Source organism: Cellulomonas humilata (assembly GCF_030814415.1).
Classification (GTDB): domain Bacteria; phylum Actinomycetota; class Actinomycetes; order Actinomycetales; family Cellulomonadaceae; genus Cellulomonas; species Cellulomonas humilata_A.
In genome coordinates, this window is record NZ_JAUSVB010000004.1 from 393869 (window position 1) to 448655 (window position 54787).

The 54787-nt window shown below is 72.8% G+C and carries 58 protein-coding genes and 1 tRNA gene (2 of these 59 cut by a window edge); 25 read left to right on the plus strand and 34 right to left on the minus strand.

Features of this window, described 5'->3' with window-relative positions; translation table 11 throughout:
- Positions 1-23: the 5' end (the start) of an aminoglycoside phosphotransferase family protein gene (locus J2X26_RS15910; protein ID WP_307493678.1), read on the minus strand. Its footprint begins 889 nt before the window's first position; 23 of the gene's 912 nt are visible here — the first part of the coding sequence; its start codon is at positions 21-23; the stop codon falls past the left edge of the window.
- Between the two features lie 66 nt (positions 24-89).
- Between J2X26_RS15910 and J2X26_RS15915 the strand changes: the two genes are divergently transcribed.
- The 3 genes from J2X26_RS15915 (at position 90) to J2X26_RS15925 (ending at position 3144) form a co-directional block, all read left to right on the plus strand.
- Complete coding sequence (locus tag J2X26_RS15915) at positions 90-995, plus strand: matrixin family metalloprotease (RefSeq protein WP_307493679.1); 906 nt, start codon at positions 90-92, stop codon at positions 993-995.
- Positions 996-1116: 121 nt separating this feature from the next.
- Positions 1117-1761 carry an alpha/beta fold hydrolase gene (locus tag J2X26_RS15920; RefSeq protein ID WP_307493680.1) on the plus strand — a complete coding sequence of 215 codons (645 nt, stop codon included), beginning with the start codon at positions 1117-1119 and terminating at the stop codon, positions 1759-1761.
- Between the two features lie 30 nt (positions 1762-1791).
- Positions 1792-3144 carry a DNA polymerase IV gene (locus tag J2X26_RS15925; RefSeq protein ID WP_307493681.1) on the plus strand — a complete coding sequence of 451 codons (1353 nt, stop codon included), beginning with the start codon at positions 1792-1794 and terminating at the stop codon, positions 3142-3144.
- Positions 3145-3149: 5 nt separating this feature from the next.
- On the opposite strand, the gene J2X26_RS15930 is transcribed toward J2X26_RS15925, so the two are convergent.
- Genes J2X26_RS15930 through J2X26_RS15945 form a run of 4 tightly spaced genes read right to left on the minus strand, consistent with a single transcriptional unit; the run spans position 3150 to position 5954 of the window.
- Entirely contained in the window at positions 3150-4394 is a 1245-nt protein-coding gene (locus tag J2X26_RS15930) for a type II toxin-antitoxin system HipA family toxin (RefSeq protein WP_307493682.1), read from the minus strand.
- On the minus strand, positions 4391-4624 hold the full coding sequence (locus J2X26_RS15935; protein WP_307493683.1) for a helix-turn-helix domain-containing protein: 234 nt from the start codon (positions 4622-4624) through the stop codon (positions 4391-4393). The genes J2X26_RS15930 and J2X26_RS15935 overlap by 4 nt, the downstream gene beginning before the upstream one ends.
- Before the next feature lie 50 nt (positions 4625-4674).
- Entirely contained in the window at positions 4675-5535 is an 861-nt protein-coding gene (locus tag J2X26_RS15940; RefSeq protein ID WP_307493684.1) for an alpha/beta fold hydrolase, read from the minus strand.
- A complete protein-coding gene (locus J2X26_RS15945) occupies positions 5532-5954 on the minus strand; it encodes a ChaB family protein (protein ID WP_307493685.1) in 423 nt (140 codons plus the stop codon). Before J2X26_RS15945 ends, J2X26_RS15940 begins: the two co-directional genes overlap by 4 nt.
- A gap of 114 nt (positions 5955-6068) precedes the next feature.
- On the opposite strand from J2X26_RS15945, the gene J2X26_RS15950 reads away from it, so the two are divergent.
- Positions 6069-6506, plus strand: a complete 438-nt coding sequence (locus J2X26_RS15950) for a DapH/DapD/GlmU-related protein (RefSeq protein ID WP_307493686.1) — start codon at positions 6069-6071, stop codon at positions 6504-6506.
- A gap of 2 nt (positions 6507-6508) precedes the next feature.
- Here the strand turns inward: J2X26_RS15950 and J2X26_RS15955 are convergent, their stop codons facing one another.
- Entirely contained in the window at positions 6509-7060 is a 552-nt protein-coding gene (locus J2X26_RS15955; protein WP_307493687.1) for a DUF1269 domain-containing protein, read from the minus strand.
- A 122-nt stretch (positions 7061-7182) separates the two neighbouring features.
- On the opposite strand from J2X26_RS15955, the gene J2X26_RS15960 reads away from it, so the two are divergent.
- The 3 genes from J2X26_RS15960 to J2X26_RS15970 all read left to right on the plus strand — a co-directional run bounded on the left by J2X26_RS15960 (position 7183) and on the right by J2X26_RS15970 (position 9802).
- Positions 7183-7866, plus strand: coding sequence for a helix-turn-helix transcriptional regulator (locus tag J2X26_RS15960; RefSeq protein ID WP_307493688.1), 684 nt, complete (start codon positions 7183-7185; stop codon positions 7864-7866).
- Positions 7867-7952: 86 nt separating this feature from the next.
- Entirely contained in the window at positions 7953-9083 is a 1131-nt protein-coding gene (locus tag J2X26_RS15965; protein ID WP_307493689.1) for an epoxide hydrolase family protein, read from the plus strand.
- 101 nt (positions 9084-9184) lie between these two features.
- On the plus strand, positions 9185-9802 hold the full coding sequence (locus J2X26_RS15970; protein WP_307493690.1) for a dihydrofolate reductase family protein: 618 nt from the start codon (positions 9185-9187) through the stop codon (positions 9800-9802).
- Here J2X26_RS15970 and J2X26_RS15975 read toward each other — a convergent pair.
- Both J2X26_RS15975 and J2X26_RS15980 read right to left on the minus strand, forming a co-directional pair.
- Complete coding sequence (locus J2X26_RS15975; RefSeq protein ID WP_307493691.1) at positions 9799-10539, minus strand: SDR family NAD(P)-dependent oxidoreductase; 741 nt, start codon at positions 10537-10539, stop codon at positions 9799-9801. The two genes, J2X26_RS15970 and J2X26_RS15975, sit on opposite strands and share 4 nt — an antisense overlap.
- Before the next feature lie 88 nt (positions 10540-10627).
- Entirely contained in the window at positions 10628-11500 is an 873-nt protein-coding gene (locus J2X26_RS15980; RefSeq protein WP_307493692.1) for an isocitrate lyase/PEP mutase family protein, read from the minus strand.
- 152 nt (positions 11501-11652) lie between these two features.
- Between J2X26_RS15980 and J2X26_RS15985 the strand changes: the two genes are divergently transcribed.
- On the plus strand, positions 11653-12633 hold the full coding sequence (locus tag J2X26_RS15985; RefSeq protein WP_307493693.1) for an ArsR/SmtB family transcription factor: 981 nt from the start codon (positions 11653-11655) through the stop codon (positions 12631-12633).
- A gap of 110 nt (positions 12634-12743) precedes the next feature.
- Here J2X26_RS15985 and J2X26_RS15990 read toward each other — a convergent pair.
- Positions 12744-12826, minus strand: a tRNA-Leu gene (locus J2X26_RS15990).
- A 146-nt stretch (positions 12827-12972) separates the two neighbouring features.
- Between J2X26_RS15990 and J2X26_RS15995 the strand changes: the two genes are divergently transcribed.
- Positions 12973-14199, plus strand: coding sequence for an AI-2E family transporter (locus tag J2X26_RS15995; protein WP_307493694.1), 1227 nt, complete (start codon positions 12973-12975; stop codon positions 14197-14199).
- Between the two features lie 3 nt (positions 14200-14202).
- On the opposite strand, the gene J2X26_RS16000 is transcribed toward J2X26_RS15995, so the two are convergent.
- The 3 genes from J2X26_RS16000 to J2X26_RS16010 are packed head-to-tail and all read right to left on the minus strand — an operon-like array spanning position 14203 to position 20442.
- Positions 14203-17793 (minus strand): error-prone DNA polymerase, encoded by a 3591-nt coding sequence (locus J2X26_RS16000; protein ID WP_307493695.1) that lies wholly within the window; start codon positions 17791-17793, stop codon positions 14203-14205.
- Positions 17786-19624, minus strand: coding sequence for a DNA polymerase Y family protein (locus J2X26_RS16005; protein ID WP_307493696.1), 1839 nt, complete (start codon positions 19622-19624; stop codon positions 17786-17788). Before J2X26_RS16005 ends, J2X26_RS16000 begins: the two co-directional genes overlap by 8 nt.
- Entirely contained in the window at positions 19621-20442 is an 822-nt protein-coding gene (locus J2X26_RS16010) for a hypothetical protein (protein WP_307493697.1), read from the minus strand. Before J2X26_RS16010 ends, J2X26_RS16005 begins: the two co-directional genes overlap by 4 nt.
- Before the next feature lie 234 nt (positions 20443-20676).
- Between J2X26_RS16010 and J2X26_RS16015 the strand changes: the two genes are divergently transcribed.
- The 5 genes from J2X26_RS16015 (at position 20677) to J2X26_RS16035 (ending at position 24804) form a co-directional block, all read left to right on the plus strand.
- Positions 20677-21345 (plus strand): Pr6Pr family membrane protein, encoded by a 669-nt coding sequence (locus J2X26_RS16015; protein ID WP_307493698.1) that lies wholly within the window; start codon positions 20677-20679, stop codon positions 21343-21345.
- 7 nt (positions 21346-21352) lie between these two features.
- Entirely contained in the window at positions 21353-21877 is a 525-nt protein-coding gene (locus tag J2X26_RS16020) for a YbhB/YbcL family Raf kinase inhibitor-like protein (protein ID WP_307493699.1), read from the plus strand.
- Complete coding sequence (locus J2X26_RS16025; RefSeq protein ID WP_307493700.1) at positions 21874-22440, plus strand: YbaK/EbsC family protein; 567 nt, start codon at positions 21874-21876, stop codon at positions 22438-22440. The genes J2X26_RS16020 and J2X26_RS16025 overlap by 4 nt, the downstream gene beginning before the upstream one ends.
- Positions 22441-22494: 54 nt before the next feature.
- Entirely contained in the window at positions 22495-23802 is a 1308-nt protein-coding gene (locus tag J2X26_RS16030) for a Fic family protein (RefSeq protein ID WP_307493701.1), read from the plus strand.
- Between the two features lie 63 nt (positions 23803-23865).
- Positions 23866-24804 carry an alpha/beta hydrolase gene (locus J2X26_RS16035; protein WP_307493702.1) on the plus strand — a complete coding sequence of 313 codons (939 nt, stop codon included), beginning with the start codon at positions 23866-23868 and terminating at the stop codon, positions 24802-24804.
- Here J2X26_RS16035 and J2X26_RS16040 read toward each other — a convergent pair.
- From J2X26_RS16040 to J2X26_RS16080, 9 genes are all read right to left on the minus strand, one after another.
- A complete protein-coding gene (locus J2X26_RS16040) occupies positions 24768-25631 on the minus strand; it encodes a TrmH family RNA methyltransferase (protein ID WP_307493703.1) in 864 nt (287 codons plus the stop codon). The two genes, J2X26_RS16035 and J2X26_RS16040, sit on opposite strands and share 37 nt — an antisense overlap.
- A gap of 4 nt (positions 25632-25635) precedes the next feature.
- The gene (locus tag J2X26_RS16045; RefSeq protein ID WP_307493704.1) at positions 25636-26877 is read right to left on the minus strand and encodes an endo-1,4-beta-xylanase; all 1242 of its coding nucleotides are present in this window, start codon (positions 26875-26877) and stop codon (positions 25636-25638) included.
- Between the two features lie 27 nt (positions 26878-26904).
- Positions 26905-28134, minus strand: a complete 1230-nt coding sequence (locus tag J2X26_RS16050; protein ID WP_307493705.1) for an MFS transporter — start codon at positions 28132-28134, stop codon at positions 26905-26907.
- Positions 28135-28165: 31 nt separating this feature from the next.
- Positions 28166-30142 (minus strand): ABC transporter ATP-binding protein, encoded by a 1977-nt coding sequence (locus tag J2X26_RS16055; RefSeq protein WP_307493706.1) that lies wholly within the window; start codon positions 30140-30142, stop codon positions 28166-28168.
- The gene (locus J2X26_RS16060) at positions 30139-31884 is read right to left on the minus strand and encodes an ABC transporter ATP-binding protein (RefSeq protein ID WP_307493707.1); all 1746 of its coding nucleotides are present in this window, start codon (positions 31882-31884) and stop codon (positions 30139-30141) included. Before J2X26_RS16060 ends, J2X26_RS16055 begins: the two co-directional genes overlap by 4 nt.
- The gene (locus J2X26_RS16065) at positions 31884-32558 is read right to left on the minus strand and encodes a TetR/AcrR family transcriptional regulator (RefSeq protein WP_307493708.1); all 675 of its coding nucleotides are present in this window, start codon (positions 32556-32558) and stop codon (positions 31884-31886) included. Before J2X26_RS16065 ends, J2X26_RS16060 begins: the two co-directional genes overlap by 1 nt.
- Positions 32559-32663: 105 nt before the next feature.
- The gene (locus tag J2X26_RS16070; RefSeq protein WP_307493709.1) at positions 32664-33824 is read right to left on the minus strand and encodes an SPFH domain-containing protein; all 1161 of its coding nucleotides are present in this window, start codon (positions 33822-33824) and stop codon (positions 32664-32666) included.
- 59 nt (positions 33825-33883) lie between these two features.
- On the minus strand, positions 33884-34318 hold the full coding sequence (locus J2X26_RS16075; RefSeq protein WP_307493710.1) for an NfeD family protein: 435 nt from the start codon (positions 34316-34318) through the stop codon (positions 33884-33886).
- 92 nt (positions 34319-34410) lie between these two features.
- The gene (locus J2X26_RS16080) at positions 34411-35205 is read right to left on the minus strand and encodes an ABC transporter ATP-binding protein (protein WP_307493711.1); all 795 of its coding nucleotides are present in this window, start codon (positions 35203-35205) and stop codon (positions 34411-34413) included.
- A gap of 77 nt (positions 35206-35282) precedes the next feature.
- On the opposite strand from J2X26_RS16080, the gene J2X26_RS16085 reads away from it, so the two are divergent.
- A complete protein-coding gene (locus J2X26_RS16085; RefSeq protein ID WP_307493712.1) occupies positions 35283-36071 on the plus strand; it encodes a hypothetical protein in 789 nt (262 codons plus the stop codon).
- A 2-nt stretch (positions 36072-36073) separates the two neighbouring features.
- On the opposite strand, the gene glgA is transcribed toward J2X26_RS16085, so the two are convergent.
- On the minus strand, positions 36074-37300 hold the full coding sequence (glgA, locus tag J2X26_RS16090; protein ID WP_307493763.1) for a glycogen synthase: 1227 nt from the start codon (positions 37298-37300) through the stop codon (positions 36074-36076).
- A 113-nt stretch (positions 37301-37413) separates the two neighbouring features.
- Between glgA and glgC the strand changes: the two genes are divergently transcribed.
- From glgC to J2X26_RS16105, 3 genes are read left to right on the plus strand one after another with little or no spacing between them, the layout of a single operon-like run.
- A complete protein-coding gene (gene glgC, locus J2X26_RS16095) occupies positions 37414-38655 on the plus strand; it encodes a glucose-1-phosphate adenylyltransferase (protein WP_307493713.1) in 1242 nt (413 codons plus the stop codon).
- Between the two features lie 45 nt (positions 38656-38700).
- Positions 38701-39345 (plus strand): phosphoserine phosphatase SerB, encoded by a 645-nt coding sequence (gene serB / locus J2X26_RS16100; RefSeq protein WP_307493714.1) that lies wholly within the window; start codon positions 38701-38703, stop codon positions 39343-39345.
- Entirely contained in the window at positions 39342-40427 is a 1086-nt protein-coding gene (locus J2X26_RS16105) for a DUF4037 domain-containing protein (RefSeq protein WP_307493715.1), read from the plus strand. The genes serB and J2X26_RS16105 overlap by 4 nt, the downstream gene beginning before the upstream one ends.
- Before the next feature lies 1 nt (position 40428).
- Here J2X26_RS16105 and J2X26_RS16110 read toward each other — a convergent pair whose 3' ends face one another.
- Genes J2X26_RS16110 through fabG form a run of 3 tightly spaced genes read right to left on the minus strand, consistent with a single transcriptional unit; the run spans position 40429 to position 42534 of the window.
- Positions 40429-40947 (minus strand): SixA phosphatase family protein, encoded by a 519-nt coding sequence (locus J2X26_RS16110; RefSeq protein ID WP_307493716.1) that lies wholly within the window; start codon positions 40945-40947, stop codon positions 40429-40431.
- Between the two features lie 46 nt (positions 40948-40993).
- The gene (fabI, locus tag J2X26_RS16115; protein WP_307493717.1) at positions 40994-41764 is read right to left on the minus strand and encodes an enoyl-ACP reductase FabI; all 771 of its coding nucleotides are present in this window, start codon (positions 41762-41764) and stop codon (positions 40994-40996) included.
- Positions 41765-41802: 38 nt separating this feature from the next.
- Positions 41803-42534 (minus strand): 3-oxoacyl-ACP reductase FabG, encoded by a 732-nt coding sequence (gene fabG, locus J2X26_RS16120; protein ID WP_307493718.1) that lies wholly within the window; start codon positions 42532-42534, stop codon positions 41803-41805.
- A gap of 133 nt (positions 42535-42667) precedes the next feature.
- Between fabG and J2X26_RS16125 the strand changes: the two genes are divergently transcribed.
- The 3 genes from J2X26_RS16125 to J2X26_RS16135 are packed head-to-tail and all read left to right on the plus strand — an operon-like array spanning position 42668 to position 44234.
- A complete protein-coding gene (locus tag J2X26_RS16125; protein WP_307493719.1) occupies positions 42668-43039 on the plus strand; it encodes a DUF3099 domain-containing protein in 372 nt (123 codons plus the stop codon).
- Positions 43036-43278, plus strand: coding sequence for a hypothetical protein (locus J2X26_RS16130; protein WP_307493720.1), 243 nt, complete (start codon positions 43036-43038; stop codon positions 43276-43278). Before J2X26_RS16125 ends, J2X26_RS16130 begins: the two co-directional genes overlap by 4 nt.
- A complete protein-coding gene (locus J2X26_RS16135) occupies positions 43275-44234 on the plus strand; it encodes an SURF1 family cytochrome oxidase biogenesis protein (protein ID WP_307493721.1) in 960 nt (319 codons plus the stop codon). Before J2X26_RS16130 ends, J2X26_RS16135 begins: the two co-directional genes overlap by 4 nt.
- Here the strand turns inward: J2X26_RS16135 and abc-f are convergent.
- Positions 44231-45829, minus strand: coding sequence for a ribosomal protection-like ABC-F family protein (gene abc-f / locus J2X26_RS16140; protein WP_307493722.1), 1599 nt, complete (start codon positions 45827-45829; stop codon positions 44231-44233). The two genes, J2X26_RS16135 and abc-f, sit on opposite strands and share 4 nt — an antisense overlap.
- A 159-nt stretch (positions 45830-45988) precedes the next feature.
- Between abc-f and J2X26_RS16145 the strand changes: the two genes are divergently transcribed.
- From J2X26_RS16145 to ypfJ, 4 genes are read left to right on the plus strand one after another with little or no spacing between them, the layout of a single operon-like run.
- A complete protein-coding gene (locus J2X26_RS16145; RefSeq protein WP_307493723.1) occupies positions 45989-46690 on the plus strand; it encodes a biotin transporter BioY in 702 nt (233 codons plus the stop codon).
- 5 nt (positions 46691-46695) lie between these two features.
- Positions 46696-47409 carry an energy-coupling factor ABC transporter ATP-binding protein gene (locus tag J2X26_RS16150; protein WP_307493724.1) on the plus strand — a complete coding sequence of 238 codons (714 nt, stop codon included), beginning with the start codon at positions 46696-46698 and terminating at the stop codon, positions 47407-47409.
- Positions 47406-48038, plus strand: a complete 633-nt coding sequence (locus J2X26_RS16155) for an energy-coupling factor transporter transmembrane component T family protein (protein WP_307493725.1) — start codon at positions 47406-47408, stop codon at positions 48036-48038. Before J2X26_RS16150 ends, J2X26_RS16155 begins: the two co-directional genes overlap by 4 nt.
- 43 nt (positions 48039-48081) lie before the next feature.
- Positions 48082-48948, plus strand: coding sequence for a KPN_02809 family neutral zinc metallopeptidase (gene ypfJ / locus J2X26_RS16160; protein ID WP_307493726.1), 867 nt, complete (start codon positions 48082-48084; stop codon positions 48946-48948).
- Between the two features lie 132 nt (positions 48949-49080).
- Here the strand turns inward: ypfJ and J2X26_RS16165 are convergent, their stop codons facing one another.
- The 8 genes from J2X26_RS16165 to sufB form a co-directional block, all read right to left on the minus strand.
- Positions 49081-49296, minus strand: coding sequence for a hypothetical protein (locus J2X26_RS16165; RefSeq protein WP_307493727.1), 216 nt, complete (start codon positions 49294-49296; stop codon positions 49081-49083).
- A 181-nt stretch (positions 49297-49477) separates the two neighbouring features.
- Complete coding sequence (locus J2X26_RS16170) at positions 49478-49807, minus strand: metal-sulfur cluster assembly factor (RefSeq protein WP_055915430.1); 330 nt, start codon at positions 49805-49807, stop codon at positions 49478-49480.
- Positions 49804-50295: a Fe-S cluster assembly sulfur transfer protein SufU gene (gene sufU, locus J2X26_RS16175; protein ID WP_056594469.1), complete on the minus strand. Its 492-nt coding sequence runs from the start codon at positions 50293-50295 to the stop codon at positions 49804-49806. Before sufU ends, J2X26_RS16170 begins: the two co-directional genes overlap by 4 nt.
- Positions 50292-51602 (minus strand): cysteine desulfurase, encoded by a 1311-nt coding sequence (locus J2X26_RS16180; protein WP_307493728.1) that lies wholly within the window; start codon positions 51600-51602, stop codon positions 50292-50294. The genes sufU and J2X26_RS16180 overlap by 4 nt, the downstream gene beginning before the upstream one ends.
- Positions 51603-51619: 17 nt before the next feature.
- Positions 51620-52384: a Fe-S cluster assembly ATPase SufC gene (gene sufC, locus J2X26_RS16185; RefSeq protein ID WP_307493729.1), complete on the minus strand. Its 765-nt coding sequence runs from the start codon at positions 52382-52384 to the stop codon at positions 51620-51622.
- A gap of 20 nt (positions 52385-52404) precedes the next feature.
- A complete protein-coding gene (locus tag J2X26_RS16190) occupies positions 52405-52737 on the minus strand; it encodes a non-heme iron oxygenase ferredoxin subunit (protein ID WP_055915438.1) in 333 nt (110 codons plus the stop codon).
- Complete coding sequence (gene sufD / locus J2X26_RS16195) at positions 52734-54032, minus strand: Fe-S cluster assembly protein SufD (protein ID WP_307493730.1); 1299 nt, start codon at positions 54030-54032, stop codon at positions 52734-52736. The genes J2X26_RS16190 and sufD overlap by 4 nt, the downstream gene beginning before the upstream one ends.
- Positions 54032-54787, minus strand: the 3' portion of a protein-coding gene (sufB, locus tag J2X26_RS16200) for a Fe-S cluster assembly protein SufB (protein ID WP_307493731.1). Its footprint extends 696 nt past the window's final position; 756 of the gene's 1452 nt are visible here — the last part of the coding sequence; its start codon lies off the right edge, out of view; it ends in the stop codon at positions 54032-54034. The genes sufD and sufB overlap by 1 nt, the downstream gene beginning before the upstream one ends.

Below are 54787 nucleotides of genomic sequence, written 5' to 3' on the forward strand. Positions count from 1 at the left end.
ATGCCGTGTCCTTGCTCGTTCATCCGTTCCAGTATCGCCGCCGCGTATGCGATCCTGCGGCGACCGACGTCGGACGAGGAGGTGACGGGGTGCACGCAGGAGACCCGCAGGGTCTGAACCCCTGGGTCGACGCGCGCGGTCACCACCCGCACCCCCTGCTGCTGCCGCACCCGCGCGCCACCCCCGTCGAAGAGGACGTGGTGTACTTCCACGGCCCGCCGGTGCGCGTCCGTCGTGGCCCCCGACCGGCCGTCCTCCTGGTCGCGGCCCTGCTGGTCGGGCTCGTGGCCGTCGGCGCTCGCTGGTGGACGTCGTCAGGGGTGTTCGGCCCGCCCGCCGGGCTGGAGGAGGCGGCGTTCCCGCTCGGGGCTCCGCCGATGAGCAGCGGCCTGACCGGCGGCTTCGCCTTCTCCGCCCTGCAGCCCGACGGCGACGGACCTGTGGCCTACAGCCCGTGCCGGCCCATCCACTACGTCGTCCGGCCGGACGGCGCGCCCCCCGGCGGTCCTGCGCTGATCCAGGCGGCGGTCACCCGGGTGTCCGTGGCGACCGGCCTCCAGTTCGTGGACGACGGCGCCACGCGCGAGGTGCCCAGCGCGGACCGCAAGGCCTACCAGCCGGACGTGTACGGGTCGCGCTGGGCCCCCGTGCTGATCGCCTGGTCCACAGCGGCGGAGTCCCCCGAGCTCGCGGGCGAGGTCGCCGGGATCGCCGGTTCCGCCTCCGTGACCCGGTCCGGCCGGTCGGTCTACGTCACCGGGTCCGTCACGCTCGACAGCGACGACATCGCCGTGCTCGACGCCCTGCCCGGCACCCGGGCGACCGCGCTCGGCGTCGTCACCCACGAGCTCGCCCACCTGGTCGGCCTCGACCACGTCGACGACCCGACGCAGCTCATGTACCCGAGCACGAGCGCGACGCGCTCCGGTCTGGGCGCCGGCGACCTCGCCGGGCTCGCGGCGCTCGGCTCGGGCGACTGCGCACCGGACGTCTGACCGAACCCTTCACACCCGGTCCGCACGACCTCACACGGAACTCCCAGGTGGGGTGCGTACCCTCGCCACGGACGCATCACCATCCGCCCGCTGAGGAGCCCTCATCCACCGTCGCCCGATCGTGCTCGTGCACGGCACCCGGACCTCGTCCGCGATCTGGCGTCGCCAGGTGGACGCGCTCGAGCGCTCGGGGCACCGCACGGTGGCCATCGACCTGCCCGGGCACGGGCGACGGTCGCACGAACGCTTCAGCCTCGACGGCGCCCTGGCGGCCATCGACGACGCCGTCGAGTCCTGCCCCGAGCCGCCGCTGCTGGTCGGGCTCTCCCTCGGCGGGTACACGAGCCTGGCGTATGCGCGACGCAACGAGCGCAAGATCGCGGGCGTGGTCCTGGCGGGCTGCTCGACGGAGATCAAGGGCAAGCCGCTCGCCGCCTACCGACGCGCCTCCGGGATGCTCGCGCGGGCGCTGCGCCTGGGCGGCCCGAACTGGCACGTGGTGACCGACATGCTCACGGCGCTCGCGGGCTACTCGCCGCTGGCGGACCTGCGTCGCACGGAGGTGCCGGTGTGGCTGGTGAACGGTCGCCGCGACCCGCTGCGGCTCGACGAGCGCCGGTATCTCGACGCCCGCCCGGGGACGCGACTGATGGTCGTCCCGAACGCCGGGCACGATGTGAACGCTCACGCGCCGGTCGCGTTCAACCGCATCCTGTTCGACGCCCTGCACGAGCTGCGCCACCGCGGCGGCCTCGCCCTGGCGTGAGACGCGCGCTCCGCGAGGCACAGTAGGGGCGTGGACCCCGCGCAGCTCGCCGACGCCTCCCGGCTGCGGACCCGCGCGACCGTGCTCCACGCCGACGCCGACTCCTTCTTCGCGGCCGTCGAACAACGGGACAAGCCGTCCCTGCGCGGCCGACCCGTGCTCGTCGGCGGGACCGGTCCGCGCGGTGTCGTCTCCACGGCGTCCTACGAGGCCCGCCGGGCCGGGGCACGCTCCGCGATGTCGATGAGCCGCGCACGCCGGCTCACTCCCGCGGCGGCCGTGCTCTTCCCCCGGTTCGAGGCGTACTCCGCGTACTCACGCCTCATCATGGCCACGCTCGGCACGCTGTCCGAGCTGGTCGAGCCGCTGAGCATCGACGAGGCGTTCGTCGACCTGGAGGCCGGCCCGTTCGCCGACGACCCCGCCGCCGCGGCCACCGACGTCCGTGCCCGGATCCGCGAGCTCACCGGGCTCGCCGTCTCCATCGGCGTCGGCCGGACCAAGCTCGTCGCCAAGCTGGCGTCCGACGCGGGCAAGCCGGACGGGCTGCTCGTGGTCGAGCCCGCCGACGAGGACGACTTCCTGCTGCCCCTGCCGGTCCGTGCGGTGCCCGGCATCGGTCCGGCGACGGCGGCGGCGCTGGAGCGGCTCGACGTCCGCACGGTCGCGGACCTGCGTCGCCAGCCGCTCGACATCCTGACGATGACCGTGGGCGAGTCGTCCGGCGTCAACCTGTTCCGGCTCGCCCGCGGGATCGACCCCCGGCCCGTGGCACCCAGCGGTGAGCGCAAGTCGGTGGGTGCGGAGCGCACGTTCGCCCAGGACATCTTCGGCACCGACCTGATCGCCGCCGCCGTCGACCGGGTCACCGACGAGGCGCTGCGCCGGCTGACCGCGCACGGGGGAGGCGCACGGACGGTCGTCGCCAAGGTGCGGTTCGCCGACTTCACCACGCTGACGCGGTCGGTGACCCTCCCGCAGCCGACCGCCGAGCCCGCCGAGCTGCGGGCCGCCGCGCACCAGGCCGCGCGGGCCGCGGGCATCAGCGACTCCGTCCGCCTGCTCGGCGTCTCGTTCCACAACCTGTCGGCGCACGCCCAGCTGACGCTGCCGTGGGGCACCGAGGAGTTCGACCCTGCGGTCGTCGACGAGCCGACGGACGGCCCGGTGGTGCTGGGGCTGCTGAGCGAGGAGAACGCGCGACCGGGCCTCGACATCGAGCACGACACCCTCGGCCGCGGCTGGGTGGTGCACGTCCGGGGCCGGCAGGCGACGGTCCGGTTCGAGGGCGTGGACACACCCCCGGCCCGCTCGCAGGTGCTCGACCTCGATGCCGACCCGCTCCGCCTCGTGCCGCCCCTTGCGCCCACCACGGACGCCTGACCGTCTCAAGGACCGAGCGCCCGGACGCGGCGTTCGACGGTCTCCCACGCCGCTGCCGACACACCGGGATGCCCGTCTCTGTCCACGACCGAGAGCGCGTCCGCGATCGCCTGCACGGTCTGCGCGACGACTCGCTGCGCACGACGCGGCGCCATGCCCCAGGACCGTCCCTCGTCCGCGAGGTCCTCGGCCGTGATCGACGCGATCGCGTCCTTGCCGGACACCTCCATTGCGAGCCGCCCGGAGGAGACGCTCGTGTGCTCGTGCATCGAGATGTCGTAGGCGGGCGCGAGGTTCAGGCGTGCGCCGTCGGGGTGGCGGACGAACGAGTGGTTCTTGGCGTGGGCGTCGGTGTTGCCGATGGCGACGGTGAAGGTCACCAGGCGCAGGAGCTCGTCCGTGCGCGCGCCGCCGTCGGTCAGGACGCGCGCGGCCGCGACGTACGACGGCAGGGAGCGCCCCCGCTGGAACTTGCGCTCGGGGTCGGACGTGTTGATTCCCAGCGCCTGGGCGAGGTCCTCCTGGTGGATGCGTTCGGTCGGCCCGTCGGACACGACGCGGTCGTACCGCGACACGACGATCGCGCGTACCTCGTCGAACTGCTCGATCCGGGCGTCGACGCTGGTCAGGCCGATGCGCCGGGCGAGGTCGAGGGACGCCGCCTCGGTGTCGATGAGGTCCCGCGTCGGGGACTGCGCCGACCGCGACAGCTTGATGATGTGCGTCGACGCGGCACCGGCGCGGACGCGTGCCCAGCCGCCGTCGTGCCAGGCGAGGGCAACCTTGGGTTCCATGCCCGCGAGCGAGGTCAGCGAGTCGAGGCGGGTGTCCGCCGTCCCGGACGACGCCGACTGGCGCAGCATCGCCGCGACCTGCGCCCGGTCGACCGGTTCGAGGTGGGCCGTGGTCGCGGGGTCGGGGGCTCCCTCGTCGACAAGGACCAGGGCGCCGGCGGTGTCCTTGCCGTAGACGCCGAGGATGCCGAGGGTGTCGTCCGGGTCGATCCCGTGGTCGACGGCCATCGCGGTGCGGGTGCGACCTTCGGGGAGCAGACCCTCGAGCCACGCCCCGACGCGTGCCGGGTGCGATCCTTCGGCGGTGGCGAGCGGGAGCAGGTGGGAGGCGACTCGTGACCCGGCACCCCAGCGTGCGACGGCGTCGTCGCTCCAGGCGAGGTCGAGCCGGCCGTCGCGGCTGGTGAGCGTGCCCGCCCGGGTGCCGTAGAGCCAGACGTCGAGCGCGGTGCTCATCGCTGCTCGGCCTTGAGCACGATGTCGAGCTCGCGCAGCACGGCGAAGAGCCGATCGGTGTACAGGCTCGGCTTGCCCTGCTCTATCTCGACGACGTAGCGGCGAGAGATGCCCAGCTCGTCGGCGAGCTCGGCCTGGGTGAGTCCGCGCTGGAGCCGTCGGTCGCGCAGGAAGGCGCCGAGATCGGCGGGTCGGGTGACCCAGGCCCAGGCGTGAGGAGTGGTCTCCATCGGTCCTCCATGTGCGGATATCGTGTCATCTGCTCGGTGACACACTATCGTTACATCGAGCCAATGTCACCATATCGTGACGCCGAGATCAGCGACTCCACGCGGTCCGCCAGCACGGGCCAGGCGCGCTGCGGCGGCACCCCGTGGCCGGTACCGAGGATGACGAGAAGCTCCGCTCCGGGAATCTCCCGCGCGAGCGCCTCGCCGTGCGCCAGCGGAAACAGCGGGTCGTCATCGCCGTGCACCACGAGCGTGGGTACCGCGATCTCCCCGAGCCGCCCCCGGACCGACGGGCCGGGGTCGACGAGGAACGGGTTGGTCGTGGCGGCCCGCAGGTCGTTCGACCGGTCCGCGGTGCGCTGCGCGATCACCCGTTGGAGCGCCTCGTCATAGCCCCCGCGCTGGAACGGTCGCTCGAGCTCGGTCAGGTAGGCGACGACGGCGTCGCGGTCGTCCCAGTCGGGCTCGTCCGTGCCGCCGTCGAAGAACGCGCGTAGCTCGTCGGCCATCCCCGGCAGCCCTGCGGAACCCGGCGTGCTGCTCACCAGCGTCAGGGTGGCCACCCGGGCCGGGTGGTCGAGCGCGAGCAGCTGCCCGACCAGTCCACCGCCCGACAGCCCCAGCACGTGCGCGCGGTCGACACCCTCGTCGTCCAGGAGCGCGAGCACGTCGCCCACCACGTCGCTCATCCCATAGCCCGGCTGCCCCACCGGCCACGTCGTCGAGCGGCCCTGGTCGCGCGCGTCGTACCGCAGCACCCGGTGGTGCTGCGCCAGCAGGTCGACCAGACCGTCCGGCCACGCGACCAACGAGCAGCCCGCGCCGTGCACGAGCACGAGCATCTCGCCGGCACCGGAGACGTCGACGCACAGCCGCACGCCGTCGGCCACGTCCACCATCCGCTCCGTCATCGGAGCGCCTCCCGGCTGCGGCGGTCGTTCTCCTTCTCGATCGCCTCGACCAGCTCGTCCTTGCGCATCCGCGAGCGCCCGGCGATGCCGAGCTCCGTCGCGACGTCGTAGAGGTGCGCCTTGCTCGCGTTGGCGTCGACGCCGCCGGCCGTCGGCGCGTCCGAGCCGTACCCCTCCTCCGCGTGCTGGTCCGACGGCCCGTACTCCGCCTTCGGGCGCCAGCTGTCGCCGACCTTCTCGTGGCTGTGCTTGAGGGCGGCGAAGGCGACGCGGTGCGCGCGCTCCTCGTCGCCGTCGTACTGCTCGATCGCCGCGTCGTAGGCGTGCGCGAACGTCCGCTGCGCCAGTTCGTCGGACCGCTGCAACGTGCTGGGCAGCTCGCTCTGCTTCGCGGCTCCGGATCGTGTGGTCTTGGGCACGACTCGATCGTCACCCGCGGCGCGCACCGTCGCCAGTGGGCCTTAGGTCACTGGTTGGGGGCCCGACCGCCTCAGATGATGGCAGGACCGAGAAGAGCAGATCAGGAGCGTGACGTGACAGACAACGACGTGCGAGGCCGCGCCGTCCCCATCGAGGGCGTCGACGGTGAGGTCCGCGTGTACCGCCGCCACCCGAACGGCGGCGGGCTGGTCGAGGTCACCGCGACGGTGGCCGACGGCGCAGCGGTGCACGAGTCCGCGTACGTCGAGTCCGGGTCGGTGCTCGGCGACGGCACCCACGTCGGCCCCGGCTGCTGGATCGAGTCCGGCGTGACGGTCGGCGCCGACGTCAGGTTCGGGCAGAACGTGCACCTCGGCTCCGGCTCACGGGTCGGCGACGGTGCCCGGATCGGCGCCAACGCCCGCCTCGGTGCTGGCGTGGTCGTCGCCGCCGGCGCCCGGGTCGCTCTCGACGCCCGGGTCGCCGACCGCCACGTCGTGCTCGGCGACCGGCGCCGGGCGCCGAGGTCGGACTTCGGGACTGCGGCCTAGGCTCAGCCTGCCTCGGCCTTGGCGGCCTCCGCGGCGGCCTTGATCTCGTCGGCCTCGACCTTGTCGATCGCCTTCTCGACGATCGCGTCCGCCTTCTCCAGCGCCTTGCGGATCTCGACCGCACCCGGGTCGGAGACCAGCGCCAGGAGCCCGGAGTGCCCGGGGACGATCGCGTTCGCCAGCTCCTCGGCGAGGTCCTTGCGGTGCTTCAGCTCACGCGCCTTGCCCGTTGCGGCACCTACGGCACCCAGGACCGCGGCGCTGCCGATGATCGACGGCGGGAAGATCAGGCCCAGCGCGACGCCGCCGACCACACCCCACTTCAGACCGTGCCGGGTGCTGTGGTCGGTCGCCTTCTGGATCTCGAGCGTGCCGTCCTCGGCACGCGCGACGACGATGACGCCGTCGATCTCGAGCGTCCTGCCGTCCTCGATCGACTTGAGCGCCTCGTACGCGGCCAAGGCCGTGTCCGTGTCCGCGAAGTCGGCCACGAAGAGGGTGTAGGCGCCGTCCGAGAGGGCGGCGACGACGTCGGTGGGCTGGTCGTCCGACATAGAGAGCTCCTTCGTCTGCAGAGACTTGTCCGATCTGGTGCGATACCGACCGTAGACCCGTCGGAGACCTGAGCGCAGGTGCACGGGTCCCGCGTCGGGAACCCGGTCTACGCTCGTCGGGCATGAGCTTCCTCTACGAGGAGCGAGCCTCATCGTCGGTGTTCGTCGACGTCGTCTGGCACACCCACGACACCAGCGACGGGACCTACCTCGCGTCGGCCGACGCGCGCTGGGACATGATCTTCACGATCGCCGGTGACGGTCACCGCGTGCTGCTCAGCGGCCCGTCGACGCTGCCCACGCCGGTGCCGTACACCGCCGGCAACCGGAACGTGGGCATCCGCTTCGCGCCGGGCGCCTACTTCACGCACGTCCCCGTCGGCGCGATGCGGGACCACACCGAGAGGCTCGCGATGCCCTCCCCCGGACTGTTCCTGCTGGGTGGGTCGGCGTGGCCGTTCCCCGGGACGGACGACGAGCTGGTCGACGCCCTCGTCGAGTCCTTCGCCCACGACGGCCTGCTCGCGCACGACGACGTCGTGGAGGCAGCGCTCGACGGCGACCCGGTCCCGCTGTCGCCCCGCTCGGTCGAGCGGCACTTCACGCACGCCACCGGGATGAGCCCGCGCGAGGTCCGTCGGATCGCGCGGGCACGTGAGGCCGTGGCACGCCTGCAGAGCGGCGAGGCCATCGCCGACGTCGCCCACCACCTCGGCTACGCGGACCAGTCCCACCTGACACGTGAGCTCAAGCGGCTCACCGGGTACACGCCTGGTCAGTCGCAGGGTCGCGGCGAACCCGTCTGAGTGTCGCCAGGGTTCAAGACACCTCGCCGGGCGCTCCGGTTGGCTCGGACGGCACGCACCACGCCGACGGAGAGGACCGAGCTGCCATGGACATCCGACCGTACGAGATCGCGATCCCGACCGAGGAGCTCGACGACCTGACCGACCGGCTCGCCCGCACCCGCTGGCCGGCCGACCTCACGCCCGGCTGGGAGCGCGGCACCCCCGTGTCCTACGCACGACGACTCGCGGAGCACTGGCGCACGGGCTTCGACTGGCGCGCCCAGGAGCAGCGGCTCAACCGCCTGCCGCAGTTCCTCGCCGACGTCGACGGCCAGCCGGTCCACGGGCTGCACGTGCGCTCCGCCCACGAGCACGCGACGCCGCTGCTGCTGTGCCACGGGTACCCCGCGTCGTTCGTCGAGTTCGCCGAGCTCGCGCCCGCCCTGGCCGACCCGGTGGACGGTCCGGCGTTCCACGTCGTCGTGCCGTCGATCCCCGGCTTCGGCTTCTCGACCCCGCTGACGGGCCACGGCTGGGACCTCGTCCGGACCGCCGACGCGTTCGACCGGATCATGCGCGCCCTCGGCTACGAGCGGTACGCGGTGGTGGGTGGCGACGTCGGTGCCGGCATCAGCGAGCAGCTGTGCCTCGATGCCGGCGACCGGGTGATCGCCTCGCTGGTCACCACCGACCCGGGCGCCATCGCGACCGCGTACACCCCGCCCACCGACCACCTGACCGAGGAGGAGAAGGCACGGCACGAGAGCCTCAAGGCAGCCCGCGCGGAGGACTTCGGGTACCTGCAGGTGCAGACCACCCGGCCCCTGAGCGTCGCGTACGGGCTGACCGACTCCCCCGTCATGCAGCTGACGTGGATCGTCGAGAAGCTCCGCGAGTGGACCGACCCCGAGCGCGAGCTGCCCGAGGACGCGGTCGACCTCGACCACCTCCTCACGCTGGTGAGCGTCGCGTGGTTCGGGCGGGGCGGCGACGGCGGCGCGAACCTGCTGTACGAGGCCGCGCACGCGTCGATGGCGTGGGGGCGCACCCACGACAGACCGCAGGGCATGGTCGCGTTCGGCGAGGAGCCGCTGATGCGACGCATCCTCGACCGCGACGGGCACCTGGCGTTCTGGGCCGAGCACCCCCGCGGTGGGCACTTCCCGGCGATGGAGCGTCCCGACGAGCTCGCCGGGGACATCCGCAGGTTCCTCGCGGCGGTGCCCGTCGGCTGAGCCGAGGTGAGGTGAGGATGGCCGGATGTGGGTGGTATGAGGTCTGATCGTGTCGTGCGGCCGCGCAGCACCGTGCGCGGCCACGACCCTGGAGGACCCCGATGGCGACGATCGTCTCCACCCTGTTCATCTCGCTCGACGGCGTGGCCGAGATCGACCCGGCGTGGCACTTCCCGTACTTCGACGCGAACATGGGCGCCGCGGTCGGCGCGGACTACGAGGACGTCGACGTCCTCCTGCTCGGGCGCGTGACCTACGACAGCTTCGCCGGCGCGTGGCCCGACCGCGAGACCGCCGGCGGGGAGGACGCCACGTTCGCGGCGCAGCTCGGTGACATGCGCAAGGTCGTCGCCACGCGCGGCAGCCAGGACCTCGGCTGGCGGAACGCCGAGGCCGTCCAGGGCGACCTCGTCGAGGCCGTCACGGCGCTCAAGGCCGACCCGACGATCGGCAAGATCCTCATCGCGGGGTCCCTCTCGGTCGTCCGGGAGCTGCTCGCCGCCCAGCTGGTCGACCAGCTGAGCCTGCTCGTCCACCCCGTGGCAGCACGCCACGGCGAGCGGCTGTTCGACGACGGTGAGCCCATCTACCCCCTGCGGCTGCTGCGCTCCGAGGTCTTCCCGACCGGCGTCGTGCACCTCGTCTACGCGCCCAGCGAGCTGCCCGGCAGCCAGACCTACGAGGACGTCACCGACAAGGTGCCGGGCGCCGACGGCTAGACCGCTTCGGGGTCGGATCCCTGCGCTGCCCGTCCGCCGTCGACCGGGAGGACCACGCCGTTCACGAAGCTCGCGTCGTCGGACAACAGGTAGGCGACCGCGGCCGCGACCTCCTGCGCCGTGCCGACCCGGCCGAGCGGGTGCAAAGCCGCCATCTGCGCGTCGACCTGCGGGTGCTGCTCGCGATAGGCCTCGTACCGCGGCGTGCTGATCGACCCGAGGGCCACGGCGTTGGTGCGGATCCGGGCCGGGCCGTGGTCGACGGCGACGGCTCGGGTCAGGCCCTCGATGGCCGCCTTCGCCGTCGCGTAGGGCAGTGCGCCGCGGACCGGCCGTCGCGCCTGGTGGGAGGACACGTTCACGATCGCACCCGCACGGGAACGAGCCAGGAAGTGGTTCACGGCCGTGTGGCAGCCCGTGACCGCGAGCGCGACGTTGGCCGTGATCATCGCGAGGATGTCGTCGCTCGTCGCGGCATCGAGCGCGGCGTCCTGGAAGATCGCCGCGTTGTTGACCCACCCCACCAGCGGGCCCGCGGACTCCGCGCGAGCGGCGGCTCGTCGGGCCGTCTGCGCATCGCGCGCGTCTCCGGAGACCAGGGAGATCTGCGGGTCGTGCCAGTCGAGCGCGTCGACGACGTCCAGGACGACGACATGCCCGCGCTGCGCCAGCCGGGTCGCGATCTCCCGGCCGACGCCACGGCTGCCGCCGGTCACCACGTAGGAGCGTTCGGTCACTGTGCGGTCATCCTCGGTCGTCGCACGCGGACAGGACGACTCATGCTCTCGCGCTGCGCGCTCGCCGGCACACCCGGACGCCGTCCCGTCAGCGCCGCAGCGGCTCGGCGAACATGCCGTTCACGGTGCCGACGTCGAGAGCGCCCTCCAACGCGCCGAGCGTTCCGTCGCGGAGGAGCTCGGCGGTCGCACGGAAGGCGACCGAGTACGCCGCCTGCGCGATCGAGGTGCCCACCGTGACGCGACGGACGCCGACCGCTGCGAGGTCCGCGACCGACGGCGCCCCCGGGCCGGCCATGACGTTGATGGGCAGAGGCGACGCCGTGCAGAGCTCGGCCAGGACGTCGAGGTCCAGGAGGCCCGGGACGAACAGGCCGTCGGCGCCCGCCGCCGCGTACGCCGTCGCACGCGTGAGCACGTCGGTGAGCCGTCCGTCCGGCGCCCCGATGCCGAAGAGGTAGACGTCGGTGCGGGCGTTGAGGACCAGCTCCGACAGTCCCGCCGTGCGCGCGGCGTCCCGGGCGGAGCGCAGCCGCGCCGCCTGCTCGTCGGCGGTGTACAACGTGCCGTCGGTCGAGCGCGAGTCCTCGAGGTTCACGCCGGCGGCACCCGCGCGGACGGCCTCGAGCACGGCGCCCGCCACCTCGTCGGGCGACGAGCCGTAGCCGCCCTCGAGGTCGACCGTCACCGGCACCGGCACCGCTGCGGTGATCCGGGCCGCGGCCGCCAGCATCTCGTCCCGACCTGCGCGCTCGCCGTCGGCACGGCCGAGCGACCACGCGACACCGCCGCTGGTCGTGGCCAGCGCTGCCGCTCCCGCGGCGACGGCGAGCGTCGCGCTCGCGGCGTCCCACACGTTCGGCAGGACGAGGATCGGCGCACCCGACAGCTCGCGCAGCCGGCGGGCCGCCTGTCGGGTCTGCTCCGACGCGGTGACGGTGGTGTGGTCGGTGACGCTCATGGGTGGTGTGTCCTTCGGCTCGAGGGTGGCGACGACTCTGCCCGCCCGTGCGACGGCACTCCACGGATTCGGCGGAGACCGAATGTCGGACGTGCCGCCTAGGCTCGCGGCGGACCGTGCCGGCCGGCTCGGTCGCCGACGGAGGGACGGTCATGCGCGCTGAGGTCGCCTTCGCCGCAGACGACCTGGCACGGGCGCGCTTCGCCGTCTCGCCCCTGTGGCAGACGGTCTGTGCCTTCCGGCTGCTCGCCCGCGCGGGCGGCCCGGCTCCGTACCGTCGGTGGCTCGACGACGTGCGCCCCGCCGTCCGGAGCGCCGGTCTCGACCGCGGCTGGCTCGCCGAGCTCGTCCCTGCGCACGGCTACCTCGCCGACCTGCTCACGCCCTACCCCTGTGGTGACCTCGACGACGAGCTCGCGGCGATCCGCGCGACCGATCCCGCGCGCGTCCGGCTCGAGGTGGACATGCTGGCGGCCGAGCGCGCACCCCTGGACCCCGCCCGGATCGCTGCCCTACGACGCGATCCCGTCGCGACGCTGCCTCTCGTCACCGCCGAGATCGCCGCGTTCTGGGACCTGGCCATCGCCCCGCACTGGCCGAGGATCCGCGTCGTCCTCGACGCCGACGTGCTGCACCGCGCCCGCCAGGTCGCCGAGCACGGGACCGGGCACGTGCTGGGCGACCTGCACCAGACCGTGACCTGGGACGACGGCGCGCTGCACCTCGTGGAACGGCACTGCGAGATCACCCGCGACGGCACCGGCGAGGGCCTCCTGCTCCTTCCCAACGCGTTCGCCTGGGACGCGGTCCTGACCCGCGCGGTTCCGCCCGAGCCGCCGCAGCTGTCCTACCCGGCGCGCGGCACGGGCACGATCTTCGACGTCGCGGACGTGGCGAGGACCGACGCGCTGGCTGGGGTGCTCGGGCGCACGCGCGCCCAGGTCCTGCTGTCGCTGGACGTCCCGGCATCGACCACCGGCCTTGCCGACCGGCTCGGCCTGTCCCGTGCGGGGATCTCCGAGCACCTCACCGCGATGCGTGACGCGGGTCTCGTCCGCCCGCACCGGGCGGGGCGCCAGGTGCTGTACGTCCGGACCCCTGCGGCCGACGCGCTCGTGGGAGCCCCGGTCTGACGTCCCCCGCCTCGGGAGGTGCTGCGGGTGGCCGCCGGCGGCAGGGGACGAAGAAGGCCCCGACCGGCGTTTCCGCTGGCCAGGGCCTTGTTCGTCGCTGTCTCAACGAGTGTCCGGAGGGGGACTTGAACCCCCACGCCCTTTCGGGCACTAGCACCTCAAGCTAGCGCGTCTGCCATTCCGCCACCCGGACAGGTGGACCGCAGGGCACCCGGAGGCGCCCTCAGGTGCGGCAGAAAAGATAGCACGGCGCGGCGGGCGGGCACGCATCGGCCGCCGGGGGCAGACTGGCCGCAGGCGCCGGGACCAGGTCGCCTCCGTCATGATGCAGGGAGCCCGATGACCGACGCGAGCAGCTCGACGGGCCGGTCTCCAGCCAGCCAGACGGCCCGCAGGGTCGCGGGCGGGCGGCGCAACCCGAGCGTCTACGGCAACGAGCACACCGCACCCCGCTGGTTGCGCGGTGCGGCGGGAGTGTCGTGGCGGCTGCTTGTCGTCATCGCGATGGTGGGCCTGATCTTCTACGCCACGTCGCGCGTGCAGCTGCTGTTCGTGGCGGTGTTCCTCGCGTTCGTGTTCACCGCGGTCCTGCGACCCGCCGTCGAGTACCTGGCGCGCTGGGTGCCACGAGGGCTGGCCACCGCGTTCGCCCTCCTCGGGGGCATCGTCTTCTTCCTCGGCCTGCTGACGTACGTCGGCTACTCGATCGCCAACCAGTGGGCGGACCTCACCGAGCAGTTCAGCGACGGCATCGGCCAGATCACCGACTTCCTGACGGACGGGTCGCTGCCGTTCAGCATCACCAACGAGCAGATCGCCGAGTGGATCAGCAACGGTCAGAAGTGGGTGCAGGAGCACGCCGGTGACCTGGCCGGTCAGGCCGCCGCGGGTGCGGGCTCCGTGGTCGAGGTGTTCACGGCGCTGGCCCTCGCCATCTTCTGCACGGTGTTCTTCCTGGCTCGCGGGCGCGAGATGTGGACCTGGTTCCTCAACCAGCTGCCGTCCCGCGTGCGCGAGAGCTGGAAGGTCGCCGGCGGGGCCGGGTGGTACACGTTCTCCGGGTACACGCGCGGCACGGTGATCATCGCGGTCACCGACGGCATCCTGGCCTTCATCCTGCTGAGCGTCCTGCGGGTGCCGCTGTCCGCCCCGCTCGCGGTGCTGGTGTTCATCGGTGCGTTCATCCCGCTGATCGGTGCTCCGCTGGCGATGGTGATCGCGATGATCGTGGCGCTCGCCGCGAACGGCCTGCTGTCCGCGGCGATCGTGGGTATCGGCATCGCGCTGATCGGTCAGTTCGAGGGGCACATCCTGCAGCCGATCGTGATGGGCAAGCAGGTGTCCATCCATCCGGTCGTCATCGCGTTGGCCGTCACAGCCGGAACGCTGACGGCGGGCATCCTCGGCGCCGTGATCTCCGTGCCGCTGGTGGCGGTGTGCTGGGCGGTCTTCTCCCGGCTGCGCACGATGGACCCGCCGATGGAGGAAGAGGAGTCGGACGACGACGTCGAACCGATCGAGAACGTCCAGGAGATCGACGACGACGAGGTCGTCAAGCAGCCCTGAGCCTCACCGGAAGTCCCGCGACGCCGACCTGACCTTCAGCGACATGGGCGTCAGGTGCTCCGCGACCAGGTTGGTCGCGCCGTCGGAGCGTTCCAGCCGGCCGCGCACGACGAGCGCGCGGGACGTGCGGGCCACCTTGCGGAACTTCTGCCACAGCCCTGCCGAGCAGATGACGTTGAGCAGGCCGGTCTCGTCCTCCAGGGACAGGAACGTGATCCCGCCTGCGGTGCCGGGTCGCTGCCGGTGCGTGACCACACCGGCGACAGCCACCCGTCGACCGATCTCGTGCGTGTACGCCTGCTCGACGCGCAGGACCCCGGCGGCGTCGAGCCCGTCGCGGACGAACTGCGTGGGGTAGGAGTCCACCGAGACACCGGTCGCCCACACGTCCGCGGTCGCGATCTCGACGTCGCTCAGGCCAGGCAGCGTGGGCGCGCTGACCCCGACGGAGACACCGGGCAGCGTGTCCGGTCCTTCCTGCGCGAGCGCACCGGCCGCCCACAGCGCCTCACGACGGGTGACGCCCAGGCTGTCGAGCGCTCCCGCGGTGGCGAGGGCCTCGAGCTGGGCGGTGGACAGCTGCACCCGCCGCACCAGCTGCCGCAGGTCCGCGAACGGGCCGTGCGCGCGACGCTCGTCGACCACCCGCTGCGCGACGTCCTCCCCCACCGACCGCACCGACGCCAGGCCCAGCCGGACCGCGAGCGACCGTGCGCCGTCGCCCGTCCGCACCCCCGGGGCGGTGACCGGACCGGTGCCGCTCGGCGTCGGCACCAGCTGCGGCTCCCCGCCCGCCGGCGTCGGACCCAGCCGCTCCACGACCGCCTGCACGTCGGACGCCTGCACGTCCGGGCGCAGCACCTCCAGGCCGTGCCGGCGGGCGTCCGCGGCCAGGCTCTGCGGCGAGTAGAAGCCCATCGGCTGCGCCGCGAGCAGCCCCGCGTAGAACGCCGCCGGGTGGTACACCTTCAGCCACGCGCTGGCGTAGACCAGGAACGCGAACGAGTACGCGTGCGACTCGGGGAACCCGAAGTCGGCGAACGCCTTGAGCTTGTCGAAGATCTCCTGCCCGGTCTTCTCGTCGATCCCGTGCCCGGCCATGCCGGACATCAGCCGCCCCCGCATCGCCTCCATCCGCTCGGTCGACCGCTTCGAGCCCATCGCCCGGCGCAGCTGGTCGGCCTCGGCGGGCGTGAAGTCGGCGACGTCGATGGCCATCTGCATGAGCTGCTCCTGGAACAGCGGCACGCCCTTGGTCTTGGCCAGCGACTTCTCCAGCAGCGGGTGCAGGTACGTGACGGGCTGGCGGCCGTGCGCGCGCTCGATGTACGGGTGGACCGAGCCGCCCTGGATGGGACCGGGACGGATGAGCGCGACCTCGATGACGATGTCGTAGAACGTCCGCGGCTGCAGGCGCGGCAGGGTTCCCATCTGCGCGCGGGACTCCACCTGGAACACCCCGACGGTGTCGGCGGCGCTGAGCAGGTCGTAGACCCGCACGTCCTCCGCGGGCAGCCCGTGCAGGTCGAGCTTCTCGCCCTCGTGCTCCTCCACGAACCCGAACCCGATGCGCAGCGCCGTCAGCATGCCGAGGCCCAGCAGGTCGAACTTGACCAGCCCAGCGTCCGCGCAGTCCTCCTTGTCCCACTGCAGCACCGTGCGACCCGGCATCCGCGCCCACTCCACCGGGCACACCTCGATGACCGGCCGGTCGCACATGACCATCCCGCCCGAGTGGATGCCGAGGTGCCGCGGCAGGCGCAGGAACCGGTCCGCCAGGTCGATGACGTGCTCGGGGATCTCGTCGAGGTCGCTGGCCGACGGCGGCAGGACGGTCGGGACGACGTCGTGGCCGTCGGCGGTCACCAGGCCCGGGGTGTCGACGCCCTTCGGGGCACGCAGCACCGACGGCGGCTCCCACGTGTTGCCCCACATCGACGCCTGCGTGCGCCGGCGCTCGTCCCGCGCGGTGGTCACAGCGGCGTCGGGTACCGGTCCGGTGTGGCCGACGTGCGGACGGGGCTGCCGGCGGCTGGAGGACGGCTTCTCGGGCGGCGGTGGCGGCGCAGCCGGTCGCAGGCTCCCCCACCGCTCGATCGACTGCGCCCACGCGTCCTGCTGGCCCGCGTCGTACCCGAGCGCTCGGGCGGCGTCCCGGACCGCCGACCGCGGCCGGTAGGAGATGACGTTGGCCACCTGCGCGGCGTGCGTCCGGCCGTGCTTCTCGTAGACGTACTGGATGACCTCCTCGCGGCGCGCGGACTCGATGTCGACGTCGATGTCCGGCGGCCCGTCGCGCTCGGGCGCCAGGAACCGCTCGAACAGCAGACCGTGCCGCACCGCGTCCACGGCGGTGACCCGCAGCGCGTAGCAGACCGCGGAGTTGGCGGCCGAGCCACGACCCTGCGCCATGATCCCGTTGCGCCGGCAGAAGTCGACCAGGTCGTAGACCACCAGGAAGTACCCCGGGAACCCGAGGTCCTCGATGACCGTGAGCTCGTGCGCCAGCTGCGCGTACGCGCCGGGCACCTTCTCCGACTCCGGCGGCCCGTACAGCTCGAGCGCGCCCAGCCGGACCAGCTCCCGCAGCCACGTGGCCTCCGTGTGGCCGGGCGGCACCGGGTAGGGCGGGAGCTGCGGCGCGACGAGGGACAGGTCGAACGCGCACTCGTCGGCCAGGTCCGCCGCGGTCACCACGGCCGAAGGATGCCGGCGGTGCAGCGCGAGCATCTCGGTGGCCGACCGCAGGTGCGCCATCGGGCCGCCCGACAGCCAGCCGTCCAGGTCCTCCAGCGACGACCGGGCACGGACCGCCGCGAGCGCGGCGGCCAGGTCGGCGTCGCGCGGGGTGGCGTAGTGCACGTTCCCGGTGGCGACGAGCGGGAGCCCGGCGTCGGCCGCGAGGTGGGCGAGGGCGTCGGCGCGGTCGGTGTCGTAGGGGTCGCCCGCCGCGGTGACCTCGACGGCCACGTTGTCGCGGCCGAACAGTGCGACGAGCCGGTCGAGCTCGGTCCGGGCGGCCTCCATCCCGGTGGGGCTCACGCCGGCGACGCCCGACGGGTCCCCGCCCGCGAGCGCCCGCCGCACGGATCCCTTGCGGCAGCCGGTGAGCACCAGCCACTGCCCGGCCGCGGTCGCCGCCAGCTCCTCCAGCCGGTAGTCCGCGGCCCCCTTCTGGCCCGTGCGCAGGTGCGCCTCCGCGATCGCGCGGGACAGCGCCCGGTAGCCGTCGGGTCCGCGGGCGAGCACGAGCAGGTGCGACGCCCGCGGGTCCGGGACGCCGGTCGGCAGGTCCAGCACGGGCGGCCCCGGGGTGGCCCTGGCCTTCTCCCGGGGGTGCCGACGCCCGTCGGGGGCGGGCAGGTGCAGCTCTGCCCCGAACACGGTCGGCAGCCCGACCGCCTTGGCCGCCTGCGCGAACCGGACCACGCCGTAGAGCCCGTCGTGGTCGGTGAGCCCGAGCGCGCCCAGCCCCAGCCGGGACGCCTCCGCAGCGAGCTCCTCGGGCTGGCTGGCGCCGTCGAGGAAGCTGAAGGCGGAGTGCGCGTGCAGCTCGGCGTACCGCGGGGGGAAGTGTGCAGACCGCTCAGTCATACGTCGCCTCGCACGTCCACCCGTCCGCGGTGCACGCCAGGAGCACCGCGCGGCCGTCGTCGAACGTCACCTGCAGGTGCGCCCGCAGGCGGGGGCGGTCGTCGGCGGCCACCCACCACCGCTCGCTCAGCAGCCACGGCCCGGCCCACCCGGCGACGGCGCGTGGTTCGTCTCCGGCCGACCGCAACCGCGCGACGGCGACGTCCCACGCATCAGCCCGACGTCGCCCCCGCGCCGCATGACCGGGCGTCTCGCGCCTCCGCCGTACGTCGTGCTCCTCGTCCGACCCTCGCGGCAGCCACCGCACCCAGGCCGGCTCGCCGCGCATCCCGCTGCGCACGTCGAGGACCACGGGCGTCCCCGACGCGTCCCGCACGTCGACCCGCTCGGGCGGGTCCAGCACCGTCGCCGGCGCGGGGTCGGGCAACCGACCCGGCCAGGGCCGGTCCACGGGCCGTGCGGGCTCGGTCTGCTCACCCCACGGCTGCAGGTGCACCTGGTCGCGCACGTCGCGCCCGCCCTGCAGGGTGGCGACGAGGATCCCCGCACCGCCGACGATCCCCTGCACCCGGTCCAGCGCCCGGTGCGCCCGCAGGTCGCCGCCCGACGGCCCGCCCCACAGGCGCCCCTGCTCGGCACCGGCCGAGGCGACGTCGAGGGCGGTGACCGCGAGGTGGACCAGGGAGACCGCCCGAGAGTCCTCGTCGGGCCAGGGGTCGGTCGGCAGGTCGTCGTGCGCCCAGGGGTCCCGGCCCGACGCCACGGCGTCCCGGGCGGTCCGTGCGCGGGCGCGGGCGGCGGGGTCGTCGGCCACGCGGGCCCGGGCGGTCTCGACCGCACCGGCGGCCAGCCACCCCTCCAGCTGCCAGCGGATCCGGTCGGTGATCCGCGCCGGGGTCAGCCCGCCCCAGCCGCCGAGGTCGGTGCGCCAGGTCCGCACCAGGTCGGTGCCCTCGTCGGTGCGTGCGGAGATCTGCAGACGGCCGCAGGTCACCGAGTGCTGCACGAGCAGCGCGTGCAGCTCCTCGGCCAGCCGGCGGCCGGCGAACGTCGCCGAGTCGACCCGGTCGAGCGGCGGGTCGAGGTCGGCGGCCACCTCGAGGTCGGCCTCCGGCCGACGGCGGGCGGGCGGGCGCTCGTCGTCCCCGCGTGCGAGCAGCTGCGCCCACGCACCGAGCCGCCCGAAGCGGGCGTGCACGTCCGTGGGGGGAAGTGCGGCGAGGTGGCCGAGCTGCCGCAGGCCCAGACGGTGCAGCAGGTCCACCAGCTCGGCCACCGCGGACGCGGCCTCGTCGGTGACCGCTGCGTGCACCAGCTCGCCCATCGCGCGCGTCGCCAGGTACGCGGCCGACGCCCCCGGGGGTACCACCGCGCCGGTCCGGGTGGCCAGCACCGCGGCCAGCAGCCCGTCCGCGGTGCCGACCGCGCACTCGTGGCCCGAGCCTGCGGCGACGGCGTCGATGAGTTTCTCCGCCAGGGCGTCCTCGGAGCCGTGGTACCGGCTGGCGCCGCCCGCGGGCAGCAGCAGCATCCCGGCGCGGACCACCTCGATGCCCGCCACCACGGTCTCGGCGGCCGCCGCGACCGGCTCGAACAGCCGCACGTCGCGGGCGTCGTCGGCGGGCAGCAGCACCAGCTCCGGGCAGACCCCCTGCGCCTGGCGACGTCGCATCCCCCGGCGCACACCCTCCGCCCGCGCGAGGGCGGACACCGCGGTGAGCTGCCGACCGTCGTGCACCGCGGTGGGCACGTGCGGGGGCACCTCCTCGGAGGTCGCGGCGGCCACCACCGGCCAGTCCGGGACCCACAGGACGGTCGTGCGGGTACTCATCCGACGAGCCTCAGACCCGGTGCGGGAGCCTCGGCGGGCGGCGCAGGCACGGGCACGGAGCCGATGGGCAGGGTCAGGTCGAGCGACCGCGGCACCGCGGCGCTGCCCCGGCCGGTGCGGAGCAGCCGGATCTCGTGGGTGCGCAGGCGCCCTTCGCCCGCGTCGATCCCCGTCCACCGACCCGACTCGACCGTGAGCACCACCCCGGCGCCCGGCCAGTCGACCGTCGACAGGAGCACCGAGCCACGGTCCCGGGCGCGCGCGGACAGCTTGCGGCGGTCGGTGTCCGTCAGCGCGGCCTCCGGTCCGACGACCACCACGTCGACGCCGTCGAGCAGCGCCGACACCACGCTCGGCGCCTCGAGGCCGGGGCGCGGCACCACGGCCAGCCTGTCGAGGGAGACGCCCGCCTGGGCCGCCGCGAGCAGGCCGATGGTGGGCTGGCCGACCACGGCCCCCCACGCCCCGCCGGCGCACGCGTGCGCGAGCACGGCCAGCACCAGCGACGTCGATCCGGTGACCACCGTGGTGCCACCGCGGCGCAGCCCCTCGGGCAGGATCGGGGCCAGCGGCGGCGGGACCGCCATCGGCGGGCGCTCGCTGGTGATGATCCCGGTGGTCGGCTGCTCGGCGGGGACCTCGGGCGCGTGCGGCAGCACCATCAGCGCGGGAGCGGGAGCCTCCGGGCCGGGTCCCGACGGTGCCCCGAGGCCGCCCAGCGGCAGCACGCTGCGCGCCCCCGTGCGCTGCTCCGCGCGCGCGAGAGCGGCCCGTGCGAGCACGGCTCGGTCCTCGCGCGACATGGTGCCGACGGCCATGCGACCCTCCTCCCGATCAGCCGATGAGAGGGTGCTCCCGGAGACCTCATCGAACATCTGTTCGAAGTATCTCAGTACACGCTGACACTCCGGGACTGTCAATCCGGCGTCGCCCGGTCGGGGGAAGCAGGGAGACAGCGGGTGGAGTCGGCGTGCCAGCGACCACGACGTCGCAGGTCTCGGCTATGTTCTCGTCGCCCGGCAGCGTGGCCGGCGTCAGCAGAGAGGCACGCCATGGGAGTCGTCGTCGGGATCTACCGCCTCGCGCTTGCCGGGATCGGCCTGCTCGCGCTGTTCTGGGCGCCGAGCACCGGTCTGGCGTTCGACCTCGAGGACTACGTCTACTTCACCAACCAGTCGAACCTGCTGCTCGCGGTCGTGATGCTCTGGGGCGGCGTCGCCGTGCTCGCCCGTCGCAAGGAACCGGCACCCTGGCTGTTCGGCGCGGTGACGCTCTTCATCCTCATCACCGGGCTGGTCTCGTACCTCATCCTCGACCCGGCACCTCCCGGCGAGGAGATCGTCGCGCTCGGCCTGACCCGGGACCAGATCGTGCACCGGCTGACGCCGATCGCGGCGTTCGTGCACTTCGTGCTCATGGTCCCGCACCGCCGCCTGCGCATCCGCAACGCCGCGTACTGGCTGCTCTACCCCGTGGCGTACTGCGCGTTCACGACGGTCCGCGGCGTGCTGAGCCCCGGCAGCGACTACCCGTACGGCTTCATCGACGTCTCCGAGCTGGGCTACGGCGGCCTCCTGCTGAACGTGCTGATCTACGGCGTCGGCTTCTTCGTCCTGGGTCTCGCGCTCGTCGGCCTCGACCGGCTCCTGCCCTCCCGGGCGCTCGTCGGACGCCCGGAACCCGAGACGACCACGAGCGAGCCGCTGGTCACCGCGCCATGATGTCGGCATGGCTGTGAACCTCACCCGTCCCGTCGCCCCCGACCCGTACTCGCTGCTCCCGTCGGTCCCCGACTTCACGCTGACCAGCGAGGACCTCCGGCCCGGCGAGCGCCTCCCCGACGTCCACACCAACACCGACGCGGGCAGCAACGTCTCACCGCAGCTGTCGTGGGAAAGCTTCCCCGCCGCCACGCAGTCGTTCCTGGTGAGCTGCTTCGACCCGGACGCCCCCGGTCCCGCCGGCTGGTGGCACTGGACCGTGGTCGACGTCCCGGTGACCACCACGTCGCTGGCCCGGGGTGCAGACCTGCCCGCCGGGGCGTTCGCGCTGCGTGGGGACGACGGCGAGGCCCGGTACGTGGGCGCCGCTCCCCCGCCCGGCGACCAGGTGCACCGGTACTTCTTCGTCGTGCACGCCCTCGACGTGCCGTCGCTCGGGCTCGGGCCGGACACGATGCCGGGCGCCGCGAACACGGCCGTGCTCTTCCACACGCTCGCCCGGGCGATCCTCGTCGGGACCTACCAGCGGTGACGCTCGGAACACTGCCCTGGGTGCGCGCGCTCGACCGCCCCGACCTGCTCGCCGTCTCCACGCTCGCCGCGATCGAGGCCTGGGCGGCGCAGGACCCGACCGTGGCCGACGCCGTCCTGGTGACGGAGATCGACCCCGCCCTGGCGGACACCGCCGCGCTCACCGAGGCCTACCGGCTGCCGCCGGCGGCGTCCGCCAACTGCGTGCTGGTCGCGGGACGCCGCGAGGGTGAGGAGCGGGTGGCTGCGGCCGTCGTCCGGGCCACGACGCGCGCCGACGTGAACGCCACCGTCAAGCGGCTGCTCGACGTCCGCAAGGCGTCGTTCCTGCCCACGGACCGCGCCGTCGAGGAGTCGGGCATGGAGTACGGCGGCATCACCCCGCTCGGCCTGCCTGCCCGCTACCGCGTGCTGGTGGACGGCCGGATCGCGGTGGACGACCCCGACGCCGGGCCGACCGTCATCATCGGCAGCGGGATCCGCCGCTCGAAGATCGCGCTGCCCGGAGCACTGCTGGCCCGGGCACCCGGCGTCGACCTGATCGAGGGGCTCGCCCTCACTTAAACTTTCCTCGAGTAGCATCGGAGTCAACTTTACGACGCTACCGGGGAGGTGGGCATGGGCAGCTACGTCACGCAGCAGTGGACGCCGCGCGTGACCGACGGCGTCCCCCGGCGGTTCACGCGCGCCGGTAGCTACCGGGCGTTCGTCCCCGACTCGCTGCTCGATCTCGACGTCCCCCTCGACGCGCACCTCGACGCGCTGCTGGAGGAGGCGGAGAGTCGCGCGCGCGAAGCGGCCGACCTCGCGGCGCACACGGGTCTCGGGCAGATCGGCGACCTGCTCGTGCGCTCGGAGGCGGCGGCGTCGTCCCTCATCGAGGGCTACGAGCCGACGCCGAGGGCGGTCGCCGTCGCGGACTTCGTCGCGCGCGGCCGGGAGTCCGCCGTCACCGTCGCCCGCACCCTGCAGGCGGTGCGGTCGTCCGTGGAACGCGCCCAGGACCCCGAGGTGTCCCTCGTGTGGGACGTCGTCGAGCTCCAGCGCCTGATCGCACCGCGTCACGCGGGTGTCCGCACCGAACCGGTCTGGATCGGCGGGCGGACCCCTCTGGAGGCGCACTACAACGCCCCGCCGCACGACCAGGTGCCCAGGCTCCTCGACGACGTCGACGCGTACCTGTCCTCGCGCCGGCACCGGCCCGTGCTCGCCGCAGCCCTCGCGCACGCCCAGCTGGAGACCATCCACCCGTTCGCCGACGGCAACGGCCGCGCGGGCCGCGTGCTCATCGGGACCGTCCTGGCCCGCTACGGCGTCGCCCCGCAGATCACGCTGCCCGTCAGCACGGCGCTGTTCCGCGACCGCGAGCGCTACTACACCGCCCTCGACACCTACCGCCAGGGCGACCAGGGCCTCGCCATCGTGCGCGTGATCGCCGAGGCCGTCACCGCGGCGGCCGCGGACGCACTCCGCCTGTCGGGCCGGGTGACGCAGTGGCAGCAACGGCAGACCGAGGCCCTCGACGCCTACCTGCGGGACAGGTCGTCGACCGGCCGCGTCCGGCGCGGGGTCGCGCACCGGGTGGTCACCGACCTGCCGACGCACCCGGTGCTGGATGCCGCGACGACCGCCGGCAGGTACGAGGTCACCGCCGTCGCCGCCCGCAACGCCCTGGACGCGCTGGCTGCCGCGGGCGTGCTGCGACCGGACAGGAAGGCCGACCGCACCCGCACCGTCTACGTCGCCACCGAGCTGCTGGACCTGGTCGCGGAACCGGGCACCGCCACCGATCCCGACCCGGCCTCGGCCGTCGACGTCCCCGTGACCGTCGTCGACCCGACGGCTGAGACGTCGTGCGGCGCGTGGCTCCCCCGCGCGGGACGCGCGTGCCGGCTGCCCCGGGGTCATCGCGGCCAGCACCGCTGAGCACCCAGGACACCGCCCACGACGGCAGCGACGTGTGGGCGCCCGTCGCTAGGGTGGCGCGGCATGAGCCGGACCACCCACCGCGTCACCAGGGACCGCGCGGTGTGCCGGGCGCACGGGATCGCGGGCGTGCTCTTGCGGCCCGTCTCCGGCGCCGAGCGCGCGGTCGTCGTGATCGGCGGGTCCGAGGGCGGGATGCACGAGCGGGACGCCGTCGCGCTCGCCGAGGCCGGGTTCGCCGCGCTCGCTCTCGCCTACTTCGGCGCCCCGGGGGTGCCGTCCGACCTCGTCGACGTGCCGCTGGAGTACTTCACGCGGGCCCTCGACCTGCTGGAGGCACAGGGGTTCGCGCCAGGATCGATCGGGCTGCTCGGCGGGTCCCGCGGCGGTGAGGCGGCGCTGCTGGCGGGCAGCCGCGACGAGCGCGTCGGGTCCGTGGTCAGCATCGTCGGCAGCGGGGTGGTGACGCAGGGCATCGACTACGGGGCGGGCCCGCTGGACGCGATCCTCCGGTCGTCCGGACCGGCCTGGACCGTCGGCGGCGAGCCGCTGCCGTTCCTGCCCTACGAGGTCACCCCCGAGCTCGCCCGGACCATCGAGAACCACGAACCGGTGGCGCTGCGCGACGCCTTCGCGGCGTTGCCGGCGGATCCCGTCGCGCTGGACCTGGTGAGCATCCCGGTCGAGCGCATCCGCGGCGGGGTCCTGCTCGTCGCGGGGAGCCACGACCAGATGTGGGACTCCCCCGCGTATCACCAGGTCGCCGCCGACCGGCTCGCCGGTCACCCGTACCCGTGGGCGAACGTGGTCCTCGACTCCGTCGGGCACCTGATTGCCGGACCGCCCGGCGGCCTGACCGCCAGCGAGGGTCCTGGTCCGGGGGTGACGTTCCGGTTCGGCGGGGATCCGGTGCTCACCCAGCACGCCCGCGCGGAGACGTGGTCGCGGACCCTCGGCTTCCTGCGCTACACGCTGCCGCGCGAAGACTCGCCCGGAACCTGAGCCGCGAGCCGCGTGGCCCAGAACGCGACCGCCGCGGCCGCCGCGACGTTGAGCGAGTCCACCCCGCCGGCCATCGGGATGCGCACCACCAGGTCGGACTCAGCCACGGTCACCGGCTTGAGCCCGTGCCCCTCGGCCCCGAGCACCAGCGCCAGCCGTTCGGGAGGGTCCGCGACCAGCTCGTCGAGCGTGATCGAGTCGTCGGACAGGGCCAGCGCCGCGGTGACGAACCCCGCCTCGCGCAGCACGGAGATGCCGTCGGGCCACGGGTCGATGCGCGTCCACGGCACCTGGAAGACGGTCCCCATCGAGACGCGGACGGACCGCCGGTACAGCGGGTCGGCACACCGCGGGGTCACGAGCACGGCGTCCACCCCGAGCGCGGCGGCGGACCGGAAGGCGGCCCCGACGTTGGTGTGGTCGACGATGTCCTCCAGCACCGCGACGCGGCGGGCGCCGGCGAGCAGGGAGGCCACCGGCTCGAGGACCGGACGGTGCATCGCGGCGAGCGCCCCCCGGTGCACGTGGAACCCGGTGATCGCCTCGAGCACGGGTTCCTCGGCGACGTACACCGGGACCACGGTGTCGTCGGCGGGCAGCCCGGCGAGCAGCCGCTCCAGGTCGGGCAGCCAGCGCGGCGACAGCAGCACGGACCGCGGGCGGTGGCCGGCCGCGAGCGCGCGGCCCAGGACCGTCGAGCTCTCGGCGATGTAGAGGCCCTTGGCGGGCTCTTGCCGGGAGCGGAGCGCGACGTCGGTCAGCGAGACGTAGTCGGCGAGCCGCTCGTCGGCGGGGTCGGTGACGGGCTGGACGGAGGCGACGGGCACCGGGTCATCCTTCCAGCCGGACGACGACCTCCGAGTCGTGCGTGAGCTCGAACAGCGTCCCGTCGACGGTGTAGGTCCCGAGGAAACCGCTCACGGGCACGCGGCCCGTCGAGGAGGTGCGCAGGGTCGTCGGCGCCAGCCACCACTCGTCCTTGACCAGCCGGCGCAGCGCGTCGTACGCGGGCTTGGGGGTGCCGTCGGCGCGGACGAGCCCGGCGGGTGCGCCGAGCCACGCGCCGTCGTCGGTGATCCCCCAGTACGTCGCCGCCTGCACGGCCGGGTGCCCGACGAGGGTCCGGTAGTGCCGCTCGAGCTCGTCGGCCTGCCGCACCTCCCCCTCGGGGGTCGACGGCCACGAGGCGACCTGGTGGTCGTTGAGGTCCTTGATGTGCGCGGGCATGAGGTCGCCGGAGACCAGCGTCGTCTCGGTCAGGTGCAGCGGCAGCCCGAAGCGCGCGAACCGGTCGAGGATGGCCAGCGTCTTCTCCTCACCCCAGTAGCCCTGGTGCATGTGGCTCTGCAGGCCGATCGCATCGATCCGGATCCCCGCCTCGAGGACCCCCTCGATGAGGCACTCGTACGCGGTCGACATGTCGAAGTCGTTGAGCAGCAGGGTGGCCGACGGGTTGGTCTGGCGGGCGGCGTCGAACGCGAGCCGGACGGTCGGGATGCGTCCGCGGTCCCACGCCAGCCGGGTCAGGCCGTTGGGCTCCTTGTCGAACACCGGCATGATCACGACCTCGTTGATCACGTCCCAGGTGTCGATGACCCCGGCGAAGTCGGCCACGTCGCGTCGGATCCGGGCGTCCTGCGCGTCCGCGATCTCGTCGGTGCTCAGGTCGAGCAGCCACGGCGCGCAGACGGTGTGCCAGGCGAGCGGGTGCCCCTTGACGACGACGCCCCGCTCCGCGAACCAGCGCGCCGCCGTGAGCATCCGTGTCGTGTCCGGGCGGCCACGCACGCGCTCGAAGTTGCCCCAGTAGAACGGGAGCGTCGCGGAGTTGAACACGTCGAGCCAGAGGTCGGCCAGCGCCGTCGCGGTCTGGACGGACGCCCCGCCGAACGCCGGGGGCTCGGCCGCGTCGCCCTCCTGGTTGGCGAGCGCGATGAAGTCGAAGCCGATGTTGCCGAACAGGAACGCGTGCCGCCGCTGCTCGACGACGACGTCGGTGTCGGCGAGGGGACGTCCGTGGGCGTCGAGGATCGTGACGACGGCGTCGGCGCGCCGGTGCTGCGGGAGGGGCATCGGACCAGCCTGCCACGCTCGAAATCGTTATCGGTCCGCCGCCACGCCGGTCGCCAGGTCGACGACCGGGACCGCCTCTCGTCGCGCCGCCCGCCCGCCGAGCACCGCCATCAGCGCGCCGACCAGGGCGACGACGGGGACGACGAGGAACGCCCGGTGGGTCCCGACGGCGTCGGACAGCGCGCCGAGCGCGAACGGTGCGACGCCGATGGCCAGCCCGCCCGCGAGCGTCGCACGGGCCTGCGTCGCGTCCGTGCGGCCCGGTGCGGTGGCCAGCAGCAGGGCGACCGACAGCGGGTACTGCGCGCCGTAGCCGAGCCCGGCGACGAACAGGCCGACGATGGCGACGGTCGGCGTGGTCGCGGTCCACAGGATCGCCCAGCCGCCGATGGCGACGACGAACGCGACGGCCAGCAGCCAGACCGGCGCGACCCGCAGCGACAGCGGTCCGACGACGAACCGGATCACCGACATCCCGGCCACCAGGCCGGCGGTGGTCGCCGCGGCGATCCCGGGACCCGCACCGGTCTGCTCCAGGACCAGCCCGGTCGCCCAGTACGTGGTGGCGAACTCCATCGCGATGGCGGCGACCATCGTCACGAGGAAGCACCAGCCCGGCACCGTGGTGCGGGCGCGGACCACATGGGCGGAGGTCGCACCGGGGACGTGCGGAGGCGTCATCGCACCCCCGACCGGGATGCGGGACACGACGAGCGCCGCCACGAGGGCGAGCACGACCGTCACGGCGACCGCGGGCCGCCAGCCCCAGCCGACCGCCACGCAGACGCCGACGGCCAGCGGTCCGACGAGCCCGATCGACGAGCCGATCCCGTTGCCCTCGGTCAGCGCCGCCGACGCCTTGCTCCCGTGCCGCAGCGCGACCCCGGCCTGCGCGGCGCTGATCGCGATGTTGCCCCCGAGCGCCAGGACCACCATCGCGGGCAGGCTCCAGGCCAGCGACGGGGCCGCGACCAGGCCGGACGCCCCGACGGCGATGAGCCCGCAGGCGACCAGGATCGCGGTACGCCGCCCGTGACTGCGCACGAAGCGCGGCGTGGCGAACGCCGCGAGGATGCCGCCGGCGGCCATCGCGGTCCCGTGCAGCCCGGCCTGCGCGTCGCTGATCCCGAGCTCGTCGGCGAGCAGCGGCACGCTCGGGTTGAAGCTGTACAGCAGCCAGCCCCACACGACGAAGGACCCGTAGAACGCGATCGTCATCCGGTCGCGGGGGAACCCGGTGGTCGTGGGGCTGGGCATGGGCCCGAGGGTACGTCGCCGATCCCCGCGCTCAATCCACCGGCGCCACCGCCGCGGCGAACTGGCTCGCGTACAGCCGCGCGTAGGCGCCGCCCGCCGCGAGCAGCTCGTCGTGCGACCCCTGCTCGACGATCGCGCCGTCCTCCATGACGAGGATCGTGTCGGCGTCACGGATGGTGGACAGGCGGTGGGCGATGACGAACGACGTCCGGCCGTGGCGCAACGCGTTCATGGCCTGCTGGACCAGCACCTCGGTGCGGGTGTCCACCGAGGACGTCGCCTCGTCGAGGATGAGGATCGGCGGGTCCGCCAGGAAGGCACGCGCGATCGTGAGCAGCTGCTTCTCCCCCGCCGAGACGTTGGCCCCCTCGTCGTCGACCACGGTGTCGTACCCGTCGGGCAGCGTCCGCACGAACCGGTCGACGTGCGTGGCCTCCGCCGCGGCGACGATCTCGTCCTGCGTCGCCCCGGTCGCGCCGTAGGCGATGTTCTCCGCCAGGGTGCCGCCGAACAGCCACGTGTCCTGGAGCACCATGCCCATCTGCGAGCGCAGCGCGTCCCGGGTGAGGTCCCGGGTGTCGACGCCGTCGAGGGTGATCCGTCCGCCGTCGACCTCGTAGAACCGCATGAGCAGGTTCACGAGCGTCGTCTTGCCGGCACCGGTGGGCCCGACGATCGCGATCGTCTCCCCCGGCTCGGCCACGAGCGACAGGTCCTGGATGAGCGGCTTGTCGGGCGAGTAGCTGAAGGCCACGTGCTCGAACGCCACGCGCCCCTGGGTGGGCTGCACCGGCGGGGTCGCGTCCTGCGGGTCGGGCGACTGCTCGTCGGCGTCCAGGAGCTCGAACACCCGCTCCACGGACGCCACCCCGGACTGCAGCAGGTTCGCCATCGACGCGATCTGCGTGATCGGCTGCGTGAACTGCCGGCTGTACTGGATGAACGCCTGCACGTCGCCGAGGGTCATGGTCCCCGACGCCACGCGCAGACCACCGACGACGGCGACGATCACGTAGTTGAGGTTGGCCACGAAGCCCAGCGCGGGCTGGATGATCCCGGAGATGAACTGCGCCCGGAAGCTGGAGTCGTAGAGCTTCTCGTTGCGCTCCGCGAACACCTCCGCCGCCTCGGCCTGGCGCCCGAACACGGTCACCAGCGAGTGCCCCGTGTACATCTCCTCGATGTGGGCGTTGAGCTTGCCCGTCCACGCCCACTGCTCCATGAACTGCGGCCGGGAGCGCTTGGCGATGGCTCCCGCGATGGCGATGGACAGCGGCACGGTGACCAGCGCGATCACGGCGAGCAGCGGCGAGATGACGAACATCATCACGAGCACGCCGACCACCGTGAGCACCGAGGTGATGAGCTGCGAGAGCGTCTGCTGGAGGGTCTGCGCGACGTTGTCGATGTCGTTGGTCACGCGGCTGAGCAGCTCGCCGCGCGGCTGGGAGTCGATGTACTTCAGCGGCAGCCGCGACAGCTTCGCCTCGACGTCCTGGCGCATCGTGTAGACGGTCCGCTGCACGACGACCGCGGTGAGCCGCCCCTGCAGCCAGCCGAACAGGAACGACCCCACGTAGATCGCCAGCACGATCATGAGCAGCTGCCACAGCTGGTCGAAGTCGATCCCCACGCCGGGCACCGCGCCGCTGCCGGCGACGACGTCCGCGAGCGTGCCCTGACCGCTGGCCCGCAACGCCGTGACAGCCTCGTCGGTCGTGGTCCCCGCCGGGAAGGCGGAGCCCAGCTGGGTGCCGATGACGCCGTCGAAGATGATGTTCGTCGCGTCGCCCAGGAGCTTCGGCCCGATGACGGCGAGCACGACGGACGCGATCGCGAGCACGACGATGACCGCCATCGGCGCCCGCTCCGAGCGCATCTCGCGCAGGAACCGCTGGGCGGACCCACGGAAGTTCATCGACTTCTCGCCGGGCATGCCCATGTTCATCATCGGGCCGGGGCCGCGACGTGCAGCTGCCGGAGGGAGCCGCCGGGTCTCGGTGCTCATGCCGCCTCCTCTACGCTGACCTGCGAGTACACGATCTCCTGGTACGTCTCCGACGACCCCAGCAGCTCGGCGTGCGTCCCGACGCCGACCACCAGTCCGTCCTCCATCACGACGATGCTGTCGGCGTGCCGGATGGTGGCCACGCGCTGCGCGATCACCAGCACGGTCGCCTCGCGCGTCTCCGGGGCCAGAGCCGCACGCAGCCGCGAGTCGGTCGCGTAGTCGAGCGCCGAGAACGAGTCGTCGAACAGGTAGATGTTCGGCCGTCTGACCAGGGCTCTCGCGATGGCCAGCCGTTGGCGCTGCCCGCCGGACACGTTGGTCCCGCCCTGCGCGATCGGCGCGTCCAGACCCTCGTCGAGCGCCTCGACGAAGTTCCGGGCCTGGGCGACCTCGAGCGCGTGCCAGAGCTCCTCGTCGGTCGCGCCCGTCCGCCCGTACTCGAGGTTGGACCGCACGGTGCCGGCGAAGAGGTACGGCTTCTGCGGGACGAGGCCGATCTGGCCCCACAGCTGGTCCGGGCTGAGCGCTCGGACGTCGACGCCGTCGATGAGGACCTCGCCGCCGGTCACGTCGAACAGGCGCGGGATGAGGTTGAGCAAGGTCGTCTTGCCCGCACCCGTCGAGCCGATGATGGCGGTCGTCTTCCCCGGCTCGGCCACCAGGTCGACGCCGTGCAGCACCGCCCGCTCCGCCCCCGGGTAGCGGAACTCCACCCCACGCAGCTCGAGCAGCCCCGGCCGCGAGTCCGACCCGGTCCGCAGCTGTGCGGGCTGGGCGGGCGGGACGACGGAGGTGCTGGTGTCCAGCACCTCGCCGATGCGCTCGGAGGACACGACGGCCCGCGGGACCATCACGAACATCATCGTCGACATCATGACCGCCATGAGGATGTAGGCGATGTATGACAGGAACGCCGTGAGCTGCCCGATCATCAGGGCGCCCGCGTCGATGCGCTGGGCACCGAACCACAGGACGGCGACCGTCGTCGCGTTGAGCACGAGCATGACCATCGGGAACATCAGCGCCATGAGCTTGCCCACGCGCAGCGACGTGTCGTACAGGTCGGTGTTGGTGGCGGCGAACCGCTCGGACTCGCGGCGCTCGCGCACGAACGCGCGGACCACGCGGACGCCGGCGATCTGCTCGCGCAGCACCCGGTTGATGGCGTCGATCCGCTTCTGCATGGACCGGAAGTACGGGATCATCCGCGTCACGATCAGGCCGACGACGATCGCGAGCACGGGCACCGAGACCAGCAGGACCGCGGACAGCCCGACGTCCTCGCGCATGGCCATGATGACACCGCCGACCAGCAGGATCGGCGCCATGATCATCATGGTGAACGTCAGCAGGACCACCATCTGCACCTGCTGGACGTCGTTGGTCGTGCGCGTGATCAGCGTCGGTGCACCGAACGTGGCGACCTCCTGCGCGGAGAACGTCTGCACGTGCCCGAACAGCCGCTTGCGCACGTCGCGCCCGAACGCCATGGCCGTCCTCGCGCCGAAGTAGACCGCGACCACCGCGGCGATCACCTGCACGAGGCTGACGCCGAGCATGATGCCGCCCAGCCGCAGGATCTCCGCCGTGTCGCCCTTCGCCACGCCGTCGTCGATGATGCGCGCGTTGAGGCTGGGCAGGAACAGCGTCGCGATCGTCTGCACCAGCTGCAGCACGATCACCGCGACGACGGCCGCCTGGTACGGCCTGAGGTGCTCCTTGAGCAGCTTGACCAGCATCACGAGCTCCTGTCGGACGAGATGGGGGTGAGGACGCCATGGAGGATCAGGTCGACCAGCTGCTCGGGGGCCGGGGGGCCCGTGTCGAGCCCGCGGCGGGACGCGTCGACGGTCCGGATGGTGGCGCCCAGGAGCACGGTGTTGAACAGCTCGATGACGTCGGCGAGGGGCAGCCGCAGCTGGTGCGCGTCGAGGTCCAACAGCTCCGACACGGCGACGGTCACCGCGGCGGTCCCGGCCTGCTGTCGGCGGCCCCACTGGCGCATCGCGGCCTCGCGCTGCTCCCCGGTCGGCCCCGCCGGCTCGAGGCGACCGACCTCGTGCAGCAAGCTCATCCACCGCATCGACTCGCTCACGTGCGCCTGGGCCTGCGTCATGAGGAGCAGCAGCTTGTCCCGCAGCGGCAGGGTCCGGTCGATCGCCGCGATCTCCGGGATCGCGTCGGCCGGGTCGACCGCGGCCAGCACGGCCTCGCGGACGAGCGTGACCTTGTCGGTGAACACCCGGAAGAGAGTGCCTTCCGCCACCCCGGCGGCCTCGGCCAGCTCGCGGGACGTGACGGCGGCCCCGCGCGCCAGGATCACCGGTCGCACGGCCAGCAGGATCGCGGCGCGGCGCTCGTCGGGCGGCAGGGGTGTGGCCCGACCGCGCCCGGGACCGATGGTTGTCTCCACGCCGCGATGTTAACTGAGTGAGCGCTCACTCCGACAAGCGCATTCGGTTCGCTGTGAGCGAACATGGTGAAGGGCCGGACCCCTGTCGGGGATCCGGCCCTTCGGTCAGGCGGGCGGTGCGTCCTCGGGCGGCGGCTCGGGTGACCGCGGCGGCACCGCTCCCCCGCCGGGTCGCTGGCCCAGCTCCACGGACGGGTCGAACGGGAGCCCGCTGAGCGTGCCGGAGCTCGTCGCGTCCGCGGTCGCCGCCGCCGACTCACGACGCGCCTCGGCCAACGCCTCGGCCGGGTCCGTCAGCGTGGTGGGCGGCAGGTCGTCACCGAGCGGCGACGTCCCCGCGGCGCGGCCCGAGTCCGGCAGGCTGCCGTCGTCGGTGACCGGCCCGCCGAACCCCTTGGCGAACACGCCCAGCGCGCTGGTCAGCTCGGACGGCAGGAACCACATCTTGCTCGACGGGCTCGCGGCGATCTTCGGCAGCGTCTGCAGGTACTGGTACGCCAGCAGCTTCGGGTCGGCGTCGCCGCGGTGCACCGCGTCGAAGACCTGCAGGATCGCCCGCGCCTCACCCTCCGCCGTGAGGATCGCCGCCTGCGCGCCACCCTCGGCCCGCAGGATCGCCGCCTGCTTCTCGCCCTCGGCCGTGAGGATCTGCGACTGCTTGAAGCCCTCGGCCGTCAGGATCGCCGCACGCCGGTCACGCTCGGCGCGCATCTGCTGCTCCATCGAGCCCTTGATGCTGTCCGGCGGGTCGATCGACTTGAGCTCGACGCGGTTCACGCGCACGCCCCAGCGCCCGGTCGCCTCGTCGAGCACGCCACGCAGCTGGCCGTTGATCTGGTCGCGGCTGGTCAGCGTCTGCTCGAGGTCCATCGACCCGACGACGTTGCGCAGGGTGGTCACCGTCAGCTGCTCGATGCCCTGGATGTAGTTGGCGATCTCGTAGACCGCGGACTTGGGCTCGGTCACCTGGAAGTAGATGACCGTGTCGATGCTCACCACGAGGTTGTCCGACGTGATCACCGGCTGCGGCGGGAACGACACCACCTGCTCGCGCAGGTCGACGGACGCGCGCGGCCGGTCGACGAACGGGATGAGCAGGTGCAGACCGGCGTCCAGCGTGCGCGAGTAGCGGCCGAGCCGTTCGACGATGATCGCGACGGCCTGCGGGACGATCTTGACCGCCCGCACGAGCGCGATGATGACGAACAGCAGCACGAGCCCGAGCACGATGAACAGGGCGATCTGCCCACCGTTCGCGTCGAACATGGATCCTCCAGGGGGTCATGCGCGGACGAGCTGCCCGCGCGACGTACGAGACGGTGGGCTCAGAGCCCGGGGACCGGGGCGACGATCGCCGTGGCGCCGTCGATCCGCGCCACGCGGACCTCGGTGCCGGGCGGGATCGTCTGCGCGGCGTCCACCCGGGCGCTCCACACCTCGCCGGCGAGCTTGACGCGGCCGCCCTCGCCGGTGACGGTCGAGACGACCACCGCCTCGCGACCGACCAGTGCGGCGGCGTTGGTCTCGACCAGAGGCATCCGCGCGCGCAGGTGCCGCAGGAGCCACGGGCGCAGGGTGAACAGCAGCAGGACCGAGGTCAGTGCAGCGACGACGAACTGCACGGGAACGGAGGCCCCGAACAGGTAGGCGATCGCGCCTGCGATGGCTCCGCCGGCGAACATCGCGAGCACGAGGTCGAGCGAGAGCATCTCGAGGATGCCCAGGGCGAGCGCCGCCCCGATCCACCACAGCCACCCCATCGGGCCACTCCCTCGGTCGAGCAGGCTCCGACGGCGGACCCTGCGGTCCTACCGATACTAGACGGTTTCTTTGCGAATCTGTGGGATTCCGTTCAGCCCTGCGCGGAGGCCGCCCGAGCGGACCACCGGCCGTCGTGGTGGTCGACCACGAGGGGCAGGTCGAACGCCCCCGACAGGGTCTCGGCGGTCAGCACCTCGTCGATCGGGCCGGCCGCGAAGGCCTTGCCCTGACGCAGCAGGAGGATGTGCGTGAAGCCGGGCGGGATCTCCTCGACGTGGTGGGTGACCAGCACGAGCACGGGTGACTTGTGGTCACCGGCCAGCTCCGACAGGGCCGACACCAGCTCTTCGCGGCCCCCGAGGTCGAGGCCGGCGGCGGGCTCGTCGAGCAGCAGGAGCTCGGGGTCGGTCATGAGCGAGCGGGCGATCTGGACGCGCTTGCGCTCACCCTCGCTGAGGGTGCCGAAGTAGCGGTCGGACAGGTGGGCGACGCCGAACGCGGCGAGCAGGTCCGTGGCCCGCGACTCGTCGAGCGCCTCGTAGGACTCCCGCCACCGACCGGTGACGCCGTACGCCGCCGTGAGCACGACGTCGCGCACGGTCTCCCCCGCCGGGATCCGGTCCGCGAGCGACGCGCTCGACAGGCCGATGCGCGGACGCAGCTCGAAGACGTCGACCCGTCCCAGGCGCGAGCCCAGCAGGTCGGCGGTGCCCGTGGTGGGGTGCATCCGGCCGGACGCGACCTGCAGCAGGGTGGTCTTGCCGGCACCGTTGCGGCCGAGCACCACCCACCGCTCGCCGTCACGGACCGTCCACGTCACCTCGTCGAGGATCGTCGTCGTTCCCCGGCGGATCGTCACGGCCTGCAGGTCGAGCACGTCGGTCATGGGCATGACCCTAACCGTCGATCCCGAGGTGGGCGGGCCGGTCGCCGGTGGGCTGGGTCACGTCCTACCGTGGTCCGGTGGACCTGACCCTGGAGCTGCCGCGCTCGGTGCTCCTCGCCCTCTGGCTGGCGGACGACAGCACCGACCGTTCGGTGCTGGTCGGTGCCGTGCAGTCCGACGACGAGCCGCACTCGGTGCAGCGCCGGCCGGCCGCGGACGAGCCACTGCGCGACGACGTGTCGGACGAGCCGCTGAGCACCCTGCTCGACGCGTGCGACGGGTCCCCCCGGGACGTCGCGACGGTCCTGCCCGTCCCGGGCGACCCGGGGGCGACACCCGCGTCGGTCAGCTCGGCCGCCACCGACGCCGGCGAGGCCGTCCTGGTGCGGACGCCGCAGGCGTGCCTCGTCGCGGTGCCCGTGGTGCAGCGGTTCGGGTCCGCGCTCGAGCCGGGGCACCTGGTGACCTGGGAGCTGTCGGACGTCCCCGACTGGCGGCACGCCGTGCACGCCCAGACCGGGACGCTGCAGGACGCCGAGCGGGAGCTGCGCCACGGGCTGCTCCAGGCGACCGAGGCGCTCGTGAAACTCGACGTGGCCCGGTGGCGGCCCGACGCGGCCGAGACCGTCGCCGCGCTGCGCGACCTCGAGCTGCCCGCGTGGCGCCTGCCGGACGGGCTCGACGGTCGGCGCGTGCGCGTGCTGGCCAGCGCCGCCCGCCTGCGGGCCATCGTCGCGCTGGCCACCCAGGACGACGGCGCGGCGGTCAACCTGTGGCAGGCCGACCAGCGGTCCACCGCGCTGCGCGAGGTCGACCGGATGGCCCGCCGCGCGATGGCCGCGGCGGCGTCGCGACTGACCGCCTGACGTCAGGCCAGCGCGGCCCGGTACACCTCGATCGTCCGCTCGGCGATCGCCTCCCACGTGAAGTGGTCCTCGACCCGCCGACGGGACGCCAGACCCCACTGCGCGGTCCGGGCGGTGTTCCCGACGACGTCGGTGAGCGCGTCGGCCAGGTCGCGCACGAACCCCTCGGGGTCCACCGGGGTGCCGGTGCCGTCCTGCAGCTGGTCGATGGGGACGAGCCGACCGGTGACGCCGTCGTCGATGACCTCCGGGATGCCGCCGGTGGCGGTCCCCACGACGGGCAGCCCGACCGCCATGGCCTCGAGGTTGACGATGCCCAGCGGCTCGTAGACCGACGGGCACGCGAAGACCGTGCCGTGCATGAGGACCGCGATGAGCTCGTCGCGCGGCAGCATCTGCTCGATCCAGACCACGCCGGACCGCTTGGTGCGCAGCTGCTCGACCAGCCCGGTGACCTCCGCCATGATCTGCGGCGTGTCCGGCGCCCCCGCGCAGAGCACCACCTGGACGTCGGGCGGCAGCAGCTCGACCGCGCGCAGGAAGTAGGGCAGACCCTTCTGCCGGGTGATGCGGCCGACGAACACGACGCTCGGGCGCGACGGGTCGATGCCGAGCCGGCGCACGGTGGCACCTGCGGCGGCCACGGCCTCGTCGCTGGTCGGACGCTGCCACTGGTCGAGGTCGATGCCGTTGTGCACCACCTTGACCAGCGCCGGGTCGACCTTCGGGTAGGCCCGCAGGATGTCCTCGCGCATCCCCCCGCTCACCGCGATGACCGCGGCCGCCCCCTCGTACGCGGTCTTCTCGGCCCAGCTGGACAGCGCGTAGCCGCCGCCCAGCTGCTCGGCCTTCCACGGGCGCAACGGCTCGAGGCTGTGGGCGCTGACCACGTGCGGGAGCCCGTGCAGCAGACCCGCCAGGTGGCCGCCCAGGTTCGCGTACCAGGTGTGCGAGTGCACGAGGTCGGACGCGATGCCGTCGGCACCGACCGCGCCGACCGCGTCGGCCATCTCGAGGTCGATCCCGAACGTCTGCAGCGCGGCGTTCGCCCCGGCGAGCTCGGTGGGCACCGAGTAGCCGTGCACTCCCGGGGTGTCGCGCGGTCCGTCGAAACAGTGCACCCGCACGTCGAGGGTGCGTTCGAGCACGCGGGTCAGCCCCGCGACGTGAACGCCCGCTCCGCCGTAGACGTGCGGCGGGTACTCCCTGGTCAGCAGGTCGACACGCACTTCAACCATCCCCTCGCCGACCGGCACGGACGACCGGTTCTCCCGCCGACACGCTAGCGCCTGAGCGGCTGCACGCCTCGCTGGGACCGCGTCGGGGGCCTAGGGTCGTGCCCATGGCAGCGCCGCGCGTCCTCGCTATCGTCCTCGCAGGTGGGGAGGGCAAACGTCTGATGCCCCTCACCGCCGACCGTGCCAAGCCGGCGGTGCCCTTCGGGGGGCTGTACCGGCTGATCGACTTCGCCCTGTCGAACGTCATCAACTCGCGGTACCTGCACGTCATCGTGCTGACCCAGTACAAGTCGCACAGCCTCGATCGGCACGTGTCCAAGACATGGCGCATGTCGCCGCTCCTGGGCAACTACGTGGCGGCCGTCCCGGCGCAGCAGCGCGTGGGCAAGCACTGGTACCTGGGCAGCGCCGACGCCATCTACCAGTGCCTGAACATCATCGAGGACGAGCGCCCCGACATCGTGGTCGTGGTCGGCGCCGACCACGTGTACCGCATGGACTTCTCCCAGATGGTCGACGCGCACATCGCCTCCGGTGCCGAGTTCACGGTCGCCGCGATCCGTCAGCCGATCGAGGAGGCCGACCAGTTCGGCGTCATCGAGGTCGACCCCACGGACCCCACCCGCATCAAGGCGTTCCTCGAGAAGCCGACCGACCCGGTGGGCCTGGCCGACTCCCCCGGCGAGATCCTCGCCTCGATGGGCAACTACGTGGCGAACGCGGACGCCCTCGTCGCCGCCGTGACCGCCGACGCCGAGAACGTGGGCTCGCGCCACGACATGGGCGGCGACATCGCCCCGTACTTCGTGGAGCGCGGCACCGCGGGCGTCTACGACTTCCTGCGCAACGACGTGCCCGGCTCCACCCCGCGCGACCGCGACTACTGGCGCGACGTCGGGACGATCGACGCGTTCTACGAGGCGAACATCGACCTGATCTCCATCGAGCCGGTGTTCAACCTCTACAACGACGAGTGGCCGCTCTACAGCGGGTACACGAGCCTCGCCCCCGCCAAGTTCATCCACGCCGGCGCCGGCAGGCTCGGCCACGCCGTGGACTCGGTCGTCTCGCCAGGCGTCCTGGTCTCCGGCGCGACGGTGTCCGGGTCCGTCCTCTCGCCGGGCGTCCGGCTGCACTCGTGGGCGCAGGTCACCGACTCGGTGCTCTTCGACGACGTGCACATCGGCCGGTACGCACAGGTCCACCGGGCGATCATCGACAAGAACGTCGTCGTCCCGGAACGCGTCCGGATCGGCCTCGACCACGACCACGACCGCGCCCGCGGGTTCACCGTCACGGAGTCCGGCATCACCGTCGTCCCGAAGGGGACCGTCATCGCGGAGTGAGCGGCCGTGACGCGCGTCTCGCGTGCGGCACTACCCTCACGTCCCGTGAGCACCTACGAGCCCCACCTCGTCGTCATGGACGTCGACTCGACGTTCATCACCGGTGAGGTCGTCGAGCTGCTCGCGGCGCACGCCGGCTCCGAGGTGCTCGTCACCGAGATCACGGAACGGGCGATGCGCGGCGAGATCGACTTCGCGGCGTCCTTGCACGAGCGCGTCGCGACGCTCGCCGGCCTGCCCGAGTCGGTGCTCGCCGAGGTGCTGGCTGCCGTGGAGCCGTCGCCGGGAGCCCGGGAGCTGATCGACGAGCTGGACGCCCGAGGATGGCCCGTCGGGCTGGTCTCCGGCGGGTTCATCGAGATCGTCCGCCCCTTGGCCGCGTCCTTCGGCATCACCCTGACCCGCGCGAACGCGCTCGAGGTCGTCGACGGCCACCTCACCGGCAAGGTCAGCGGCCCGGTGATCGACCGGGCCGCCAAGGCCGCGGTCCTGCGCGAGTACGCCGAGTCGGTCGGGATCCCGATGGAGCGCACGATCGCCATCGGGGACGGCGCCAACGACATCGACATGGTCGTGGCGGCCGGGTTCGGGATCGCCTTCAACGCCAAGCCGCTGCTGTGCGAGGCCGCGGACGCCGTCGTGCGCGACCGGCTCGACGGCGTCCTCGAGCTGCCGGTCTTCTTGCCGTGACCGCGTTCGTGCCCGGCCTCGAGCTGGCGCGGACGCTCTACGACGAGGTCCGCCCGGTCCTGGCGGAGCGCGGGCTCGCGCACACCGCCGCGCTGGTCGGTCCCGGCTCGGACGTGCTGGGTCTCGACGACGCGACGTCGACCGACCACGACTGGGGACCGCGGCTGCAGGTGCTGCTGTCCCCCGCGGACCACGAGGCCCATGCCGCCGACCTCCACGACGAGCTGCGCCACCGGCTGCCCACCGAGCTCAGCGGCTGGACCACCCGGGCCGCTGCCCTGGCGCCGGACGGTACCCGCGGTCTCGGTGACGCTGCCGGCACCGGTCCCGTGGAGCACCGGGTCCAGATCCTCACGCTCGACGTGCTGCTCGGCCGGCTCCTCGGCCCGGTGGACCCGCGCGGCCCGATGACAGCGGCCGACTGGCTCGTCGTCCCGCAGCAGCGCCTGCTGTCCCTCACCGCCGGCGCCGTCTTCCACGACGACCTCGGCCTCGCGGCGGTGCGGGAGCGGCTGCGCTACTACCCGCACGACGTCTGGCTGTACCAGCAGGCCGCGGCATGGACGGCGATCGGTCAGGACGAGCACCTGGCGCCGCGGGCGGGGACGGCCGGCGACGACCTCGGGTCCCGACTCGTCACCGCGCGCGTGTGCCGCACCGCCGTGCAGCTCGCGTTCCTGCAGGAGCGCCGTTACGCGCCCTACGACAAGTGGCTCGGGACCGCTCTGGCCCGGCTCGGGTCGACCGCCCCTCTCCGGTCCGCACTGGCTGCCACGCTCGCCGCGCCGGAGTGGGCGGAGCGGCAGCGCAGGCTCGGAGACGCGCTCGTCGAGCTGGTCCGCCGGCACAACGCCCTCGCGCTGACCTCGCCGGTGCCCGAGAGCACCGCCGCGTTCCACGGCCGCCCGTTCGAGGTGATCGACGGTGCGGCGATCGCCCGTCGGCTCACGGAGACCGTCACCGACCCGGAGGTCCGCGGCCTCGTCGAGCGACCGCTCGTCGGCGGGATCGACCTGGTCACGGCCAGCACCGACCTCGCGGGCGACGTCGACCGGACCGAGGCCCTGCGCCGCCTCTACTGACTCAGCCCGGGACCGCGAGCCGGCGCAGAGCGGCCGTCCCGGCGGCGAGCGCGTCCCAGGCGCCGACCTCCAGCAGCGACCAGCTGGCGGTCGGCACGCCGACCCGGACGCGCTCGACAGTCGCCGGGTCGGAGTCCGGTCCCGCCAGCAGGACGGCCGCCTGCGACATCGTCGGCTCGTGACCCACGACGAGCACCGTCCGCACGTCCCCGGGGACTGCCCGCACCACCTCGACCAGGGTGCTCGACCCCGCGTAGTACAGGTCGTCGAGGTACTGGACGTCGGGGTCGGCCCCGAGCGACGAGCGGACGAGCTCCCACGTCTGCCGGGTCCGCACGCTGCTCGAGCAGAGCACGAGGTCGGGCACGAGGTCGTCGGCCGCGACGGCCTTGCCCACCTTGGCGGACTGCTTGCGGCCGACGAGCGACAGCGGGCGCTGGATGTCGGGGATCGACTCCGGGTGCTCGGCCTTGGCATGGCGCAGGAGGAGGAGTCGCCGGGGGCCGGTCTCGGACGTCACCGGCTCAGCGTCCCACTACCCGAAGCTCCGTGCCCGGGTGAGAACCTCACAGACCCATCGCGTGGTAGCCACCGTCGACGTGCACGATCTCGCCGGTGGTCGCCGGGAACCAGTCGGACAGCAGGGCCGCGACCGCGCGGGCCGTCGGCTCCGGGTCGAGCGCGTCCCAGCCGAGCGGGGCACGCTCGGGCCAGCCGCCCTCCATGGCCTCGAAGCCGGGGATCGACTTGGCGGCCGTGGTGCGGATCGGGCCGGCGGAGACCAGGTTCACGCGGATGCCGTGCGGGCCGAGGTCGCGGGCCAGGTAGCGCGACGTCGACTCGAAGGCGGCCTTGGCGACACCCATCCAGTCGTAGACGGGCCACGCGTAGCGCGCGTCGAACGTGAGGCCGACGATCGCGCCGCCCGAGCTGAGCAGCGGCTGCGTGGCGACCGCGAGCGACTTCAGCGAGTACGCACTGACCTCCAGCGCGGTCGCGACGTCGCCCCACTCCCCCGCCAAGAAGTTACCGCCCATGACGGACTGCGGTGCGAAGCCGATGGAGTGCACGACGCCGTCGAGCGAGTCGAAGCCCGCCTCGCGCACCCGGTCCGCGAGCGCCGCGAGGTCGTCGGCGTCGGTGACGTCGAGCTGCAGGACCGTCGCCTCCTTCGGGAGGCGACGCGAGATCGCCTGCGTCAGCCGGAACTGCCGGCCGAACGAGGTGAGGAGCACCTCGGCGCCCTCCTGCTGTGCCAGCCGCGCCACGTGGAAGGCGATCGAGCCGTCCGTGAGGACACCGGTGACCAGGAGCTTCTTGCCGTCGAGCAGACCCATGAGTGTTCCGTTCTGTGTGTCGCCGTACGAAGAGAGTGTCAGTGACCCATGCCGAGGCCGCCGTCGACGGGGATGACCGCGCCGGAGATGTAGCCCGCCGCGTCCGACGCGACGAACTCGACGACGCCGGCCACCTCGTCGGGCAGGGCGAACCGGCCGAGCGGGATGGACTCGCGATACGCCTTCTGCTTGTCCTCGGGCAGCGCGCGCGTCATGTCGGTGTCGATGAACCCGGGTGCGACGACGTTCGCGGTGATCGCGCGTCCGCCCAGCTCGCGGGTGATCGAGCGGGCCATGCCGACGAGCGCCGACTTGGACGCCGCGTAGTTGACCTGGCCGGCCGACCCGTACAGGCCGACCACCGAGGAGATGAAGATGATGCGTCCGCGGCGCAGGCGGATCATGCCCTTGCTGGCGCGGCGGGCGCAGCGGAAGGCGCCGGTGAGGTTGACGTCGAGGACCTCGGAGAACTCCTCGTCGGTCATCCGCATGAGCAGCTGGTCGCGCGTGACGCCGGCGTTGGCGACGAGCACCTCGACGGGGCCGTGCGCGGCCTCGATCTGCGCGAACGCCGCGTCGACGCTCGCCGTGTCGCGCACGTCGCCGACCACGCCGAGCACGCCGGCCGGCAGGTCGCCGGCGCGGTAGATCGTCGCGACCTTGTCGCCGTTGGCCACGAACCGCTCGGCGATGGCCCGGCCGATGCCGCGGTTGGCACCCGTCACGAGGACGCTGCGTGGGCTGACTGTGTTGTCGGAAGTCTCAGGCACGGGACACGACGTTATCCGACGTCTCCCGTGCGTCGCGGCAGGGTCCGCGCCCATGTTCGTCGCGCCGCGTTGTGGGAGTCGGACAACACCGGCCCTCAGCGCCACCACAGCCGAGCCGGACTAGAATCACGTGGTGAGCAGCACCCGTCGGCGTCCGGACCTTCCCTCGGAGGAGGTCCACAGCATCACCAACGCACCCGAGCCGCTCGCCGACGACCTGGCTCGGAGGCAGAAGCGCTACCTGGTGCAGATGGGCATCCGCATCATCTGCTTCGCCGGTGCGGTGCTGTCCTGGGGCCGGATCCCGATGTGGGCGTCGCTGCTGCTCCTCATCGCGGCGGTCGTCCTGCCGTACTCCGCGGTGCTGTTCGCGAACGCCGGCCGCGAGCGCCGCGACACGGACGGGACGTTCATGACGGCGCGCGAGATCGGTCCGGGCACCGGCGCTCCCCGCGGGCTGTCCTCGTCCGACAGCCCGACCGACGAGCCGGACGGTCGCACGTGAGCCTGTTCGGCCCCGTCCCCGATGCCGTCGACGAGCTCGTCTGCAGCAGCCGCGGCTGCCGGGCCGAAGCCACGTACGGCCTGCTCTGGAACAACCCGAAGCTGCACACCCCGGACCGGCGCAAGGTCTGGCTGGCGTGCGACGAGCACCGTGAGCACCTGAGCCAGTTCCTCGACGTGCGCGGGTTCCTGCAGAGCCTGGTCCCCGCGGCGGATCTCGAGTCCGCGCCCCGGTCATGAGCCCCGCGGCCCGCCGCGCGACAGGATTGGTCCTCGTCGGCGTCGTCCTGGCGGTCGTCTGCACGTTCCTCGGCTTCTGGCAGTGGGGTCGGCACGTGTGGCGCGACGGCGCGATCGCCGTCGTGGAGACCAACTGGTCGGCCGACCCGGTGCCGCTCGACACGGTCCTGCCCTCCCCGGACGCACCGCTCACCGATGACGACCTGTGGCAGCGCGTGACCGTCGTCGGGCACTACGAGACCGACGGCACCGTCCTCCTGCGCAACCGGCCCGTCAACGGCACGCCGGCGTACCACGTGCTGGTGCCGTTCGTCGTCGAGGACGCGTCCGCCGGAACCGCCGCGGACCCGACGCAGGTGGGCTCCGTGCTCGTCGTCGACCGGGGCTGGGTCCCGCCGGGGTCGGACGGCAGCGTCGACGTCACCCCGCCGGCCGCGCCCGAGGGCACGATCACGCTCACCGCGCGGCTGCGCCACGACGAGCCGGCATCGAACCGCAACGCCCCCGCGGGACAGGTCCAGGCGATCTCCGCCGAGCAGGTCCTGGCGGCCGGCGGCGTCGAGGGCGACACCTATGAGGCGTACGTCGCGATGACCGCGGAGGACCCGTCGGTCGACCCGGTTCCCGGGACACTCGCCGCGCCGAGCACGGACCCAGGGTCGCACCTGTCGTACGCGTTCCAGTGGTGGACGTTCGCGCTCGGCGGCCTCGTCGCGTTCAGCCTCGGCGCTCGCCGCGAGCTGCAGGACGCGCGTGCCGAGCCGGACGTCGAGGCACCCGAGCCCGAGCCCACGCCGCTGACGGCAGGCGGCGTCGAGCTCTGGCCCACCCGGGACGCCCCGCGGCCCCGCCGTGCCGCGACGGCACCCGACGTGCCGAGACGCCGCGGAGGGCGCGACGAGGACGCGGAGGACGCCCTCATCGACGCCCAGCTGGGCGAGCAGGACGGCCGCTAGGCCAGCGCGATGAGGTCCAGGTACGCCGGGCTCCACAGATCCTCGTCGCCGTCGGGCAGCAGCAGCACCCGCTCCGGGTCGAGCGCCGCCACGGCGCCCTCGTCGTGCGACACGAGGACCACCGCGCCGGCATAGCCGCGCAGCGCCGCGAGGATCTCCTCGCGCGACGCCGGGTCCAGGTTGTTCGTCGGCTCGTCGAGCAGCAGGACGTTGGCGCTGGACACGACGAGCGACGCGAGCGCGAGGCGGGTCTTCTCGCCGCCGGACAGCACGCGCGCGGGCTTGTCGGCGTCGTCCCCCGAGAACAGGAACGACCCCAGGACGGACCGCACCTGGGTCTCGGTCAGGTCGGGAGCCGACGACTTCAGGTTCTCGACGACCGTCCGCTCCAGGTCGAGCGTCTCGTGCTCCTGCGCGTAGTACCCGAGCTTGAGACCGTGCCCCGGGCGGACCTCGCCCGTGTCGGACTTCTCGACGCCGCCCAGGATGCGCAGCAGGGTGGTCTTGCCGGCGCCGTTGAGGCCGAGCACCACGACCTTGCTCCCCCGGTCGATCGCCAGGTCGACGTCCGTGAAGACCTCCTGCGAGCCGTAGGTCTTGGACAGCCCGGAGGCGGTCAGCGGGGTCTTGCCGCAGGCGGCGGGCTCGGGGAACCGCAGGCGCGCGACCTTGTCGGACGCACGGACGTCCTCGAGCCCGGACAGCAGACGCTCGGCGCGACGCGCCATGTTCTGCGCGGCGACGGTCTTGGTGGCCTTGGCGCGCATCTTGTCGGCCTGCGCCATCAGGGCGGAGGCCTTCTTCTCGGCGTTCGCCCGTTCGCGGCGCCGGCGCTTCTCGTCGGTCTCGCGCTGCTGCAGGTACGCGTCCCAGCCGAGGGCGTACTGGTCGAGCTGCGAGCGGTTGGCGTCCAGGTGGAAGACCTTGTTCACGACCGCACGCAACAGGTCGGCGTCGTGCGAGATCACGATCAGCCCGCCCGAGTACGTCTTCAGGTAGTCGCGCAGCCACATGATCGAGTCGGCGTCGAGGTGGTTGGTCGGCTCGTCGAGCAGCAGCGTCTCGACGCCGGAGAACAGGATGCGGGCGAGCTCGACGCGACGGCGCTGACCGCCCGAGAGGGTCCCGATGGTCTGGGCGAGGACGCGCTCGTCGAGGCCGAGGTTCGACGCGATGCGGTGCGCCTCGCTCTCGGCGGCGTACCCACCGGCTGCGTTGAACCGCGAGTCGAGCCGGGAGTAGCGGTCCATCGCCTTCTCCCGGACGGCGTCGTCCTCGCTGGCCATCGCCGTCTCGGTGGCGCGCATGGCACGCACGACCTCGTCGAGGCCGCGGGCCGACAGCACCCGGTCCATGGCGAGCTGCTCCAGGTCACCCGTGCGGGGGTCCTGCGGCAGGTAGCCGACGTCGCCCGAGCGGATGATCTGACCGCCCGTGGGCTGCGTCTCCCCCGCCAGGGTCTTGGTGAGGGTGGTCTTGCCGGCGCCGTTGCGACCGACCAGACCGATCCGGTCGCCGCCCGCGATGCGGAACGACGACTCCTCGAGCAGCACGCGTGCGCCGATGCGCAGCTCGACAGCCTGGGCAGTGATCACTTGACGGTTTCCTCCGAGTTCGCCGCGCTGGCATTGGCCGCGGGCACAAACGCCAGCAAGTCTACTTCCGGCTAGCGTGGCGTCCGGTCGCAGGGTCCGACGTTGCACCCCCGAACCAGCGGGATCGCCCGCGCCAGCCACGACGATCAAGGGGTAGCCATGACCAGCGCACCTGACAACGAGACCGCCGCAGCACCCGCCGTCGCACTTCCCGCACCCATCGCCCGCTCGTCGGTCGCCACCGACGTCGCACTCGTGTCGACGTTCGCCTCGTTCATCGCGGTGTGCGCGATCCTGCCCGGCATCCCGACGCCGTCGGGCGTGCCGATCACCCTGCAGACGTTCGCCGTGATCCTGGCGGGCCTCGTCCTCGGCTGGCGCCGCGGCGGGCTGGCCGCACTGCTCTACGTGGTCCTCGGTCTGGCCGGGCTGCCCATCTTCTCCGGCGGCGTCGGCGGGGTGGCCGTGCTCGCCGGGCCGTCCGTCGGCTACCTCCTCGCGTTCCCGTTCGCCGCCGCGCTCGCCGGGGTCCTCGCCGGGTGGGCGCTGCGCGTCGCCGAGCGGCTGCGGTCGTCGTCCCTCGCCGACCGGCTCGCGGCGCGCTTCGGAGACGGCGTCGGGCGCGCGCCGTCGGCCTGGCGGTACCCGCTGCTGGTCGTGGCCGGTCTGGGCGCCAGCTTCCTGACGATCCACCCGGCCGGCATCGTCGGGCTCATGGTGCGTCTCGGCATCACCCTGCCCGAGGCCTTCGCCATCGACGTCGTGTACTGGACGGGCGACGTGCTGAAGAACCTCGCCGCTGCCGCCGTCGCCGTCGCCATCTTCAAGGCGTTCCCCGACATGCTGCGCTCGCGTCGCTGACCTCGATGATCGCGCTCGACGACGTCCTCGTCACGGCCTACAGCCCGGACCCGGCCGGCGGCGCGGACCGCGTCGTCCGGCTGCTCGGGCCGGTGACCCTCGAGCTCGTCGAGCACCGGGTCGCGATCGTCGGCGCCAACGGGTCGGGCAAGTCGACGCTCGCCCGGCTCCTCAACGGTCTCGTCCTGCCGTCGTCCGGCACCGTCCGCGTGGACGGTCTGGACACCGCGCGGGACGGGGCCGCAGTACGCCGGAAGGTCGGGTTCATGTTCACCGACCCCGACGCCCAGCTGGTCATGCCGACGCCCGTCGAGGACGTCGCGCTGTCCCTGCGCCGCCTGCCGCTGACACCGGCGGAGCGGGACGTCGCCGCACGCGCCGCGCTCGCCCGGTTCGGCCTGGCCGACCGCGCGGAGGTCCCCGTGCACGCCCTGTCGGGTGGCCAGCGGCAGCTGCTCGCGCTGGCGTCGGTGCTGGCCACCGAGCCGGCGATCCTCGTGTGCGACGAGCCGACGACGCTCCTCGACCTGCGGTGGCGAGGCGTGGTCGACGCGCTCCTGGCGGACCTGGAGCAGCAGGTCGTCGTCGTGACGCACGACCTCGACGCCGCCCTGCAGGCCGACCGCGTCCTCGTCGTCGACGACGGCTCCGTGGTGTTCGACGGTGACCCCGCCCAGGCGGTCGCCCACTACCGCGCACTGATGCAGGTCGGCGCGTGAGCGGGCCCATCCGGCCACCGTGGGCCGGCCCGCTCGGTCTGTACCACCCCGGCACGACCGTCATCCACCGCGCACCTGCGGGCCTCAAGCTCGCATTCCTGGCCGTGTTCGCGGTCGCCGTCGTCGCCGTCCGCGGCCCGGTCTCCGCGCTCGTGTTCCTCGGCGTCGCCCTGCTGGCCCAGCTCGTGGCCCGCATCCCGTGGCACCGCACCACCCGCGGCCTGGTCCCCGCCCTGGTCACCGCCGCCCTGATCGGCGCCTACCAGTGGTGGGCACGCGGCTGGGCGACCGCCGTCGAGGTCTCCGTCGACCTCGTCGCCCTCGTCCTGCTCGGCGCCGTCGTCACGGCCACCACGCGCGCAGACACCCTGCTCGATGCCCTCGCCCGGCTGGCCCGCCCGCTGCGGCACGTCGGCCTGTCCCCCGATGTCGTCGCGCTGTCGGTCGGCCTGTTCCTGCGCACCATCCCGGTGCTCGCGCGGATGTCGCTGGAGACCCGCGACGCCGCCCGCGCCCGCGGGCTCGACCGTGAGCCGCGCGCGATCCTCGTGCCCGCCGCCGTGCGGATGGTCGCCCACGCACGTGCCACCGGCGACGCCCTCGCGGCCCGGGGACTGGGCGAAAACTGACGTTCGACGCGCGCGCTCGCCGTCGCGCGGCTACGGTTCCCCGGTGACATTCCAGGAGGGTGGCAGCTTCGGCGGTGGTCGCGTCCGCAAGGGCGGCGGCGGCAAGGTCGCGGTCGGCGGAGGTGCCGTCGGGCTCCTCGTCCTCGCCATCTACCTGTTCACCGGCGTCGACCTCTCCGGTAGCACCGGCGCGGTCCAGGATCCCGGGCCCCAGTCGACCGAGTTCGTCGAGGAGTGCTCCGCGGAACAGGCGAACACCGACCGCAACTGCCTCTACAGCGCGACCCTCGACTCGCTCGACACGGTGTGGAGCACCACCCTCGCCGCCGCGGGCGGTCAGTTCAGCCAGCCGGATGCCGTGACGTTCACGGACGCCGTGGCCACCGGCTGCGGCAACGCGTCGAGCTCGACAGGGCCGTTCTACTGCCCGCCCGACGCCACGATCTACGTCGACGTCTCGTTCTTCGACCAGCTCGCCCAGCTCGGCGCCGAGGACGGCCCCCTGGCCGAGCAGTACGTCATCGCCCACGAGTACGGGCACCACATCCAGAACATCACCGGCGTCATGGACCAGGCGAACCGGCAGGGCACGGGTGCCGACTCCGACTCGGTGCGGGTCGAGCTGCAAGCCGACTGCTACGCGGGGATGTGGGCCGGCACGGCCGCGAGCACCGTGGACCCGGATACGGGGGTGACCTACCTCGAGCCGATCACTCAGGCGCAGCTGCAGAACGCGCTCGCCGCAGCTGCAGCCGTCGGCGACGACAACATCCAGGAGCAGTCCGGCGGCGGGGTGAACCCCGACTCGTGGACGCACGGCTCCAGCGAGCAGCGCGAGCGCTGGTTCACCACGGGCTACGAGCAGGGCACCCTCGAGGCCTGCGACACGTTCGCCACCGACCAGCTCTGAGGCGCGCGGCGTTGCTCGGCGCCCCGGTCCGGGGCCCCGTTGCTACGCCCCGGACCTCCGTGCGACCGAGCCTCGGCGGCTCGGATGCGAGACCCGAGCCGCCGCCTGTGTTGCTCAGGAGGGACGAGCTGGCTAGCAGAACGTCTTGGCGGTGGCGTTCTTCATGCTGCCGCCACCGACGGCCTGAACAAGCTGCCCCACGTTGTCGAACCCGGCCACGCCGCCGGCGTTGACGGTCTTGTGCACCTGGCCGAAGCAGGCAGCCTCGGCGGGCGCTGCGGAGGCGCTGGCTGCGGAGCCGAGCAGGGCGAGAGCTGCGATGGCCCCCACGGCGAGAATGCGCTTCATCGGACATCCCTTCTGTTGGTGGGTGCTTGATCACCCGTCCAGACCTCTTCTGCACGAGCGAGGCGTTGGGATGCAGACCGGCCAGGCTTCCTGGCCAGACAGACGGACTGCCCGACGTCCGTGCGGCAACGCCGAAGGTCCCGGTCAGCGTGCTGACCGGGACCTTCGGTTGTTGGCTGACTCAGATGTTGAAGCCGAGGGCCCGCATCTGCTCGCGGCCGTCGGGCGTGATCTTCTCCGGGCCCCACGGCGGCATCCAGACCCAGTTGATGCGGAAGCCGTCGACGATGCCGTCGAGGGCCGACGCCGACTGGTCCTCGATGACGTCGGTCAGCGGGCAGGCCGCGGACGTCAGCGTCATGTCGATGATCGCGGTGTTCGTCTGGTCGATGACCACGCCGTAGATCAGGCCGAGGTCGACGACGTTGATGCCGAGCTCGGGGTCGATGACGTCGCGGAGGGCTTCCTCGACGTCGGCCACCGTGGTCGGTGCGGGTGTGTCCGTGCTCATGAGCTCTCCCGTGCGCCGGTCTTGATGAGTGCGTCGGTCAGCGCCGCCCAGCCGAGCAGGGCGCACTTGATCCGCGCGGGGTACTTGGCGACGCCGGTGAAGGCGGTCGCGTCGCCGAGGGTCTCCTCGGCGTCGTCGTCGAGGCCTGCACCGCGCGTCTGCATGAGCGCGCGGAACGTGCCGCCGATCTGGTCCACGGTGGCGAGGTCGTTACCGACCACCAGGTCGTGCAGGACCGAGACGGAGGCCTGCGAGATGCTGCAGCCCTGCCCGTCCCAGCGCACGTCGCGGATGATGACACCGCCCTCGGCTGTGCTGTCGACGTCCACCTGCAGGGTCACCTCGTCGCCGCACGTCGGGTTCACCTGGTGCGACTCGCCCGTGTGCAGGTGCAGGTCGCCGGCCGCGCCGAGTCCCTTGCCGTGCGGGAACTTGGCGTGGTCGAGGATGACCTGCTGGTACAGCTGCTCCATCGATCCCGTGCTCATGACACCTCCAGACCGAAGAACGCCCGGACCCCCGTCAGTGCTTCCCGGAAGACCTCGATCTCCTCGTCGGTCGTGTAGACGGCCGCGCTCGCGCGCGTGGTCGACGCGACGCCGAACCGCCGGTGCAGCGGCTGCGCGCAGTGGTGACCCACCCGCACGGCCACGCCGGCGTCGTCGAGCACCTGGCCCACGTCGTGCGCGTGCACGCCGTCGACGACGAACGAGACGGTCGCCAGGCGGTCGCGGGTGTCGGTCGGGCCGATCACCCGCACCCCCGGCACCGACGCGACCGCGTCGAGCAGCAGCCCGGCGAGGTGCGCCTCGTGCGCGGCGACCGCGTCCATGCCCAGCTCGTGCAGGTACGACGCGGCAGCGCCCATCCCGACGGCCTGCGACACCATCTGCGTGCCCGCCTCGAACCGCTGCGGCGGCGGCGCGTACGTCGTCGACTCCATGGTGACGACCTCGACCATCGACCCGCCGGTGGTCACCGGCGGCATGGCCTCGAGCAGCTCGCGCCGCCCGTACAGCGCACCGACGCCCGTGGGGCCGAGCATCTTGTGCCCCGAGAACGCCGCGAAGTCGACGCCGAGGGCCGTCAGGTCCACCGGCAGGTGCGGGACCGACTGGCAGGCGTCCAGCACCGTCAGAGCACCCACTGCGCGGGCCCGCTCGACGAACGCCGCGACGGGCGTGATCGCGCCGGTGACGTTCGACGCGTGCGTGAACGCGAGCACCTTGGTGCGGTCGGTGACGACCGTGTCGAGCTCGTCGACGCGGATGCGCCCGTCGTCGTCCACACCGAGCCACCGCAGGGTGGCACCCGTGCGGATCGCGAGCTCCTGCCACGGCACGAGGTTCGCGTGGTGCTCCGCCTCGGTCACAACGATCTCGTCGCCGGGTCCGAGGGCGAGCTGTCGCGCGGCTGCTCCCCCACGACCCAGCGACGCGTTCGACATCGCGTACGCGACCAGGTTGATCCCCGCCGTCGCGTTCGACGTCCAGACCAGCGACCCCGGCGACACCCCGACGAACGAGGCGACCCGGTCCCGCGCGTCCTCGAACGCCTCGGTGGCCTCCTCGGCGAGCTGGTGCGCCCCCCGGTGCACGGCAGCGTTGCGCTGCGCGTAGAAGTCCTGCTCGGCGTCGAGGACGACCTCGGGCTTCTGCGAGGTGGCCCCCGAGTCCAGGTACACCAGCGGCCGCCCGCCGCGCAGGGTCCGTGCGAGCAGCGGGAAGTCCGCGCGCACGGCCGCGAGCTCGGTCGCGTCGAGCGTCCGGGCTGCGTCGTCGAGGATGCTGGTCATCGTGGCCTCGGTGGTCCTCAGAGAACCGGAGTGCTCGTGAGGAAGCGGTCGTAGCCCTCGTTCTCGAGGCGGTCGGCCAGCTCGGGCCCGCCCTCCTCGGCGATCTTGCCGTCGACGAAGACGTGCACGAAGTCCGGCGTGATGTAGCGCAGGATGCGCGTGTAGTGCGTGATGAGCAGGACGCCCACGTCGCCGCCGGCCTTGACGCGGTTGACGCCCTCGGACACGACGCGCAGGGCGTCGACGTCCAGGCCGGAGTCGGTCTCGTCGAGGATCGCGAAGCGCGGCTTGAGGAGCTCCATCTGGAGGATCTCGTGGCGCTTCTTCTCGCCGCCGGAGAAGCCCTCGTTGACCGAGCGCTCGGCGAACGTCGGGTCCATGCGCAGGTTGTCCATGGCGGTGCGGACGTCCTTGACCCACGAGCGCAGCGGCGGCGCGGAGCCGTCGATCGCCGTCTTGGCGGTGCGCAGGAAGTTCGACACGCTGACGCCGGGGACCTCGACCGGGTACTGCATGGCGAGGAACAGGCCCGCACGGGCGCGCTCGTCGACGGTCAGGGCGAGGACGTCCTGGCCGTCGAGCGTCACGCTGCCCGAGGTGATCTGGTACTTCGGGTGGCCGGCCAGCGAGTACGCCAGCGTCGACTTGCCGGAGCCGTTCGGGCCCATGATGGCGTGGGTCTCGCCGCTGGCGACGGTCAGGTCGACGCCGCGCAGGATGGGCTTGGCGCCCTCCTTCGTCTCGACGCTGACGTGCAGGTCGCGGATCTCCAGGGTGGACATGCTGTTCCTTCCAGACTTCTTCAGAGCGGGGCGTCGACGTCGACCAGCACGCGCTGGCCGTCGACGGTCACGGGGTAGACGGGGACGGGCTGGACGGCGGGCGGCCCGGTGGGCTTGCCGGTGCGCAGGTCGAACCGCGAGCCGTGGAGCCAGCACTCGATCGTGCAGTCCTCCACCTCGCCGTCCGACAGCGAGACGGCGCCGTGCGAGCAGATGTCACTGATGGCGTGCAGCTCACCGGCGGAGTCGCGCACCAGCGCGACCTCGACGGTGCCGTGCTCGGCCTCCAGCTCGACGCGGAACGTGCCCTCGACGGGCACGTCCTCGTCGTAGCAGGCCAGCTGTGCGCTCATGCGCGCTCCGTCGTGAGAGACACCTCGGAACCCTCGACGTGACCGTCGGACAGGGAGTCCAGCACGCTCATCGACTTCTCGAGCTCGCGCTCGATCGCACCGATGAGGCGCTCCTCGATCGCGGGCACGCCGATCTCGTGGATGAGCTCGGCGAAGAAGCCGCGCACCACGAGCCGACGCGCGTCGGACTCCGGGATGCCGCGGGCGCGCAGGTAGAAGAGCTGCTCGTCGTCGAACCGGCCGGTCGCGCTCGCGTGGCCGGCGCCCTCGATGAGACCGGTCTCGATCTCCAGGTTCGGCACCGAGTCGGCGCGGGCGCCGTCGGACAGGACCAGGTTGCGGTTGAGCTCGTACGTGTCGGTGCCCTCGGCGGCGGCCCGGATGAGCACGTCACCGACCCACACCGTGTGCGCGCCCTCGCCCTGCAGGGCGCCCTTGTAGGCGACGCGCGAGATGCAGTTGGGCACCGCGTGGTCGACGAAGAGGCGCTGCTCCTGGTGCTGGCCCGCGTCGGCGAAGTAGAGGCCGAGCATCTTGACGCTCGCGCCCTCGCCGACGAACTCGGCGTCGGGCGTGATCCGCACGACGTCGCCGCCGAGCGTCACCGCGATGTGCTTGACGGTCGCGTCGCGGCCGATGCGCAGGCGGTGCGAGGAGGCGTGCACGGAGCCCTCGGCCCAGTCGTGCACCGTGACGACCGTCAGGTGCGCACCCTCGTCGGCGACGATCTCGACCGTCTCGGTGAGTGCGGCGTGGCCGATGTGGTCGATGACGACGACGGCCTGCGACAGCGCCTCGGCGTGCACCAGCAGGTGCGTCGCGCTCGGCTCGAGCGCCGCCTCGTGCGTGCCGGCTCCCTCGACGCCCTCGATGCGGATGGACGTCACCTCGGAGGCGACGGCCTCCTTCGGGATCGTGACGATCGTGGCCCGCGGGAACGAGGCCCACGCGACGGCCGCGGTCCGGTCACCGGGCTCGCCGGCCTTACCGAGCCGCGCGTCGTCGCGCTCGACGATCTCGACCTGCACCTCGGGCGCCTCGACGACCGTCGTCAGGACGCCGTGGCCGTCCAGGACGCCGTCGGTGCCCGCGGCGAACAGCGGCGCGAGCCGGGCGACCGGCGCGAAGCGCCACTCCTCCTCGCGACCGTGCGGCACCGGGAAGTCGGCGACGTCGAAGGACGTGGGGCGGGACGCGCGGGAGGCCTCGGGCAGAGGTCCGACCCCGTGCGAGTGGCTCCTGTCGGCGGTTGCCTTGCTGTGGTCCGTCGACAGGGAGTCTGTGGTGGTCGTCATCAGCCGACGGCCCCTTCCATCTGCAGCTCGATGAGGCGGTTCAGCTCGAGGGCGTACTCCATGGGCAGCTCGCGCGCGATGGGCTCGACGAACCCGCGCACGATCATCGCCATGGCCTCGGTCTCGGCCATGCCTCGGGACATCAGGTAGAACAGCTGGTCCTCGCTCACGCGCGACACGGTCGCCTCGTGGCCCATCGACACGTCGTCCTCACGGACGTCCACGTACGGGTAGGTGTCGGAGCGGGAGATCTGGTCGACCAGGAGGGCGTCGCAGAGCACGTTCGACGCGGAGTGGTGGGCGCCCTCGAGCACCTGCACCAGACCGCGGTAGGACGTGCGGCCACCGCCGCGCGCGACCGACTTGGAGACGATCGAGCTGGAGGTGTGCGGCGCGGCGTGCACCATCTTGGCGCCGGCGTCCTGGTGCTGGCCCGCACCGGCGAACGCGATGGACAGCGTCTCGCCGCGCGCGTGCTCGCCGAGCAGGTAGATGGCCGGGTACTTCATGGTCACCTTGGAGCCGATGTTGCCGTCGACCCACTCCATGGTCGCGCCCTCGGCCGCGGTCGCCCGCTTGGTGACGAGGTTGTACACGTTGTTCGACCAGTTCTGGATGGTCGTGTACCGGACGCGCGCGTTCTTCTTGACGATGATCTCGACCACCGCGGAGTGCAGCGAGTCGCTCGAGTACACCGGAGCGGTACAACCCTCGACGTAGTGCACGTACGAGCCCTCGTCGGCGATGATCAGCGT

What these genes read in the sequence shown, in the direction of transcription:
- J2X26_RS15930 (WP_307493682.1), bottom strand. Translation starts at nt 4,394, where the DNA reads ATGAGCACCGCGCTCGACGTCTGGCTCTACGGCACCCGGGCGGGCACG.
- J2X26_RS15935 (WP_307493683.1), bottom strand. Translation starts at nt 4,624, where the DNA reads ATGGAGACCACTCCTCACGCCTGGGCCTGGGTCACCCGACCCGCCGAT.
- J2X26_RS15940 (WP_307493684.1), bottom strand. Translation starts at nt 5,535, where the DNA reads ATGACGGAGCGGATGGTGGACGTGGCCGACGGCGTGCGGCTGTGCGTC.
- J2X26_RS15955 (WP_307493687.1), bottom strand. Translation starts at nt 7,060, where the DNA reads ATGTCGGACGACCAGCCCACCGACGTCGTCGCCGCCCTCTCGGACGGC.
- J2X26_RS15960 (WP_307493688.1), top strand. Translation starts at nt 7,183, where the DNA reads ATGAGCTTCCTCTACGAGGAGCGAGCCTCATCGTCGGTGTTCGTCGAC.
- J2X26_RS15965 (WP_307493689.1), top strand. Translation starts at nt 7,953, where the DNA reads ATGGACATCCGACCGTACGAGATCGCGATCCCGACCGAGGAGCTCGAC.
- J2X26_RS15970 (WP_307493690.1), top strand. Translation starts at nt 9,185, where the DNA reads ATGGCGACGATCGTCTCCACCCTGTTCATCTCGCTCGACGGCGTGGCC.
- J2X26_RS15980 (WP_307493692.1), bottom strand. Translation starts at nt 11,500, where the DNA reads ATGAGCGTCACCGACCACACCACCGTCACCGCGTCGGAGCAGACCCGA.
- J2X26_RS15985 (WP_307493693.1), top strand. Translation starts at nt 11,653, where the DNA reads ATGCGCGCTGAGGTCGCCTTCGCCGCAGACGACCTGGCACGGGCGCGC.
- J2X26_RS15995 (WP_307493694.1), top strand. Translation starts at nt 12,973, where the DNA reads ATGACCGACGCGAGCAGCTCGACGGGCCGGTCTCCAGCCAGCCAGACG.
- J2X26_RS16000 (WP_307493695.1), bottom strand. Translation starts at nt 17,793, where the DNA reads ATGACTGAGCGGTCTGCACACTTCCCCCCGCGGTACGCCGAGCTGCAC.
- J2X26_RS16005 (WP_307493696.1), bottom strand. Translation starts at nt 19,624, where the DNA reads ATGAGTACCCGCACGACCGTCCTGTGGGTCCCGGACTGGCCGGTGGTG.
- J2X26_RS16010 (WP_307493697.1), bottom strand. Translation starts at nt 20,442, where the DNA reads ATGGCCGTCGGCACCATGTCGCGCGAGGACCGAGCCGTGCTCGCACGG.
- J2X26_RS16015 (WP_307493698.1), top strand. Translation starts at nt 20,677, where the DNA reads ATGGGAGTCGTCGTCGGGATCTACCGCCTCGCGCTTGCCGGGATCGGC.
- J2X26_RS16020 (WP_307493699.1), top strand. Translation starts at nt 21,353, where the DNA reads ATGGCTGTGAACCTCACCCGTCCCGTCGCCCCCGACCCGTACTCGCTG.
- J2X26_RS16030 (WP_307493701.1), top strand. Translation starts at nt 22,495, where the DNA reads ATGGGCAGCTACGTCACGCAGCAGTGGACGCCGCGCGTGACCGACGGC.
- J2X26_RS16035 (WP_307493702.1), top strand. Translation starts at nt 23,866, where the DNA reads ATGAGCCGGACCACCCACCGCGTCACCAGGGACCGCGCGGTGTGCCGG.
- J2X26_RS16045 (WP_307493704.1), bottom strand. Translation starts at nt 26,877, where the DNA reads ATGCCCCTCCCGCAGCACCGGCGCGCCGACGCCGTCGTCACGATCCTC.
- J2X26_RS16050 (WP_307493705.1), bottom strand. Translation starts at nt 28,134, where the DNA reads ATGCCCAGCCCCACGACCACCGGGTTCCCCCGCGACCGGATGACGATC.
- J2X26_RS16055 (WP_307493706.1), bottom strand. Translation starts at nt 30,142, where the DNA reads ATGAGCACCGAGACCCGGCGGCTCCCTCCGGCAGCTGCACGTCGCGGC.
- J2X26_RS16060 (WP_307493707.1), bottom strand. Translation starts at nt 31,884, where the DNA reads ATGCTGGTCAAGCTGCTCAAGGAGCACCTCAGGCCGTACCAGGCGGCC.
- J2X26_RS16070 (WP_307493709.1), bottom strand. Translation starts at nt 33,824, where the DNA reads ATGTTCGACGCGAACGGTGGGCAGATCGCCCTGTTCATCGTGCTCGGG.
- J2X26_RS16075 (WP_307493710.1), bottom strand. Translation starts at nt 34,318, where the DNA reads ATGGGGTGGCTGTGGTGGATCGGGGCGGCGCTCGCCCTGGGCATCCTC.
- J2X26_RS16080 (WP_307493711.1), bottom strand. Translation starts at nt 35,205, where the DNA reads ATGACCGACGTGCTCGACCTGCAGGCCGTGACGATCCGCCGGGGAACG.
- glgC (WP_307493713.1), top strand. Translation starts at nt 37,414, where the DNA reads ATGGCAGCGCCGCGCGTCCTCGCTATCGTCCTCGCAGGTGGGGAGGGC.
- fabI (WP_307493717.1), bottom strand. Translation starts at nt 41,764, where the DNA reads ATGGGTCTGCTCGACGGCAAGAAGCTCCTGGTCACCGGTGTCCTCACG.
- J2X26_RS16135 (WP_307493721.1), top strand. Translation starts at nt 43,275, where the DNA reads ATGAGCCCCGCGGCCCGCCGCGCGACAGGATTGGTCCTCGTCGGCGTC.
- J2X26_RS16145 (WP_307493723.1), top strand. Translation starts at nt 45,989, where the DNA reads ATGACCAGCGCACCTGACAACGAGACCGCCGCAGCACCCGCCGTCGCA.
- J2X26_RS16150 (WP_307493724.1), top strand. Translation starts at nt 46,696, where the DNA reads ATGATCGCGCTCGACGACGTCCTCGTCACGGCCTACAGCCCGGACCCG.
- J2X26_RS16165 (WP_307493727.1), bottom strand. Translation starts at nt 49,296, where the DNA reads ATGAAGCGCATTCTCGCCGTGGGGGCCATCGCAGCTCTCGCCCTGCTC.
- J2X26_RS16170 (WP_055915430.1), bottom strand. Translation starts at nt 49,807, where the DNA reads ATGAGCACGGACACACCCGCACCGACCACGGTGGCCGACGTCGAGGAA.
- sufU (WP_056594469.1), bottom strand. Translation starts at nt 50,295, where the DNA reads ATGAGCACGGGATCGATGGAGCAGCTGTACCAGCAGGTCATCCTCGAC.
- J2X26_RS16180 (WP_307493728.1), bottom strand. Translation starts at nt 51,602, where the DNA reads ATGACCAGCATCCTCGACGACGCAGCCCGGACGCTCGACGCGACCGAG.
- sufC (WP_307493729.1), bottom strand. Translation starts at nt 52,384, where the DNA reads ATGTCCACCCTGGAGATCCGCGACCTGCACGTCAGCGTCGAGACGAAG.
- J2X26_RS16190 (WP_055915438.1), bottom strand. Translation starts at nt 52,737, where the DNA reads ATGAGCGCACAGCTGGCCTGCTACGACGAGGACGTGCCCGTCGAGGGC.
- sufD (WP_307493730.1), bottom strand. Translation starts at nt 54,032, where the DNA reads ATGACGACCACCACAGACTCCCTGTCGACGGACCACAGCAAGGCAACC.